The organism is Kushneria avicenniae, assembly GCF_900112585.1.
GTDB classification, from domain to species: Bacteria; Pseudomonadota; Gammaproteobacteria; order Pseudomonadales; family Halomonadaceae; genus Kushneria; species Kushneria avicenniae.
In genome coordinates this window covers 228,500-286,170 of the sequence record NZ_FOLY01000001.1, presented here as the reverse complement: position 1 = coordinate 286,170, position 57,671 = coordinate 228,500, and the positions used below count along the sequence as shown (strand labels likewise).

At 58.8% G+C, this 57,671-nt stretch carries 48 protein-coding genes and 3 tRNA genes (2 of these 51 running past the window's edge); 33 read left to right on the top strand and 18 right to left on the bottom strand.

The genetic code is table 11. From position 1 onward, the window contains the following. Both BM079_RS01360 and dinG read left to right on the top strand, forming a co-directional pair. Positions 1–802 carry the 3' portion of a DEAD/DEAH box helicase gene (locus BM079_RS01360; RefSeq protein WP_090130069.1) on the top strand. Its footprint begins 566 nt before the window's first position, so only the last 802 of its 1,368 coding nucleotides appear in the window; the start codon falls outside the window, past its left edge; the stop codon is at positions 800–802. A 32-nt stretch (positions 803–834) separates the two neighbouring features. Continuing rightward, entirely contained in the window at positions 835–2,976 is a 2,142-nt protein-coding gene (gene dinG, locus BM079_RS01355; protein ID WP_090130068.1) for an ATP-dependent DNA helicase DinG, read from the top strand. Positions 2,977–3,063: 87 nt separating this feature from the next. On the opposite strand, the gene BM079_RS01350 is transcribed toward dinG, so the two are convergent. Beyond that, positions 3,064–4,137: a 3-deoxy-7-phosphoheptulonate synthase gene (locus BM079_RS01350; protein WP_090130751.1), complete on the bottom strand. Its 1,074-nt coding sequence runs from the start codon at positions 4,135–4,137 to the stop codon at positions 3,064–3,066. Positions 4,138–4,449: 312 nt separating this feature from the next. Here BM079_RS01350 and rpoE point away from each other — a divergent pair, with 312 nt between their 5' ends. From rpoE to BM079_RS01270, 16 genes are all read left to right on the top strand, one after another. Next, positions 4,450–5,058 carry an RNA polymerase sigma factor RpoE gene (gene rpoE, locus BM079_RS01345; protein WP_090130066.1) on the top strand — a complete coding sequence of 203 codons (609 nt, stop codon included), beginning with the start codon at positions 4,450–4,452 and terminating at the stop codon, positions 5,056–5,058. 132 nt (positions 5,059–5,190) lie between these two features. Further along, positions 5,191–5,874 carry a sigma-E factor negative regulatory protein gene (locus tag BM079_RS01340; protein WP_090130064.1) on the top strand — a complete coding sequence of 228 codons (684 nt, stop codon included), beginning with the start codon at positions 5,191–5,193 and terminating at the stop codon, positions 5,872–5,874. Between the two features lie 136 nt (positions 5,875–6,010). Beyond that, on the top strand, positions 6,011–6,916 hold the full coding sequence (locus tag BM079_RS01335) for a MucB/RseB C-terminal domain-containing protein (RefSeq protein WP_175489554.1): 906 nt from the start codon (positions 6,011–6,013) through the stop codon (positions 6,914–6,916). A gap of 199 nt (positions 6,917–7,115) precedes the next feature. Continuing rightward, a complete protein-coding gene (locus BM079_RS01330) occupies positions 7,116–8,525 on the top strand; it encodes a DegQ family serine endoprotease (protein WP_090130749.1) in 1,410 nt (469 codons plus the stop codon). A 214-nt stretch (positions 8,526–8,739) separates the two neighbouring features. Then, positions 8,740–10,557 carry a translation elongation factor 4 gene (gene lepA, locus BM079_RS01325; protein ID WP_090130061.1) on the top strand — a complete coding sequence of 606 codons (1,818 nt, stop codon included), beginning with the start codon at positions 8,740–8,742 and terminating at the stop codon, positions 10,555–10,557. A gap of 42 nt (positions 10,558–10,599) precedes the next feature. Then, complete coding sequence (gene lepB / locus BM079_RS01320) at positions 10,600–11,400, top strand: signal peptidase I (RefSeq protein ID WP_090130059.1); 801 nt, start codon at positions 10,600–10,602, stop codon at positions 11,398–11,400. A gap of 115 nt (positions 11,401–11,515) precedes the next feature. Continuing rightward, complete coding sequence (rnc, locus tag BM079_RS01315; RefSeq protein WP_090130057.1) at positions 11,516–12,199, top strand: ribonuclease III; 684 nt, start codon at positions 11,516–11,518, stop codon at positions 12,197–12,199. A gap of 69 nt (positions 12,200–12,268) precedes the next feature. Then, positions 12,269–13,207, top strand: coding sequence for a GTPase Era (gene era, locus BM079_RS01310; protein ID WP_090130055.1), 939 nt, complete (start codon positions 12,269–12,271; stop codon positions 13,205–13,207). Between the two features lie 2 nt (positions 13,208–13,209). Further along, positions 13,210–13,920: a DNA repair protein RecO gene (gene recO / locus BM079_RS01305; protein WP_090130053.1), complete on the top strand. Its 711-nt coding sequence runs from the start codon at positions 13,210–13,212 to the stop codon at positions 13,918–13,920. A 10-nt stretch (positions 13,921–13,930) separates the two neighbouring features. Then, positions 13,931–14,710 carry a pyridoxine 5'-phosphate synthase gene (gene pdxJ, locus BM079_RS01300; RefSeq protein ID WP_090130051.1) on the top strand — a complete coding sequence of 260 codons (780 nt, stop codon included), beginning with the start codon at positions 13,931–13,933 and terminating at the stop codon, positions 14,708–14,710. A gap of 70 nt (positions 14,711–14,780) precedes the next feature. Continuing rightward, entirely contained in the window at positions 14,781–15,677 is an 897-nt protein-coding gene (cysM, locus tag BM079_RS01295) for a cysteine synthase CysM (RefSeq protein WP_090130049.1), read from the top strand. A gap of 2 nt (positions 15,678–15,679) precedes the next feature. Continuing rightward, positions 15,680–17,053, top strand: a complete 1,374-nt coding sequence (locus BM079_RS01290) for a methyltransferase domain-containing protein (RefSeq protein ID WP_090130048.1) — start codon at positions 15,680–15,682, stop codon at positions 17,051–17,053. Positions 17,054–17,078: 25 nt separating this feature from the next. Next, entirely contained in the window at positions 17,079–19,346 is a 2,268-nt protein-coding gene (relA, locus tag BM079_RS01285; RefSeq protein ID WP_090130046.1) for a GTP diphosphokinase, read from the top strand. Between the two features lie 30 nt (positions 19,347–19,376). Then, a complete protein-coding gene (mazG, locus tag BM079_RS01280; protein ID WP_090130044.1) occupies positions 19,377–20,207 on the top strand; it encodes a nucleoside triphosphate pyrophosphohydrolase in 831 nt (276 codons plus the stop codon). Between the two features lie 116 nt (positions 20,208–20,323). Then, on the top strand, positions 20,324–23,047 hold the full coding sequence (gene ppc, locus BM079_RS01275) for a phosphoenolpyruvate carboxylase (RefSeq protein ID WP_090130042.1): 2,724 nt from the start codon (positions 20,324–20,326) through the stop codon (positions 23,045–23,047). A gap of 204 nt (positions 23,048–23,251) precedes the next feature. After that, complete coding sequence (locus BM079_RS01270; RefSeq protein WP_090130040.1) at positions 23,252–23,884, top strand: superoxide dismutase; 633 nt, start codon at positions 23,252–23,254, stop codon at positions 23,882–23,884. A 105-nt stretch (positions 23,885–23,989) separates the two neighbouring features. On the opposite strand, the gene BM079_RS01265 is transcribed toward BM079_RS01270, so the two are convergent. Together BM079_RS01265 and BM079_RS01260 are read right to left on the bottom strand one after the other, a co-directional pair. Then, positions 23,990–25,945 carry a DNA topoisomerase III gene (locus BM079_RS01265; RefSeq protein WP_090130038.1) on the bottom strand — a complete coding sequence of 652 codons (1,956 nt, stop codon included), beginning with the start codon at positions 25,943–25,945 and terminating at the stop codon, positions 23,990–23,992. A gap of 4 nt (positions 25,946–25,949) precedes the next feature. Next, positions 25,950–27,851 carry a coiled-coil domain-containing protein gene (locus BM079_RS01260; protein WP_090130036.1) on the bottom strand — a complete coding sequence of 634 codons (1,902 nt, stop codon included), beginning with the start codon at positions 27,849–27,851 and terminating at the stop codon, positions 25,950–25,952. A 171-nt stretch (positions 27,852–28,022) separates the two neighbouring features. On the opposite strand from BM079_RS01260, the gene BM079_RS01255 reads away from it, so the two are divergent. Beyond that, positions 28,023–29,861, top strand: a complete 1,839-nt coding sequence (locus BM079_RS01255; protein ID WP_090130034.1) for an SEC-C domain-containing protein — start codon at positions 28,023–28,025, stop codon at positions 29,859–29,861. A 53-nt stretch (positions 29,862–29,914) separates the two neighbouring features. Here the strand turns inward: BM079_RS01255 and mltA are convergent, their stop codons facing one another. The 5 genes from mltA to BM079_RS01230 form a co-directional block, all read right to left on the bottom strand. Continuing rightward, the gene (gene mltA, locus BM079_RS01250) at positions 29,915–31,048 is read right to left on the bottom strand and encodes a murein transglycosylase A (RefSeq protein WP_245742779.1); all 1,134 of its coding nucleotides are present in this window, start codon (positions 31,046–31,048) and stop codon (positions 29,915–29,917) included. A gap of 73 nt (positions 31,049–31,121) precedes the next feature. Then, positions 31,122–32,363, bottom strand: a complete 1,242-nt coding sequence (locus tag BM079_RS01245; RefSeq protein WP_090130030.1) for an AmpG family muropeptide MFS transporter — start codon at positions 32,361–32,363, stop codon at positions 31,122–31,124. 118 nt (positions 32,364–32,481) lie between these two features. Then, on the bottom strand, positions 32,482–32,979 hold the full coding sequence (locus BM079_RS01240; RefSeq protein ID WP_245742778.1) for a lytic transglycosylase domain-containing protein: 498 nt from the start codon (positions 32,977–32,979) through the stop codon (positions 32,482–32,484). A 94-nt stretch (positions 32,980–33,073) separates the two neighbouring features. After that, entirely contained in the window at positions 33,074–34,780 is a 1,707-nt protein-coding gene (locus BM079_RS01235) for a proline--tRNA ligase (RefSeq protein WP_090130747.1), read from the bottom strand. A 415-nt stretch (positions 34,781–35,195) separates the two neighbouring features. Continuing rightward, positions 35,196–35,777, bottom strand: a complete 582-nt coding sequence (locus BM079_RS01230) for an outer membrane beta-barrel protein (RefSeq protein ID WP_090130026.1) — start codon at positions 35,775–35,777, stop codon at positions 35,196–35,198. Positions 35,778–36,135: 358 nt separating this feature from the next. Between BM079_RS01230 and miaE the strand changes: the two genes are divergently transcribed. Beyond that, a complete protein-coding gene (gene miaE / locus BM079_RS01225) occupies positions 36,136–36,753 on the top strand; it encodes a tRNA-(ms[2]io[6]A)-hydroxylase (protein WP_090130024.1) in 618 nt (205 codons plus the stop codon). Positions 36,754–36,812: 59 nt separating this feature from the next. On the opposite strand, the gene BM079_RS01220 is transcribed toward miaE, so the two are convergent. Together BM079_RS01220 and BM079_RS01215 are read right to left on the bottom strand one after the other, a co-directional pair. Continuing rightward, entirely contained in the window at positions 36,813–37,568 is a 756-nt protein-coding gene (locus BM079_RS01220; protein WP_090130022.1) for a UDP-2,3-diacylglucosamine diphosphatase, read from the bottom strand. 60 nt (positions 37,569–37,628) lie between these two features. Next, on the bottom strand, positions 37,629–38,126 hold the full coding sequence (locus tag BM079_RS01215; protein ID WP_090130021.1) for a peptidylprolyl isomerase: 498 nt from the start codon (positions 38,124–38,126) through the stop codon (positions 37,629–37,631). 206 nt (positions 38,127–38,332) lie between these two features. Here BM079_RS01215 and BM079_RS01210 point away from each other — a divergent pair, with 206 nt between their 5' ends. Both BM079_RS01210 and cysS read left to right on the top strand, forming a co-directional pair. After that, on the top strand, positions 38,333–40,012 hold the full coding sequence (locus tag BM079_RS01210; protein ID WP_090130019.1) for a glutamine--tRNA ligase/YqeY domain fusion protein: 1,680 nt from the start codon (positions 38,333–38,335) through the stop codon (positions 40,010–40,012). A gap of 12 nt (positions 40,013–40,024) precedes the next feature. Then, positions 40,025–41,401: a cysteine--tRNA ligase gene (gene cysS / locus BM079_RS01205; RefSeq protein ID WP_090130017.1), complete on the top strand. Its 1,377-nt coding sequence runs from the start codon at positions 40,025–40,027 to the stop codon at positions 41,399–41,401. Between the two features lie 90 nt (positions 41,402–41,491). On the opposite strand, the gene folD is transcribed toward cysS, so the two are convergent. Next, positions 41,492–42,349 (bottom strand): bifunctional methylenetetrahydrofolate dehydrogenase/methenyltetrahydrofolate cyclohydrolase FolD, encoded by an 858-nt coding sequence (gene folD, locus BM079_RS01200; protein WP_090130015.1) that lies wholly within the window; start codon positions 42,347–42,349, stop codon positions 41,492–41,494. A gap of 207 nt (positions 42,350–42,556) precedes the next feature. Here folD and BM079_RS01195 point away from each other — a divergent pair. From BM079_RS01195 to BM079_RS01150, 10 genes are all read left to right on the top strand, one after another. Next, positions 42,557–42,633, top strand: a tRNA-Pro gene (locus BM079_RS01195). A 65-nt stretch (positions 42,634–42,698) separates the two neighbouring features. Further along, positions 42,699–42,775 (top strand) — tRNA-Arg (locus BM079_RS01190). Between the two features lie 47 nt (positions 42,776–42,822). Then, a tRNA-His gene (locus tag BM079_RS01185) sits at positions 42,823–42,897 on the top strand. Between the two features lie 292 nt (positions 42,898–43,189). Then, on the top strand, positions 43,190–44,536 hold the full coding sequence (gene tig / locus BM079_RS01180; RefSeq protein WP_090130013.1) for a trigger factor: 1,347 nt from the start codon (positions 43,190–43,192) through the stop codon (positions 44,534–44,536). 91 nt (positions 44,537–44,627) lie between these two features. Then, positions 44,628–45,248 carry an ATP-dependent Clp endopeptidase proteolytic subunit ClpP gene (gene clpP / locus BM079_RS01175; RefSeq protein WP_090130011.1) on the top strand — a complete coding sequence of 207 codons (621 nt, stop codon included), beginning with the start codon at positions 44,628–44,630 and terminating at the stop codon, positions 45,246–45,248. A gap of 66 nt (positions 45,249–45,314) precedes the next feature. Next, complete coding sequence (gene clpX, locus BM079_RS01170; RefSeq protein WP_090130009.1) at positions 45,315–46,601, top strand: ATP-dependent Clp protease ATP-binding subunit ClpX; 1,287 nt, start codon at positions 45,315–45,317, stop codon at positions 46,599–46,601. 158 nt (positions 46,602–46,759) lie between these two features. Then, positions 46,760–49,174 (top strand): endopeptidase La, encoded by a 2,415-nt coding sequence (gene lon / locus BM079_RS01165; RefSeq protein WP_090130007.1) that lies wholly within the window; start codon positions 46,760–46,762, stop codon positions 49,172–49,174. A gap of 173 nt (positions 49,175–49,347) precedes the next feature. After that, complete coding sequence (gene hupB / locus BM079_RS01160) at positions 49,348–49,620, top strand: nucleoid-associated protein HU-beta (RefSeq protein ID WP_086622767.1); 273 nt, start codon at positions 49,348–49,350, stop codon at positions 49,618–49,620. 213 nt (positions 49,621–49,833) lie between these two features. Beyond that, on the top strand, positions 49,834–51,675 hold the full coding sequence (locus tag BM079_RS01155; protein WP_090130005.1) for a SurA N-terminal domain-containing protein: 1,842 nt from the start codon (positions 49,834–49,836) through the stop codon (positions 51,673–51,675). Positions 51,676–51,785: 110 nt separating this feature from the next. After that, on the top strand, positions 51,786–52,793 hold the full coding sequence (locus tag BM079_RS01150) for an NADP-dependent oxidoreductase (protein WP_090130003.1): 1,008 nt from the start codon (positions 51,786–51,788) through the stop codon (positions 52,791–52,793). Positions 52,794–52,844: 51 nt separating this feature from the next. On the opposite strand, the gene BM079_RS01145 is transcribed toward BM079_RS01150, so the two are convergent. From BM079_RS01145 to BM079_RS01120, 6 genes are all read right to left on the bottom strand, one after another. Beyond that, complete coding sequence (locus BM079_RS01145; protein ID WP_090130001.1) at positions 52,845–53,141, bottom strand: YkgJ family cysteine cluster protein; 297 nt, start codon at positions 53,139–53,141, stop codon at positions 52,845–52,847. Continuing rightward, positions 53,138–53,986: a 6-carboxytetrahydropterin synthase gene (locus BM079_RS01140; RefSeq protein ID WP_090129998.1), complete on the bottom strand. Its 849-nt coding sequence runs from the start codon at positions 53,984–53,986 to the stop codon at positions 53,138–53,140. Before BM079_RS01140 ends, BM079_RS01145 begins: the two co-directional genes overlap by 4 nt. After that, positions 53,986–54,630 (bottom strand): 7-carboxy-7-deazaguanine synthase, encoded by a 645-nt coding sequence (gene queE / locus BM079_RS01135; RefSeq protein WP_090129996.1) that lies wholly within the window; start codon positions 54,628–54,630, stop codon positions 53,986–53,988. The genes BM079_RS01140 and queE overlap by 1 nt, the downstream gene beginning before the upstream one ends. Positions 54,631–54,632: 2 nt before the next feature. After that, entirely contained in the window at positions 54,633–55,316 is a 684-nt protein-coding gene (queC, locus tag BM079_RS01130; RefSeq protein WP_090129993.1) for a 7-cyano-7-deazaguanine synthase QueC, read from the bottom strand. Between the two features lie 232 nt (positions 55,317–55,548). Beyond that, positions 55,549–56,166, bottom strand: a complete 618-nt coding sequence (locus BM079_RS01125; RefSeq protein WP_090129991.1) for a CBS domain-containing protein — start codon at positions 56,164–56,166, stop codon at positions 55,549–55,551. Positions 56,167–56,235: 69 nt separating this feature from the next. Continuing rightward, the gene (locus tag BM079_RS01120) at positions 56,236–56,736 is read right to left on the bottom strand and encodes a hypothetical protein (protein ID WP_090129989.1); all 501 of its coding nucleotides are present in this window, start codon (positions 56,734–56,736) and stop codon (positions 56,236–56,238) included. 205 nt (positions 56,737–56,941) lie between these two features. Between BM079_RS01120 and BM079_RS01115 the strand changes: the two genes are divergently transcribed. Further along, the gene (locus BM079_RS01115; RefSeq protein WP_139215232.1) at positions 56,942–57,529 is read left to right on the top strand and encodes a hypothetical protein; all 588 of its coding nucleotides are present in this window, start codon (positions 56,942–56,944) and stop codon (positions 57,527–57,529) included. A gap of 79 nt (positions 57,530–57,608) precedes the next feature. On the opposite strand, the gene BM079_RS01110 is transcribed toward BM079_RS01115, so the two are convergent. Next, positions 57,609–57,671: the final stretch of a rhomboid family intramembrane serine protease gene (locus BM079_RS01110; protein WP_090129985.1), read on the bottom strand. 534 nt of this gene lie beyond the right edge of the window; only the last 63 of its 597 coding nucleotides appear in the window; its start codon lies off the right edge, out of view — the gene reads right to left on this strand; it ends in the stop codon at positions 57,609–57,611.

The following is a 57,671-nucleotide window of genomic DNA, read 5'->3' as shown; positions in this document are numbered from 1 at the left end:
GCAGCGCCAGAAGCTTGAAAAGCCGCTGGACATTCTGGTAGCCACGCCCGGACGACTGCTCGATTTCCATCAAAAGCGCGATGCCGACCTCTCACAGGTTGAAGTGCTGGTGCTGGACGAAGCTGATCGCATGCTGTCGATGGGCTTCATTCCGGACGTCAAGCGCATCATTCGCGCCACGCCGAAAAGCACCGAGCGCCAGACCTTTCTGTTCTCGGCCACGTTTACCCAGGACATTCTCAACCTGGCCAGCCAGTGGACGCATGAGCCGGCGCACGTCGAGATCGAAGTCGACACCAGTGCGGCTGCCAACATCGACCAGCGAGTGTATCTGGTCAGCGATGCCGAGAAATTCACCATTCTCCGGCGCCTGATCGAACGCGAAAAGCTGGAAAAGGTGATGGTCTTTGCCAATCGGCGCGATCTGGTGCGAAAACTCGATGAGCGACTGCGCAAGGCGGGCATCAACGTGGCCATGCTCTCCGGGGACGTGCCGCAGAAAACACGCGTGACCACGCTCGAGCGTTTCCGTGAAGGCAAGGTGGCCGTGCTGGTCGCCACTGACGTGGCCGGTCGCGGTATCCACATCAACGATATCAGCCACGTGGTGAACTACACGCTGCCCGAGGACCCGGAAGACTACGTGCATCGCATCGGACGTACCGGTCGGGCGGGTGCACAGGGCACCTCGATCAGTTTCGTGGGGGAAGAGGACGGCTACGCACTGCCGGAAATCGAGGCCTACATCAAGGATCGGCTTCCCTGTCAGCAGCCGCCGGCCAATCTGCTCACCGATGACTGACGGCGGCGCATACCCGCTGGCGGAGAGGCAACGTGCTTGACGACGCGCTTAAAAGCGATATCCAGACGGCTTATCGACGTGTCATCGAGGCGCGCTCGCTCAGGCCTCGCTACGGTCAGCGCCTGATGATGGCCGAGATTGCCCGCACGCTTGGCGATATCAAAAGCGACGAACAGGGCAAGCGCGTCAGTCAGGAGCATGTCTGTGTGCTCGAGGCCGGCACCGGCACCGGCAAGACGCTGGCCTATCTGCTGGCGGCGCTGCCGATTGCGAAGGCTCAGGGCAAGCGTCTGGTAATCTCGACGGCGACCGTGGCGCTGCAGGAGCAGGTGTTGCATCAGGATCTGCCGATGCTCAAGGCCAGCAGCGGGCTTGATTTCGAGTATGCACTGGCCAAGGGGCGCGGACGCTATGTCTGTGTCGCCAGACTCGATCAGCTGATGGACGGGGTGGAAGAGAACCCGACCATGTCGCTGTTCGAGCAGAGTCTGGTCAGCAGTCAGGAAGATATCGGTGAGCTGGCCCGCGAGCTGGCCGAAGCCTACGGTAGCGGCGAGTGGCAGGGCGATCGGGACAGCTGGCCGCAGACCATTGCCGATCCGCAGTGGCGGCGACTGACGGTCGATCATCGCCAGTGTACCAACCGGCGCTGCGGGCACTTCGGCGCCTGCGCCTTCTTTCGTGCCCGTCGCGGGATGGATGAGGCCGATATCATTGTGGCCAATCACGATCTGGTGCTGGCCGATCTGTCGCTGGGTGGTGGCGTAGTGCTGCCCGACCCGAAAGAGACGATCTATGTCTTTGACGAGGCGCACCATCTGCCCGACAAGGCGCTTGAGCACTTTTACCATCGTCAGGGTGTCAATGCGGCGATGCGCTGGCTCGGCCAGCTCAAGAAATCCCTGACCGAGCTCAATACGGGGCTGGGTGCACAGCACACGATTGCCCGGCTGCTGGCACAGTTTCCGGAGCTGCTGGCGGATATCGAGCCCCGGCTGGGAGACGCCTTTCGACTGGCGCAGCCGCTGGCCGAGCGCACGCCGGAAGACAATGAGCGGCTGCACTATCGCTTTCCAATGGGCAAACTGCCGGCGGCCTTCAAGGACCTGGCCCAGCAGCTGGTGACGCCCTTTGCCGAGCTGTCACGCCATCTGGAAACCATCAGTGATATCCTTCGCGAAAGCCTTGATCCGGACAAATCGACCGGACTTGCCCGCGAGCAGGCGGAAGCGTGGCTACCGTTGATTGCATTGGTGCATGGCCGTGCGCTCGAGGCGCACGCGCTGTGGGGGGGCTTTGGTGCTGACGATGGCGACAGCGCGCCGCCGCAGGCACGCTGGCTGACGTTCGAACAGCGCTCGGGCGAGGCGGAGCTGACGTTTTCGGCAAGCCCGGTCAGCGCGGCCGAAACGCTGGCGCGCTATCTGTGGGGCAGCTGTCACGGCGCGGTACTGACCTCGGCCACACTGACGGCACTGGGGCGCTTTGATCGCCTGCAGGAGCGCGCGGGACTCGCCAATCGCTATCGCTATCAGAGTCTGCCCAGTCCGTTCGATTATTCACGGGCGGTGCTGTCGGTACCACGCCAGGCGGTTGATCCCGGCGACCGAGAGGCACATGAAAGCGCTATCGTCGACTTCATCGAAGGGCTTGGCAAGGACGAGGCGGCGCTGGTGCTCTTTTCGTCGCGAAAGCAACTGCGGGCCGTGACGGCAAGACTTGAAGAGGGCACGGCTGCTCGCACGCTCTCTCAGGATGACATGCCGCGACGCGAGCTGATCGAGCGGCATCGAAAGCGTATTGATGAGGGGCAGGGCAGCATCATTCTGGGGCTTGCCAGCTTTGCCGAAGGCATTGATCTGCCGGGCGATTATCTGACCCACGTCGTGATCACGCGGCTGCCCTTTGCCGTGCCGGATGACCCGGTAGGGGCCACGCTGGCAGAGTGGATCGAATCGCAGGGGGGCAATCCCTTCATGCGGATTTCCGTACCCGATGCGTCGATCAAGCTGGTGCAGGCCTGTGGTCGCCTGATTCGCAAGGAGGTCGACAGCGGACGCATCACGTTGCTGGACCGGCGCGTTCTGACCCGCCGCTATGGTCGGGCGCTGCTGGATGCGCTGCCACCGTTTCGCCGCGAGATCGAGGGTGCGTCTGCCTCGCTGGCCTCCTGAGCGCTCGTTCATTGTCAGGCAGTACGCACATGAAAAACCCGGCCATGGCCGGGTTTTTTGATAGCGGATCATATCCTGACAGACAACTCAGCGCTGTCGTGCCTTCAGCGCTTCGCTCAGCTTGTCGTTAACCTCGAGCAGCAGCTGCTCGCTGGTGTCCCAGCCGATGCAGGCATCGGTGATCGAGATGCCATATTCAAGCTGTGACGGGTCGCTGGTCAGCTTCTGCGCGCCACGATGAATGTGGGACTCGATCATCAGACCCATGATGGAGCGATTGCCTTCCATGATCTGTTGGACGATGTTGTCCACCACCAGCGGCTGCAGGTCCGGGTCCTTGTTGGAATTGGCGTGGGAGCAGTCGACCATGATGTTGGTCTTGAGACCTGCCTTCTCCAGCTCCTTCTCGGCCAGAGCCACGCTGACGCTGTCGTAGTTGGGCTTGCCGTTGCCGCCGCGCAGCACCACATGAGCGTTGGCGTTGCCGCGGGTGCGGATAACGGCGACCTGGCCCTTCTGATCGATACCAAGGAAATTGTGCGGTGAAGCCACCGAGCGAAGCGCATTGATCGCCACATCCAGGCTGCCATCGGTGCCGTTTTTGAAACCGACCGGGCCGGAGAGGCCGGAGGCCATCTCACGGTGGGTCTGGGACTCGGTGGTCCGCGCGCCGATGGCGGACCAGCTGATGCAGTCCTGCAGGTACTGCGGCGAGATCGGATCCAGCGCTTCAGTGGCCAGCGGCAGCCCCATTTCGCACAGCTCTACCAGCAGGTCACGCGCAATATGCAGGCCCTTTTCGATATCAAAGGAGTCGTTGAGGTGCGGATCGTTGATCAGCCCCTTCCAGCCGGTGGTGGTCCGCGGCTTTTCGAAATAGACCCGCATGACGATGAAAAGTGAATCGCTGACCCGCTCCGACAGCGCCTTCAGCCGTCGGGCATAGTCCCTTGCAGCCTCGGTGTCGTGAATGGAGCAGGGGCCGATGACCACCAGCAGACGAGGGTCGTCACCGGCGAGGATACGCTCGATGGTCTGACGACTTTCGATGACGGTACTTTCGGCTTCCTGAGAAAGAGGAATCTCGCGCTTGAGCGTGTCAGGCGTGATGAGCACGTCCTGAGAGAGAACATTGAGGTTGTTGACCTGTTGCTGTGACATGAGCGTGCTATCCGGCAGTGCTTGGAAATCGAAATGAAACGGGATCTGCATGATACGCCGCTGACAGAGAAGACTGCCACGGAACCATGACACTTTTTCACGGTCTCAATACTTTACAGTTTTCGGGAGGCTCGTGTCCGGTTGAAAGGATATCGACTTGATGAGGCGTCGATAAAGGGGAACACTAACGCCATGGATCAAGGCCCGGAGCTTTCAGGTTATCACCATGATTTCAATTGTTTGTTACTTTCCTGAAGGGCCTGAAAAGACAGGTTCGAAAGGTTTGAACCCTGTCGTTGCGGGGGATCGCGAATGGGGTTGAAGGAAACGGATCATCAGCTGGTCGAACGCGCGCAGAAGGGTGACAACAAGGCCTTCGACCTGTTGATACGCAAGTATCAGCACAAGGTCATCGGGCTTGTCGGTCGCTACGTGCACGACCAGGCAGAAGTACACGATGTGGCGCAGGAAGCCTTTATCAAGGCCTATCGCGCCCTGGGACGCTTTCGCAATGAAAGTGCCTTTTATACCTGGATGTATCGCATCGCGATCAATACGGCGAAAAACTATCTGGTGGCTCGCGGGCGGCGTCCGCCCAACAGCGACATGGATATCTCTGATGCGGAGGTGCTGGATCAGAGCGGGCGGCTGGCGGATATCGATACGCCCGAGTCGGCCATCGCCCGTGACCAGCTTGAAAAAGCGGTGTTCGAGGCGATCGAAAACCTCCCGGAGGATCTGAGAACGGCCATTACACTGCGAGAGTTTGATGGACTCTCCTATGAGGATATTGCCAGCATCATGCAGTGTCCGGTCGGCACGGTACGTTCGCGCATCTTTCGGGCCAGGGAGGCGGTCGACAATCGAATCAGACCGCTGCTGCATCCGGAACAGGAGGATGACATGGTGCATGAGCAATGACGCTGATCACTGACTCGTGATGAAAAAATGGGTGAAGGTCGTAATTAGAAGGTCCTGGGCAAAACTTAATCGAATTTGGACTGTCTACCATATCGTGACGATGCGTCACGACGGGTTCGAGGGTATCTGGGTATGAATCAGAAAGTACGGGAATCCCTTTCGGCATTGATGGATGGAGAGTGCAGCGAGTTCGAGACTCGACGTGTACTGAAATCGCTGTCTGAAGATGCCAGTGAAGAAGCGGATACCTGGCGTCGCTATCATCTCATGCGCAGCGTCATGCAGCGTGAAAGCGGCATCAATGTGTCGACCGACCTGTCTGCTTCCATCTGGGCGCAACTTGATCAGGAGCAGATGGACGACCCGGTCGAAGGTGCGCAGACACATCGGCGTACAGTGCCGTTTTCCTTCATGGGCAGCGCCGCCATTGCCGCGGCCGTGAGCCTGATGGTCATGACCGGGGTGCAGGTCTACCGGGCCAATACCGGTGTCGAAGGTGTGCCGGGCAACGGCGGTACCAGTCTGGCTTCGCGGGATGCCACCATTGATGGCGGCGCCGTGGCCGGCAACAACGGTGCCATGGCATCGCTGGCTGCATTTCGCGGTAACGGCGGGGCAGAAGGTGCCAATATCATGCCGATCGGGGCGCAGACCTCGTGGTTCATGGCGCCGGGTGAAGAAGACGCCGCGCGAAACGACCGTCAGCAGGCTGAAGTGCTGCAAAACTATCTGAACCGACATGTCGAACAGGCAGGCTATCGCAGCAATGTCTGGATGGCGAACATGCAGGGTCTGGCACCTGCCAGCGGCGAGTAAGGCGGGTCTTCACGCAATGCGACAGTGGTTTTGTGCTTCTTTGATGGGAGCGGTTCTGCTTTCTCCCTTGTGTTCCGTTCAGGGCCATGCCGGTGAAGCTCGCAGTGATGGCAGGGCACAGATTGCCTGTGATCGGATGGATCAGGAGGTAGGCGACAACGGGGAGCAATGGTTCAGACGCAGCCTGATGGCCGAGCGCTGCCATGCCTTTCAGGCCGTAGCCCTTCGTCTTGGCATGGGCTCTTTGCGCACCTTTTTGTTTGAGCATCGAATCGATGACGGGCAGGAGCAGGAGCGCATCCAGTTTCTGGATGGCCCTGCCGAGACCATCGAGCACGACGGGCATCCGCCGGGTCTCTGGTGGACCGGGCGTTCGGATGGTTCCTTTCATCTTGCTTCGATCGATGACACGGTCGAGCAGCTTCAAAAGCACTATGACTTCAGTCTGGTAGCGCGTGATGTTGTTGCCGGACGCAAGGCCGTTGTGCTGGATATCACTCCCCGGGATGACCAGCGTTTTCCGCATCGGCTATGGCTTGATGTTGCCAGCGGACTGCCGCTGCGACAGCAGCTCTTGAACGCTCAGGGCTACGCTGTGGATACCATACAGATCGTACGTATCGACTCCCTTGTGCGCTCCAGCGACACTCTTTATCTACAGGAACCTGATGGTGACGCCATGCCCGAGGCGTCCTGGCAGCCACAGTGGCTGCCGGAAGGGTTCTATCGACAGCCGGCAACGCTGGAGGTCACACTCAACGGTGCAAGCCTGCAGCGCGAAATCTATAGCGATGGTCTGTCCGCCATGAGCCTTTTTGCGGGCCCGGTCAATGACAACACCGCGCTGCGCGAAGGCGTGCACCAGCTTGGCAATTTCCGTGCCGCAGCGCGCCACGTTCAGCATGACGGGGATACCTGGCAGGTGATTGCCGTGGGCGCTCTGCCGGCAGAAGTGCTCACCCGCGTGGTCTCCCGGGTGCATCTGCAGGAGAGTGACAGTGCGCCCGACGATAAACAGGATAACTCCGCGGCGTCTTCCTGAAGGTAGAACTTAATTTACGCTTAACAGTCTATAGGGGCGACAGGAGGGGCATTCCGGCCCCGACCTGGTCACCGTATCCGCTAACGCCATAGCCTATAAGAGTATCCGGAGTCCCAAGATGGCCGATCTCTCATGCATTGATGCCCCAGTTACCGATACTTCCCCAGACCAACACCACTATGCCCGCAGATGGCAGGCCATGGCGCTCATGGTGCTGTTGATGACCGCTCTGATGGTCATGTCACTGCCAGCCAGAGCCGTTGAGCAAAAAAACGGTCTGCCCGATTTCACGTCTCTGGTCAAAAGCGCCGCCCCCGCCGTGGTGAACATTTCAACCACTCGTGAAGCTGCCGCTCGCTCCGGCATGATGGGGCCCAATCAACAGCTGCCGGATATTTTTCGCCATTTTTTTGGTGATCAGCTGCCGCCCGGATTTGGCGGGATGCCCGACCAGGGCGGCAGTCAAACGCTGAGCTCACTGGGGTCCGGTTTTATCATCAGCGAAGATGGCTACATCCTGACCAATGCTCATGTCATTGATGGGGCCGACACCGTGACCGTCAGGCTCAATGACCGCCGCGAGATGACGGCTGAAGTCATCGGTCAGGATCAGAAGACCGATATCGCTTTGATCAAGGTGGATGCCAAGGGTCTGCCGACACTCAAAATGGGGGATTCGGACGGCCTTGAAACCGGTGAATGGGTCGCCGCGATCGGCTCGCCCTTCGGATTTGATCACTCAGTGACCGCCGGGATCGTGAGTGCCATCAACCGTACGCTGCCTACCGAAAGCTATGTGCCCTTTATTCAGACCGATGTGGCCATCAATCCTGGCAACTCCGGCGGGCCGCTGTTCAATCTGGATGGCGAAGTGGTCGGCATTAACTCGCAGATCTTTACCCGCAGTGGCGGCTTTATGGGCGTGTCATTTGCCATTCCCATCAACGTCGCCATGGATATCGCCGATCAGCTCAAGGACAACGGGCGCGTTGATCGCGGCTGGCTCGGTGTTGTCATTCAGCCGGTCTCCGATGATCTGGCAGACTCTTTTGGTCTGGATCGTGCCCGCGGTGCGTTGATTGCCGATGTGGCCCCTGACAGCCCGGCCGAGAAAGCGGGACTTCGCTCTGGTGACATTATCCTGAAGGCCGGTGACAGCGACATCGATACCTCCGATGCACTGCCGCGTCTGATCGGTCGCGTCTCGCCGGATGACAGCATCGATCTGCGCGTCCAGCGTGACGGTCATGAGCAGACCATCAAGGTCAAAGTGGGGCAGTGGCCCGACAGCGATGACTCGGTCAGCGACGTTTCCGGCTCCGACAAGGATAGTATCGGGCTTGCGGTGTCGAATCTGAGCGCCGAGCAGCGCCAGCAGATGGGGATCGATGCCGGTGTTCTGGTACAGCAGGTAGCACCGAACAGCGCTGCAGCCCGCGCCGGTCTGCAGCCGGGCGACGTGGTCGTCGAGCTGGCGGGCAAGCCGGTGGATTCGGTCGCCACGCTGCGCAGGCTGACCGGTCAGCTCGACAGCAAAAAGGCGGTACCCATGCGCATCAGTCGTGACGGCGCAACGCTGTTTGTGCCGCTACGTCCCGACGCACGCTGATCGATGCCTTCAACAACAAGGGCCCGCTTCGGGCCCCTGTTGTCATCAGTCGACTCGCAATGAGTGATGGCTGCAGTGTCATCGCCGGCAGGTTGCCTATCACCTGATTCGTCAACACGCTACAATGCGCCCATTTTCAGCCATGGTCAGCGCAGATGCTACAGCGGCGCTGAGGCGCCATGGCTCACGGTGCTTTAACAGGTGATCACCTCGAATGACGAATGACGCAAGCAACGGAACACTGAAACATATCCGTAACTTCTCGATCATTGCCCACATCGACCATGGCAAGTCGACGCTGGCAGATCGCATCATCCAGATCTGTGGTGGTCTGACCGAACGTGAGCTCAAGGAGCAGGTGCTCGACTCGATGGATCTCGAGCGTGAACGCGGTATCACCATCAAGGCGCAGTCGGTCACCCTCGATTATCGCGCCCCGAATGGCGAGCTCTATCAGCTCAACTTCATCGACACGCCCGGCCATGTCGATTTCTCCTACGAGGTATCGCGCTCGCTCTATGCCTGTGAAGGCGCGCTGCTGGTCGTGGATGCCGGTCAGGGGGTCGAAGCACAGTCGGTAGCCAACTGCTATACCGCCATCGAGCAGGGCCTTGAGGTACTGCCGGTGCTCAACAAGATGGACCTGCCGCAGGCCGATCCGGCGAAGGTAAGTCACGAAATCGAGGAGATCATCGGACTTGAGGCCGATAATGCGCCGCAGGTGTCGGCCAAGACAGGCCTCGGAATGGAGGCACTACTGGAGGAGCTGGTTCGCTTCATTCCGCCGCCCAGAGGTGATGTCGACAAGCCCGCCCAGGCACTGATCATCGACTCCTGGTTTGATAACTATCAGGGTGTGGTATCGCTGGTGCGTCTTTTTGACGGCACCATCAAAAAGGGTGACAAGGTCCTGATGAAGTCCACCGGTCGTGAGTGGGAAGTCAGCGACATCGGTATCTTCACGCCCCGCCAGAAAAGCACCGGCATGCTGAGAGCCGGCGAAGTAGGCTTTATCATCGCCGGCATCAAGGACATTCACGGTGCCCCGGTGGGCGATACCATTACCCACGCCAGAACGCCTCAGGTCGAGCGTCTACCAGGCTTTCAGAAGGTCAAGCCGCAGGTCTACGCCGGCATGTTCCCCATCAGTTCGGATGACTACGAGGATTTCCGCGACGCGCTCGAGAAGCTGGCGCTCAACGATGCCTCGCTGGACTACATTCCCGAAAACTCCGACGCGCTGGGCTTTGGCTTTCGCGTCGGCTTTCTCGGCACCCTGCACATGGAGATCATTCAGGAGCGCCTCGAGCGTGAATACGGTCTCGATCTGCTGACCACGGCACCCACCGTTATCTACGAGCTGGAAATGAACGACGGCGAGGTGCTTTACGTTTCCAACCCGTCCAAGCTTCCGGATATGGGGTCGGTCAACGATATCCGTGAGCCGATCGTGCGCGCCAACATCCTGGTGCCACAGGAGTATGTCGGCAACGTTATCAACGAGTGCGTGGTGCGCCGTGGCGTGCAGCTCGACATGCAGGTGCTGGGCAGTCAGATGCAGCTGGTCTATGAACTGCCGATGGGCGAGGTGGTGATGGACTTTTTCGACCGCCTGAAGTCGATCTCCAAGGGCTACGCCTCGCTGGATTACAGCTTCGAGCGTTTCGAGTCCGCGCGTCTGGCCCGTCTGGATGTGCTGATCAACGGCGACCGGGTCGATGCCCTGGCCACCATCGTGCATCGTGACCAGGCGCATCAGCGTGGACGATCGCTGGTCGAGCGCATGCAGGAAATGATTCCGCGTCAGATGTTCGATGTGGCCATTCAGGCGGCCTTGGGTGGGCACGTTGTGGCCCGTTCGACCGTCAAGGCACTGCGCAAGAACGTGACCGCCAAATGTTACGGCGGCGACGTGTCGAGAAAGCGCAAGCTGCTGGACAAGCAGAAGCAGGGTAAAAAACGCATGAAGCAGGTCGGCAAGGTAGAAATCCCCCAGGATGCCTTTTTGGCCGTACTGAAAGTCAATGATTGAGCGTAGCTCTGGCTGCGCTCCCGTGAGTCGGGAAAGCACGTAATGGATTTTTCACTTCTGCTGGTCGTGGCCGTTTTTGTGACAGGTGCCATCTGGCTGCTGGATATTGCTGTACTGCGCCGTCGGCGCGAAAGCTCGTCGGGGGGCAGCCGACCGCCGGGAGAAGTGACCCATGACACGGCTGCTCCGGGCACCCCGAAGGAGCCCTGGTATGTGGATTACTCCAGAGCCTTTTTCCCGGTGCTGCTGGTCGTGCTGGTGCTGCGCTCCTTTGTCATCGAGCCGTTTCAGATTCCGTCACGTTCCATGGAGCCCACGCTGGATGTCGGTGATTTCATCGCCGTCAGCAAGTTTTCCTACGGATTGCGCCTGCCCGTGATCAACACCAAAATCCTGGATATCGGAGAGCCCGAGCGTGGCGATATCATGGTGTTTCGCTATCCGGGCGATCCGTCAGTCAATTACATCAAGCGCGTAATCGGTGTGCCGGGGGATCGCATCCGCTATCAGGACAAGCAGCTTTATATCAACGGCCAGCCCGTTCGAAAGGATCTGCTGGATGACAGCGGCAGCGATAACGATACCCAGGCGCTTTACAGGGAGCACCTCAAGGGCGTTGAGCATTACATCTTCAACAATCTTGATGCGCCCGGACCGCAGATGAGTGAAGTCACAGTGCCACCCGGGCATTACTTCATGATGGGCGACAATCGCGATGATTCCAACGACAGCCGCTACTGGGGCTTCGTTCCAGAAGAAAACATCGTCGGACGAGCCTTTGGCGTCTGGATGCACTGGAACGGCGGTCTGCCGGACTTTACCAAGGCGAGATTGCTGCACTAGGTATTCTCTTTCATCCGTCAGAATTTACTGATGGAAAATCCCTTTCAACAGAAGCTGTCGAAGGACAGCTTCTGTTATCATTTATGCCTGTTTCATTGAACAAAGCGACTATCTCGTGAGCAGTTCCCTCAATATCCTAAGTGACCGTATCGGCTATCGTTTTGACGACAGGGCCCGCCTTGAGCTCGCCCTGACCCATCGCAGCTATGGCGGTGCCAATAACGAGCGGCTCGAGTTTCTGGGCGACTCCATTGTCAACTTCGTGGTGGGCGAGGCGCTCTATGCGCGCTTTCCACAGGCACGTGAAGGGCAGCTATCAAGACTCCGGGCGCGTCTGGTCAAGGGGGAGACACTGGCCGAGCTGGCACGCGAATTCGAGCTGGGTCAGTTCCTGCGACTTGGCTCGGGAGAGATGAAAAGCGGCGGGCATCGGCGTGATTCGATCCTTGCCGACGCCGTGGAAGCCATCATTGGCGCCATTTATCTTGATAGTGACATGACCTCGGCCAGACGCTGCGTACTGGCCTGGTATGACGCGCGGCTTCAGGCGCTCAACCTCGAGGACACCCAGAAGGATCCCAAGACCCGCCTTCAGGAGTTCCTTCAGTCTCGCCAGATCGCGCTGCCGCGCTATGAAGTACTCAACATTGAAGGCGAGGCACATGCACAGCAGTTCACGGTGAGCTGTCATGTGGAAGTGCTTGATGCACCAACGACCGGTGCCGGCGCCAGCCGACGCCACGCTGAACAGCAGGCCGCCGATCAGGCACTGAAAAAAATCGATGCGATGCGTCGATGAAGCGTTCTGGCTGCCCTGCTGCATACCCTGTTACCGCAACACCGGACACACGTTAACGTGGAGCATTTCATGAACGATATCACCACGGACGACACTCCCGAATCCGGTGCGTCCACGCGCTGTGGATTTGTGGCCATTGTCGGTCGTCCCAACGTGGGCAAATCGACCCTGATGAATCGCATTCTGGGTCAGAAGATTTCGATTACCTCCCGGCGCCCGCAGACCACGCGCCATCAGGTCATGGGCGTCAAGACCGAGGCCGATACGCAGACCATCTATGTGGATACCCCCGGTATCCACATCATGCAAAAGGATCGCAATCGCGCCATCAACGCCTTCATGAACCAGGCCGCTACACAGGCGCTGCGTGATATCGACTGTGTCGTCTTTATCGTGGATCGCACAAAGTGGACGAAAGAAGACGACATCGTGCTCGAAAAGCTTGCCAGCGTGCAGGCACCGGTGATCGTGGCTGTCAACAAGGTGGACTGGATCGAGGATCGCTCCAGGCTCATGGCCTGGCTTGCCGAACTCGAAAAGCGTCGCAGCTTTGCCGCCATCGTGCCGATCTCGGCGCGTCACGGCACCAATGTTGACGCACTCGAAGCGGAAGTGGCCAAACATCTGCCGCAGAACGTGCATTTTTTCCCGGAAGAGCAGGTCACCGATCGCAGCCAGCGCTTTCTGGCCGCCGAACTGGTGCGTGAAAAGGTCATGCGTCAGCTCGGCGACGAGCTGCCCTATCAGATGACGGTAGAAATCGAGCAGTTTCGCGATGAGGGCCACATCATCCACATTCATGCCCTGATGCTGGTCGAGCGGGAAGGCCAGAAAAAGATCCTGATCGGTGAAGGCGGCGAGCGCATCAAGAAGATCGGTCAGGAGGCGCGGCTGGAGATGGAACGCGCCTTTGACTGCAAGGTCATGCTCAAGCTGTGGGTCAAGGTCAAGCATAACTGGTCCGACGATGCCCGAGCGCTGAAAAGCCTTGGTTACGATCTGGACTGATCATGGAACTGCAGCCGGCCTATCTGCTGCACCGTCAGGCATGGCGCGAAACCAGTGCACTGGCCGATATCCTGACGCTTCATGATGGGCGTATTCGCGCCGTGGCCCGTGGCGTCATGCGCCCGGGAAGCCGCACGCGTCACCGGCTTCAACCCTTTACGCCGCTGCATCTGACCTGGCAGGGCGAAGGCGAGTTGAAAACGCTGAGGGTGATCGAATCCCAGGGGCCGGGTGCCATGCTGGCAGGTGAAGGGCTTATCTGCGGGCTTTATGCCAACGAGCTGATGACGCGTCTGCTGCCCCTGTCGCTACCGGTAGATACGCTGTTTGCCTTTTATGCCGCGCTTCTTGAAGCCCTGCCTTTTCCCGACCGCCGCAGTGGGGCGCTGCGGCGCTTCGAGATAACCCTGCTCGAGGCGCTCGACAGCGAACCGGTCTTTCTGGATGAGCAGGACCGGCCGCTTGATCGCGAAGGGCGCTATCTTTATGACCCGTCCCTGAAACGGTTTCGAGTGGCGCCTTCCGACGGACCGGCCTTTGACGCGCGCGCGCTGGGCTGGCTCTCTCGTGGTGACTGGGACGCCGCAGGGCTTGCCGGTACCGCCCGTGTGCTGACTCGTCAGGCGCTGGCGCCGCTGCTGGGAAGTCGCGAACTACGATCGCGTGAGCTGATGAATGAACTGTTGCGCCGTCGCCGCACGGGTAGGCGCTAAAGGAGACACCATGTCGGAGCAAGTCGCCAATTCCCTGCCGTCGCGTATTCTGCTGGGCGTGAATGTCGACCACATTGCCACGTTGAGACAGGCGCGCGGCACGCGTTTCCCTGATCCGGTCGAGGCAGCACTGATCAGCGAAAAGGCCGGCGCGGATGGCATTACCATGCATCTGCGTGAAGACCGCCGCCACATTCAGGATCGCGATATCGAGCTTGCCGTGCAGATGCTTAACACACGGCTGAACCTTGAAATGGCCGTGGTCGAGGAGATGGTCACACTGGCTGAAAGGCTCAAGCCCGCCAACGTATGTCTGGTGCCTGAAAAGCGCGAGGAGCTGACGACTGAGGGCGGGCTGGACGTGGTAGGTGGCCTTGATCGCATTCGACACGCCTGTCAACGCCTTGAGGCCGCAGGCTGTGAGGTCTCGCTGTTTATCGATCCCGACCCTGATCAGATCCGGGCCGCCTTCGATGCCGGTGCTCCTGTCATCGAGCTGCATACCGGTGCCTGGGTGGAAGCCTCACGTCAGGACGCCGACGTTGAGCTGGCCCGCATCGCTGCAGCGGCAGAAATGGCCCATGCCCTGGGCATGACGGTCAATGCGGGCCATGGTCTGCACTACCACAATGTGGAGGCCATTGCCGCCATGCCCTGGTTTCACGAACTCAATATCGGGCATTCGATCGTGGCCCGCGCGGCATTGACCGGCCTTGGTGACGCGGTTCGTGACATGAAACGCCTGATGGTGCAGGCCCGTGCCTTCAGCACCTACGAGCGACCGTCCTGATGACAAGGTATCAGGCGGGCTACGTTGTTCTCGGCTCTTTTCTGGCATCCCGTTGATTCTGGAGCGCTGCATGGATTACCCCACTATTGAATCCACCATCGGGCATACCCCGCTGGTACGTCTCAAGCGTCTACAGGTCGGCAGCAACGTTCTGCTGGCCAAGCTTGAAGGCAATAATCCTGCCGGCTCGGTCAAGGACCGTCCGGCCCTGTCGATGCTGGCGCATGCCGAGGCGCGCGGCGAGATTTCCCCGGGTGACACCCTGATTGAAGCCACTTCAGGCAATACCGGCATTGCGCTTGCGATGGCGGCGGCCATCCGTGGTTATCACATGATTCTGATCATGCCGGACAGCGCCAGCAGCGAGCGCAAGCAGGCCATGGCCGCCTATGGAGCCCGACTCATCGAGGTCACGAAGGCACAGGGCATGGAAGGCGCCCGCGACCTGGCCGACGAGATGATCGCGCGCGGCGAGGGCAAGCCGCTTAATCAGTTTGCCAACCATGACAACCCGCTGGCGCATTTTGAAACCACCGGCCCCGAGCTCTGGGAACAGACCGACGGCAGGATTACGCACTTCGTCAGCTCGATGGGGACCACCGGTACCATCATGGGGGTGTCGCGTTATCTGAAATCGAAAAACGAGGCGATTCAGATCGTCGGCCTTCAGCCCGAAGACGGCGCCAGCATTGCCGGTATTCGCCGCTGGCCCGAGGCTTATCGTCCGAGCATCTTTGAGCAGTCGCGCGTTGATCGCATTCTGGATATCGGTCAGCAGGAAGCCGAGGAGTACATGCGTCGTCTGGCGCGAGAGGAGGGCATTCTGGCTGGCGTCTCCTCGGGGGGAGCCCTCGCAGGCGCTCTGCGGATCGCGCGCGAGGTCGATAATGCCGTGATTGCCTTTATCGTCTGCGACCGTGGCGATCGCTATCTTTCCACCGGCCTTTACGCACCGGAGCAGCACTGATCATGGCCATGTTGGGACAGCGCCGTCAGCAGCGGCGCCCGGCGCGCAAGCGTCTGGAAGCATCAAATGGCCAGCGCGATGAGAAAGGCAGCGTTGTGATCGAACGGATGGCGCATGACGGTCGGGGCGTATCGCGCAATCGTGACGGCAAGACGCTTTTCATCGAGCAGGCGCTCACCGGTGAAGAGGTCGAAGTGGCCATCCATACCCAGCATGGCCGCTATGACGAAGGTCACGTGCGTCGGGTTGTGAAGGCTTCCGAGGCGCGGGTCACCCCCGGTTGCGAGCATTTCGGTCGCTGCGGTGGCTGCGATCTGCAGCACCTTGAGATCGAAGGCCAGCGCCGTCACAAGCAACAGGTGCTGCGTGAGCATCTTGAGCGTCACGACATTGCGCTTCCCGAGCCTGAACTGCTCAAGGGCGAGGCGTGGGGCTATCGTCGCCGAGCGCGTCTGGGCGTGCGAGTCGGCAGCGATGACCGCCTTCATTTCGGCTATCGGGTGCGGGGTCAGGACCGCCTGTTCAACATCGAGCAGTGCCCCATCCTCGAGCCGCGCCTTGAAGCGCTGCTGCAGCCGCTGCGGGCTCTGATCGAGACACTCGAGGCGCCGCGACGTCTTGGGCATGTCGAGCTGGTGGCTGGTGATGACAGCGTCATGATTACCCTGCGACAGCTGCGTCGCGTGCCCGGTGACATGACGCGCTGGCAGCAGTTCGCTCGTGACCATCAGCTGCTGCTGAGCGTGCTGGCGGGTGAGGGAAACTCCCCGCAGCTGATGCGTCTGGACGATCATCCCGACATCTGGCCTCACTATCGGGCGCTGGTCGATGATCGTGGCGCTGGCATCGGCATTCAAAGCGGAGATTTCCTGCAGGCCAATGCCGATGTCAACCATCAGCTGGTGGCGCGGGTTCTGGAATGGGCCAATGTTCACAACGAGATGGCAGTGATGGATCTCTTTGCCGGCGTGGGCAACTTTTCCCTGACGCTGGCCGCTGCCGGTGCCCGGGTCATCGCCTACGAAGGTCGGGAATCAATGGTGCAGCGGCTGCGCGATAATGCCGAAAATGCCGGCGTTGCGGATCGAATCGACGCGCGCTGTACGGATCTTTCCGGGGCTCCGGCCGGTCTTGAGCAGGCTGACCTGGTGGTGCTGGACCCGCCTCGATCAGGTGCCCAGGGCATCTGTCAGGCGCTCGCCGACAATGGGCCGTCACGCGTGCTCTATGTGTCCTGTGAGCCGGCGACACTGGCACGTGATGTGCATATTCTGACGGGAGGCGGCTATCGTCTGGTGCAAGCACTGGTCGCCGACATGTTCCCACAGACCGCCCATCTGGAATCGCTGGTGCTGCTTGAGCGCCAGTCAACATAACAAGACATGACGGGAAGCGCGTGACATGGTCAAGGTTCGCGAAGATCAGCCGCTTGATGCCGATGGACGGGTCGATATCTCGACCTGGATTACCCATCTGCAGGGGGAAACCACGCTCAAGGATCCGGCCGAGCTTGAACGCGTCTGCCGGTTCGTGGCGCGGATCAATCAGGAGGCGGCCAGTCGACAGCCGGCCTGGCGCGATATCTATTCGGCCTTTCGTATCGGTCTTGAAATGGCCGATATCCTCAGCGAGCTCAAGCTTGATCAACAGGCGATCACCGCCGCCGTACTCTATCGAAGCGTTCGCGAAGATCTGATCCGGATCGAAGTGGTCGAACGTGAGTTCGGTGCCGAGGTCGCTACCCTGATCGACGGGGTGCTGCGCATGGCGGCCATCTCCCAGCTGCAGGCGCCGGGGCAGTCCATGACCCAGCATAATCAGCAGGAGAACCTGCGCAAGATGCTGGTGGCGATGATCGATGATGTCCGCGTGGCGCTGATCAAGATTGCCGAGCGAACCTGCATGCTGCGTCAGGTGCGCGACGGTTCCCGCGAGCGGGCCCTGCGTGTGGCGCGCGAGGTCTTTGATATCTACGCGCCGCTGGCCCACCGGCTGGGCATCGGTCAGATCAAGTGGGAGCTCGAGGACCTCTCCTTTCGCTATCTGCATGAAAGCGACTACAAGACCATTGCCAGACAGCTGGCGGAAAAGCGCCTGGCTCGCGACCGCTACATTCATGACGTGGTCGATACGCTCAAGCGTCTGCTCGAAGCGCAGCACATTACGCGCTATGACATTTCGGGGCGTGCAAAGCACATCTATTCGATCTGGCGCAAGATGAAGCGCAAGCACATCGACTTTTCCCAGGTCTATGATGTGCGTGCTGTTCGGGTGCTGGTCCCCGAAGTGACGGATTGCTACACGGTACTGGGTATCGTTCATTCGCTCTGGCATCACGTGCCCAACGAGTTTGACGACTATATCGCCAATCCCAAGAAAAACGGTTACCAGTCGCTGCATACGGCGGTGTTCGGCCCGGAAGGCAAGGTGTTCGAGATTCAGATTCGTACCTTTGCCATGCACGAGGACGCCGAGCTTGGCGTCTGCGCCCACTGGCGCTACAAGGGCACGGATGTTGACGCCAAAAGCCGCAGCTATGAAGAAAAGATTGCCTGGCTTCGTCAGGTGCTGGAGTGGCAGGAAGAGGTCGGTGAGCTCACCGATCTGACCGAGGGGCTCAACTCCGATATCGCGCCGGATCGCATCTATGTCTTTACGCCTGAAGGACACGTCATTGATCTGCCCCGGGTTGCCACGCCCATCGATTTTGCCTACCGCGTGCATACCGAGGTCGGCCATCACTGCCGAGGGGCCAAGGTCGATGGGCGCATCATTCCGCTTACCTATCAACTAAAAACCGGCCAGCAGGTCGAGATTCTGACCGCCACTCAGGGGGGGCCGAGCCGGGACTGGCTCAACCCGAGCCTTGGCTATGTGCGCACCTCGCGGGCGCGCGCCAAGATCCAGTCTTGGTTCAAGCAGCAGGCGCGCGATCAGAATGAGGAAGAGGGCCGGGCGCTGCTGGAGCGTGAATTTCGCCGGCTCGATCTTGAGCGGCTGGATCGCACGCGCCTGGCGCAGGCGGTCAATTACACCACGCTCGAGGACATGTACGCCGCCATTGGTGCCGGTGATCTGCGCATCGGTCAGGTGCTCTCGCAGGCGCAGCATCTCTTTGGTGAAAGTGATGACACCGACGAACTCGATCGTCTGCTGGCACGCCCACGCCGTCAGGGCGTGCGGGAAAACACCGATACCATTACCGTACTCGGGGTCGGCAATCTCAAGACGCAGATGGCCAACTGCTGCCATCCGGTACCCGGCGATGACATCGTGGGCTTTATCACTCAGGGACGGGGCGTCACGGTGCATCGGCAGGACTGTCCCAACATTCTGCAGCTTCGAAGCGACGAGCCGGCGCGGATTGTGCAGGTCGAGTGGGGGCAGCAGCAGCCCATCCAGTATCCGGTAGACATCGAGATCAAGGCATGGGACCGCTCCAACCTGCTGCGCGATGTCACCGGTATCCTGTCCAATGAAAAGGTCAACGTACTGGGCGTGAACACGACGACCAACCGCGACGATCACATGGCCACCATGAAGATCACGCTGGAGGTTTCGGGGCTTGATGTGCTCTCGCGCGTGGTCAATCGCATCGGCCAGTTGACCAACGTGACCGACATTCGCCGGCTGCGCCAGGGCGGTGGCAGCATGCAGGCCTCTCGCTAGACAGATGTTTCAGGGCACAAGGGTATTTTGATGCAGGATCAACACCGCTACACGCTTGATGATCTATTGATGCTGATGCAGGTGCTGCGTGACCCGCAGCAGGGCTGTCCGTGGGACGTGGCACAGCACTGGGAGACCATCGTGCCTCACACGCTTGAAGAAGCGCACGAGGTTGCCGATGCCATCGAGCGGCGCGCCTTTGATGAGCTGCCTGGCGAGCTTGGGGATCTGCTGTTCCAGATCATCTACTACGCGCAGTTTGGCAGTGAGGAGGGCCGATTCGATTTCCACGATATCGTGCACGTGCTGACCGCCAAGATGATTGCCCGCCACCCCCATGTTTTCCCGGGTGGTCATCTTGATTCGCGTCGACAGGGCGTGGCGGCGTCCGATGTGGACACTTCGGAGATCAATCGACGCTGGGAGGCCCGCAAGGCCGATGAGCGTGACTCGCGGGCAGCCACGTCATACCTGGATGACATTCCGCTGGCCCTGCCGGCGCTGTCGCGTGCCGGCAAGCTCTCCAGCCGCGCGTCCCGGGCCGGGTTTGACTGGCCGAACCATCATGGCGCGCTGGAAAAGATCCGTGAGGAGCTGGCCGAACTGGAGGCCGAGATCGAGACGGGGCATCAGGGCCGAATGAACGACGAGCTGGGCGATCTTCTCTTCGCAGTGGTCAATCTGGCCCGGCACCTGAAGATCGATCCTGAGCAGGCGCTGAGAGGGACTTCGCAGCGCTTTGAACGCCGTTTTCGTCACGTTGAAACTGCCGTGCGCGAGAGCGGCCATGCCATCGATGCGACCGATCTCGATACCCTTGAGCGCCATTGGCAGGAGGCCAAGCGTACCGAGGGCAAGTAGGTGTCTTTTACACTCTCCGTATTCGACTTTGGTCGCAAGTCATTTCTGTAGTGTTGTTGTTGTCCGCCGGGCGCGTCAGGCTCTAGCTTCCTGTCACGCGCCTTGCGGAGTCTTTCATGCAACACGTTTCCTCTTCTGTCCCTGAAGATGGCGCTTCGGGGGAAGCTTCCAACAACGATAATGCGCTGGAAGACAATGTGCTTCATGCCTCCCTGCGTGAGCATGTGCGTCTGCTCGGCGACAGCCTCGGACACACCATTGCCGACGATCTGGGGCCCGAATTTGTCGACCAGATCGAGAAGATCCGGGCACTGGCCAAGCAGGGGCGCAAGGATGCCAGCGCCCGCGCCGAACTGATCGATTACCTTCGCACCCTGCCGGAAGAGCGCATGCTGCCGGTCACGCGTGCCTTCAACCAGTTTCTCAATCTGGCCAACCTGGCCGAACAGCACTACCGGGGGCGTTTCCGGCGGGTCGAGGATTATCGTCCCGGCACCCAGCCGCGTCTGGATGACCTGCTGGAGCGTCTGACGCAGGCAGGCCATGACGGCGATGCCCTGATCGAGCGGATCGCCAGCATGCGCATTGAACTGGTGATGACCGCGCATCCGACCGAAGTGGTCAGGCGTACCCTGATTCGCAAATACGACGCCATCAACGGCTGTCTGGGAGAGTTGAGCGGCAGTGAAGAGCACCCCGAGCGCCTTGAGCAGCTGCAGGGGCGCCTGAACGAGCTCGTCAGTCAGGCCTGGCACACCAGTGAAATACGTGCTGAACGGCCGACACCGGTCGATGAGGCGCGCTGGGGGCTGGCGGTCATCGAGCAGTCGCTGTGGCAGGCTGTGCCGACCTTTTATCGCGAGCTGGATCAACTGCTGCTGTCGCGGGCAGGTCGACGCCTGCCGCTGGATGCGGCCCCCATCCGATTTGCTTCCTGGATGGGCGGTGACCGCGATGGCAATCCCAATGTGACCTCGGCCGTGACCCGTGAGGTGCTGCTGCTCGAGCGTCATCGCGCTGCGGAAAGTTTCCGACGCGATGTCGAGCAGCTGCGCCTTGAACTGTCGATGTGGAAGGCCACGCCCGAGCTGATCGAGCTGGCCGGTGGCCCCTGCCCGGAGCCGTATCGCAGGGTGCTCAGCGACCTTGAGCAGCGTCTGGCGGCCACGCGTGACAAGGCCCAGATGATCTGGGAAGGGCACGGCTGGAGCGGTGAGCGGCCCACGGTGGAGACCCGTGAGGCGCTGCAGGCGCCGCTGGAAGCCTGTTATCACTCGCTGATGGCCTGTGGTCTGGACGTTATCGCCAACGGCGCGCTGCTGGATACCCTGCGTCGGGTGGCCTGCTTCGGGACCACCATGACCCGCCTGGACATCCGCCAGGAGTCGACGCGCCATACGCAGGTGTTCGAAGAGCTGACCCAATACCTGGGTCTGGGCAACTATGGCGAGTGGGATGAGGCGATCCGTCGTGACTTTTTGCTCAGGGAACTGAGTTCGCCGCGTCCGCTGATTCCCTCGCAGTGGCCCTGCTCGGACGATGTGCGCGAGGTGCTCGACACCTTCGCAATCATCGGCTCGGAGTACAGTGAGGCACTGGGGTCCTATGTCATTTCCATGGCCGGTCAGGCCAGTGATGTACTGGCTGTGGCGCTGCTCATGAAGGCCGTGGGCGGGCGCGTCAGTCTGCCCATCTCGCCTCTGTTTGAAACGCTGGACGATCTGGACCGTGCCGGTCACGTGATCAATGATCTGCTGGCCATGCCGACCTATCGATCACTGATTGATGCCCGTCAGGAAGTGATGATCGGCTATTCCGATTCGGCCAAGGATGCCGGTCAGCTGGCGGCGGCCTGGGCGCAGTATCGCGCGCAGGAGCGGCTGGTCGAGGTCTGTCATGAGCATGATGTGACGCTGACGCTCTTCCATGGCCGCGGGGGTACGGTCGGGCGTGGGGGCGGCCCGGCACACGCGGCCATTCTGTCCCAGCCGCCGGGGTCGGTGCAGGGCAGCCTGCGGGTGACCGAACAGGGCGAGATGATTCGCTTCAAGTTCGGTCAGCCTCGCATTGCCGTGCGTTCGATGGAGATCTATCTCAGCGCAGTGCTGGAAGCCACGCTTCTGCCACCGATCGAGCCCAAACAGGAATGGCGCGAGGAGATGGATCATCTGGCTCGACGCGCCCATGAAGTGTACTCGGGCATCGTGCGGGAAGATCCAGCCTTTGTCCCTTACTTCCGCGCCGTCACGCCGGAAACGGCGCTTTCCGGACTACCGCTGGGCTCACGACCGGCCAAGCGTCGCGCCACGGGGGGGGTCGAAACGCTCAGGGCCATTCCCTGGATCTTTGCCTGGACCCAGACACGTTTGATGCTGCCGGCCTGGCTGGGTAGTGACGCGGCCTTTGCCGAGCGAAGCGATAGTGCAGAAGGCATGGCGCGCCTGCGCGAGATGATGAACGAGTGGCCGTTTTTCGGCACCTTCCTGGACATGCTCGAAATGCTGCTGGCCAAGGCGGACGCCGAAATCAACGCCTATTACGAAGAGCGTTTGATCGACGATGAAAAATCGCGCGCTTTGGGCACGTCACTGCGTGAGCGTCTGGAGGGGCTTGAGCAGACGCTTTTGAACATTCGCGGGCAGCGTCAGCTTCTTGAGCATGCGCCATTGATTCGTCAGGCGGTGGACGTGCGCAATCCCTATATCGATCCGCTGCACGGGCTGCAGGCCGAGCTTTTGTATAGAAGTCGTCAGCTCGAGGGCGATATTTCGCCGGATCTGCAGCGTGCGCTGATGGTGACCATGGCGGGCATCTCGGCGGGGCTTCGCAATACCGGCTGACGCCTGCAAAAGGGTCGGTGACATCAATACACAAAGAATTGTGTCATCGACCTTGAAAACACGCTGTGGGCACCTAATGTCTTATGGGACATACGAAGGTGGCTCGCCACGCTTCAATCCGTCCTTAACTGTCATGGCGATTGCAGGGATAAAAAAGCGGTCGCCGGTTTAAATCCGCTCAGCGAGCGAACAAGGAGTTTGACCATGGCTTACAAGCTTCCCGAACTGCCCTATGCATTTGATGCACTCGAGCCGCACATCGATGCGCAGACGATGGAAATCCACCATGGCAAGCATCACAACACCTATGTGACCAACGCAAACGCTGCGCTGGAAAAGCTTCCTGAAGATCTGGCCGGGCTTGAAGCGCCCGAGCTGCTCAAGCAGCTGGACCGCGTCCCGGAAGAGCAGCGCACCGCCATTCGTAACAACGCCGGTGGTCATGCCAACCACTCGCTGTTCTGGGAAATCATGACCCCGAATGCTCGTGGTCTGAAGGAATTCCCGACGCTGATGAGCGATATCGAGAAGACCTTTGGTAGTGTCGATGCCTTCGCCGAGAAGTTTGAAACAGCCGCCAAGGGTCGCTTCGGTTCCGGCTGGGCATGGCTGGTGGTCAAAAACGGCAAGCTGGAAATCGTCTCTACTGCCAACCAGGACAGCCCGGTTTCCTCTCAGGCCTACGGCGGCTACGATGCCACGCCGATTCTGGGCGTCGATGTCTGGGAACACGCTTACTATCTGAACTACCAGAACCGTCGTCCGGACTATCTCAAGGCATTCTGGAACGTGGTCAACTGGGCAGAGGTCGAGAAGCGCTATAACGCTGCCAAATAAGCACGTTATGCGCTGACGCAAGCGTCTGCCGTCCGCCCGCATCAGCAAACGCTGATGCGGGTTTTTCATGTCTCGGATGCTATAGCTTTCGTGCCCTGAAATGTACTATTGCTTGTTGTCCTGACCTTTTGAGGTGCGCCGTCTAGGGCTCTTCTTGCGCGAGTTTGATGATGTGCGCCTGGTGCTCCTGCCGCGCCCTGATCCCGTTTTTTTCCCAACAGCGGTCGGCTGTTCGCCGCCTGCCTGCTGCATGGCGCCGGCAAGTCGTGCGGCATCCACTGCGCGTACCAGTGTCTTCAGCTCACCGGCCATGTCGCCGAGAAAGGCGTCCAGAGAGTCGTCGCCTTCGCGCACCCGTGAGAGTCGCTGCTCCCAGAGGGCGGTTCTTTCCGGGCCCGAGAGGCTTTCGGGCAGGGCATCGATCAGACCGCGTCCGCGTCGGGTGGCGCGAATGGCGCCGGACTGTCGATGAACATATTCCCGTGTCAGAAGTGTTTCGATCATGCTGGCCCGGGTTGCCTCGGTACCCAGTCCGTCGGTTTCCCTGAGCGTGGCGCGGACGCTGTCATCGGTCACGTAGCGAGCCACATGGGTCATGGCGTTGATCAGACTGGCATCGGTAAAGGGCTCGGGCGGGCGCGTCTGCCGCGTTTGAACTTCGCATTGCGTGACACGGGCCTCATCGCCCCGGGTCATTGCCGGCAGAAGGGCGTCTTCATCAGGGGCATTGAACAGTGCCCGCCAGCCGATCTGCAGGATTTCGCGTCCTTTCGTCGAAAACGGCTCTTCAAGCGCTTCCAGGGTGACGCGGGTATCCTGGTACTCAAAGGACGGGTAAAACTGGGCCAGCACATTGCGTACCACCAGCGTATAGACGTTGTGCTCCTCCCGGCTCAGCGTCTGCCAGCGCGGCGTCTGTCCGGTGGGCGCGATGGCGTGGTGCGCTCCGATTTTTTTGTCGTTGAAGGCGCGCGACGCCCGGGTGGTATCGACGCCGGCATGCCAGCGCCCAAGCGTATCATCCCCCTGACAGGCGTTGCGCAATGTGTTGGCGACGCCCTTGAGATAATCCTGCGGCAGATAGCGACAGTCCGAGCGCGGATAGGTAATCAGGCGATGCTTCTCGTACAAGCGCTGAGCGCAGTCAAGAACGGACTGGGCTGACATTTTATAGCGTCGGGCGGCGTCAATCTGAAGTGTGGATAGCGAGTAGGGCAGCGGCGCTCCCTGTCGCTGTTTTTTCTGCTCGACCTCTCTGATGACCGCTGACTGGCCGGGCAGCCTTTCGGCAAGCGCACGCGCGGGTGCCGGGTCCAGAAGACGGCCCTGATCATCCATGCGATGCTGCTCGCCCGGTTGCCACCAGGCCCGTACGGTGCCTTCCCGAGTCGCAAAATCGGCCCATAGTGGATAGAAATCCACTGGCTGGAAGTTCTCGATGGTCCGATCACGACGCACGATCAGGCCCAGCAGCGGTGTCTGCACCCGTCCGATCGAAAGCACGCCCTTGAGTCCCGCCTGCTGGCCGGTCACTGTCCAGGCCCGGGTCAGATTGATTCCGTACAGCCAGTCCGCTCTTGATCGGGTCAGCGCCGCTCTATAGAGCGATTGAAAGCGCGTATTGTCCTCGAGCGCCTGCCAGGCTCGCTTGATGGCGGGCGTATTCATGTCGCTGATCAACAGCCGGTCGATGGGACCTTTCCAGCCCAGATACTCGATGGTTTCCTGCACGAGCAGCTGGCCTTCGCGGTCCGGGTCACCGGCATGAACGATCCGGTCGGCAGACTTGATCAAACGCTTCAGGATGGCCAGCTGTCCGCGCGCTTTCGATCGAGGCACCAGCTTCCAGCTGGCGGGGACGATGGGAAGATCATCCAGACGCCAGCGCTTGAAGCGCTCGTCATAGATCTCGGGAGCAGCCTGCTCGAGCAGATGGCCAAAGCACCAGCTCACGGTGATTTCAGCGCTGGTCAGGGCGCCTTCCGTCTGGCTGAAATGTCCGGGCAGTGCCGTGGCAATGGCGCGGCCCAGCGATGGTTTTTCGGCAATAATCAGCTGCATGGGGTCAGTTCAGTGCTCTTTTGGCCTTGATCAGTGCACGGTACCAGCGCCTGGGAATGCTGCCGATGCCGGCAGGGCGCTGGCTGAGCAGGCTGACGTTGCGATGGGCGGTCTGGTCAATATTGGAGAGGATATTCAGCGTCGAGGCGCGAGCACCGTACTGGCGAATCAGGAAGTCGATGGCTTCGGGCTCCAGTGCGACCCGGTAATGACGTACCAGCGCGATGGCCAGCGATTCGGCGCTGCGCGAGAGATCATCATTGATTTCGTTGACCATGGCCGCCCCCAGCGCCGCCTTGGCCGCCGCAGACAGGTCCGGTTCCAGATGGCCGAAATAGGCCGCATTGGTAGCATTGATGGCGCGCTGCACTTCCGGCCGCGACAGATGAACATAAGGCTCGAGAGCGAGGGCAATCTCGATGGCCAGATGCTTGGCCATCTCGATATCACTGCCATCGGGCGCGCTGCCGGTGATATGGTCATGCTGATAATAACGTTCGCGGTCGGCGCGGGTATCGTTGAGATAACGCGCGAGGTGACGGCAGACGCGGGCCTTTTCACCATCGGTCAGGGCGATCTGGTTTTCATGAATGCGAAGTCCGCGCTTGCCGGGACCAACCTGCAGATGGGTCGCCCGGTCGTTCATCTGCCCGGTAATGCTTTCCCAGCGCTGGGAATGACGAATGAGCGTGGCGTGACTGCGGGCGATCTGGCCGTGATTTTCCTGCACGCTTTTGAACAGCTTCAGGGCATTGGTCAGAATCTCGGCGCGCTCCTGCAGTTCCTGACGTAGATCGCTGCGACCCTGCTGGACGCCGCTGGCCAGATGCTCGATCTGTTCGGCCAGCGCGTCCATGGCCTGACGGCAGCGGGCCGTCAGGGTTTCGGCGCGGAGTCCCGCTGCGGCATCCTCGACCAGCGTGCCCGATTGTTCTGCCAGGTAGACGGTCAATGCCTTGAGACGGGAAAGGCCGGTGGCCTGCTGAATGCGGTAACGAGAGCGAGTCTGTTCAAGCGCATCAAGCGCGCGCGCCAGCTCCCAGCGGCCGCGATACTCAAAGGTAAGCATGGGAATGCGACGGCCGCAGAGCAGTTCGAACGCCAGGATGATCATCTCCTCGACATCCTGCAGCGTCATGAGCAGTGCGTTGTCCTGTTCAATGGCGGCCAGGACACGTTCAATAAAGTTTTCATCGCGCGCCACCCCCTGATGCAGGTCAGGGGCGCGACCCGCAAACCGGTCGCGCAGCAGCGAGATGGCCTCGGGTGCGACATCGGCCAGTTCGTTCAGCCGTGGGTCGATGTGCTCACGATGCAGGGCGACCAGATCATGGATGCGTGACTGCATCCCGACACGGCGGTAGACATCGATCTGAGCAATGCGCCGCGCGCTCTCCGCGTCGTCGAGCAGTTCCAGCGCGGCAAGCTCCACCCCTTCGGGGGCCAGATCGTGCTTTCTCAGCAGCATGGCGGCCGCTTCGCGGCGGCGGGCATCCCCATCAAGGCTTTCGACGATCAGGTTGCGGGTGATCAGGACCAGTTCCGGCAGGGTATCCAGTACCTGTGAGACTCTGGCGGCAGCCCGCTCGTGCTTGCGCCCGCGGGTCAGGTGATGGGCAAAATTGGCGATGATGCCGGCCAGACCCGTAATCACGGCATAGCTGATGAAGAACACATAGTTCTCCATCGTTGGCCCGCGGCCATAGCCGAGCAGATAGCCCACCCAGGCCCCCAGCAGGGTGACCGGACCGCTGACCCAGATGATCTGCATGGCACTGTTGGTCCAGGGGACCTTTTCCATCGCCTGAGTAATGCGGCGAATGCGATCGCGACCCTCGCGCTCGAGACGAACCCGGGGTTCATCAGGGTTCTGGCGACGGCGAAACAGAGAGCGGGATGAGAACAAGCAAAAACTTCCGGAACTAAAGTGGACGTGGTGAATGCACGGATTCCGTCAGACAATGACGTCTGCCGGATGATCCGATTGTCGGGTGCGCATCAAGGGGCATGATAGCGTTGTCATGAGATGCATGCAGACAGCGTGCTAGCATAAGCGTGATTACGGTGGAGGAACAATATGCTGGCAGCCTGGGTGGACCAACTCCTTGGGTTTTCGACAGGAGCACTTGACGCCATACGTCGTGACGAACGCTATCCCTCACTAATGGGCTGGGCAAGAAAGGAGGGTGCCGAGCTGCTGGGCGGCGATGTCGCGCTGGCTCAGGCACTGGCGCCGGTGCTGTGGAACCAGATGCCGCTTCAGCGCCTTGGGTTTCGTATCGAAGCGCTGGCCGTGCCGACGCCTCAGGAACCCTGCTGGTGTGACTCCGGCAAGCGCTACGGTGACTGCTGCGCCCGGGTCACGCTGCCGGGGCAGGTGCCGCCCAATCTAATGTGGATGCTGTTGCTGCAGCGTCTTCGAGGCAGGACACTGCATGACGCGCTGGGCTCTGATCATGTGCCGGCACAGGCGCTGCTCGAGGCCGGCATTGTCAGCGCCGAGAGCGGCCAGTCGGGGCGCGCCCAGATCATGCTCGAGGCGCTTTTCGATAACCCGGACTGGCAGGGGCTGCCGCTGGAGAGTGAGCCGGCTTTCGAGCTTTTGAGCGATCTCTATCAGGAGCGCGGCTTTACGCGTAAAAGGGCTGCGCTGATGGACAGTGCCGTCCAGCACGGGCCCGATTTTCTGCGCGGTGCGGCGCTCAAGCGTTTATGCCTGCGCTATATGGACAGTGACGACCTGCCCAGTGCTCGCGAAACCTTTATTCGAACCCTTGAAGCCATGCCCAACGAGCCGGCACTGGCCTATCTCGAAAGCATGCTGCTGCTGCATGAAGGCTACCCCGAACAGGCTCGGTCGCGTGCCGACTTCTGGCGTCGGCGGCTGGTTCTGCGCAGTGATCTGGATGAGGATCAGCAGGCTTTTCTCGAGCAGTTGGCGGAAGATCCTGAAGCTACGCTGGCCGAACAGATGATTTATGCCGACGAGGAGCTGGCCGAGCCGCTGGATACGCTGACCCGGCTTTTGCAGGAGTTTTCCAGCGCCTCCCGGCTGTCGCTTGCCGTCAACGCCGATGGTCGGCTTGAATATCAGCAGGGCGATCTGGATCACGCCCGCTATCAGATGTGGCGACAGCATTTCACCACTGACAATGAAGAGGCGCCCGGCAGTGGGCTTCAGGGCGATCCCTGGCATGACGCCCGTCCCTGGCTTGATGCGCTGTGCCTCCACCCGGAGTGGCTGGCCACGCCGGCAATTCTTCAGGAGCTCGCCATGGCGCTGGCCGGGCGTTTCGGCAATCTGCCGTGGATGTTCGATTCGATCTTTTCACCACTGGCGCGACGTTTCGAAGACTGGCTGGCGGCGGTCGAGTCGGGTGACTGTCCTTTTGTCTGGTCGGATGGCGACAACCATATCCTGTTCCGCCTGGGTCTGGCGCTGGTGATCGGCATGGAGCGTGGTGCTCGTGAACCGTCACGGCAGCTCGCCGAGCGCCTGATCCGTCTGGATGTCGAGGACAGCATGGGGCTTCGTGAACTGCTGCTCGAGCAGCTGTTGAGCGATGACCAGAACGTCAGGGCCCTGACCCTGATCGAGGAGATCGAACGGTCCTGGGACGAGGGCGAAGAGCCGTGGCTCGGGCTGCTGCTGGGCAAGGCGCTGGCGCTGTATCGGCTCGCTCGGCTTGAAGAGGCGCGAGAGGCACTGCTGATGGTCGAGCAGGCCAATCCATGGATGCTCAGGCTGCTGGTACGTGAAAATCCAAAGCGCGAGCCCGTGACCGGTCATTCGCCGCTTCCCGGCTCGCGTGCCGAGGCCTGGCAGTATCGGGTCCTCATGCGGCCCCATTGGGCGGCCACACAGGGGGCGCTGCGGTGGGTGGATGCACGGCTGAAAGCGCCTGTCGTCGAGTAACGCCAGTCGAGAATCGCCATGTTGGCCCATGGCGGTTCTCGAAAGACGGTCTGCTACCGTCGGTTGGGCAGAAATACCCACATCTGACCGGGCTGTTTCATGCGCCCGGCATTGAGACTGGCCTCATCACCGTGCCCCCAGAAGAAGTCGGCGCGTACGGTTCCCTTGATGGCGCTGCCGGTATCCTGCGCCAGCATCAGGCGCTGCATGCGCTGATTGGACAGCGGCCGGGTGGTGGACAAAAAGACTGGTGCGCCGAGCGGGATCTCGTCCGGATCTATGGCGATGCTGCGTTCCGGCGTCAGCGGAACACCCTGCGCCCCGATCGGGCCGTCGCTGTCCTTGTGCGTATTGTCGAGCTCCCTGAAAAAGACGAAACGGGGATTGACGTTGAGCATCTCCTGCACCCGGCCGGGATTGGCATTCGCCCAGGCCTTGATACCCGGCAGGGTCGCCTGAGCCGGCGTGATTTCGTGGTGATCCAGCAGCCAGCGTGCAAAGGACTGGAAGGGCTGATCATTGGCACCGGCAAACCCCACGCGCATTTCACCCCCCTCGGCAAGCCTGATGCGCCCTGATCCTTGAATCTGCAGGAAGGCGGCTTCTACCGGATCATCTACCCAGACCAGCTCGCGGCCACGCAGAACGCCGCTCTTGATCAGCTGGCTGCGGCTGGCAGCCATCAGACTGCTGTTGCCCGCATTGCGATACAGCGGCACCTGATACGGGCCGTGGCGCGTGCGTGATCCCCGAAGCACAGGCTCGTAGTAGCCGGTGATGGTGCCGACTGTTGAACCGTCGCTGTTGCTGAGGGTAAAGGGCGTAAAGTGCTGCTCGAAGTAGCGTCGGATGGCGCGGCTGTCCAGCGGATCAACATGGCGGGCATCGTTGCAGACCGAAGCCCAGTCGGGCTTGCGTGCCATTTTTTCGCAGCTGGTTCTAAAGGCGCTCCAGGCGCTCAGCAGGTTGTCGTCGTGCCAGCCTGGCAGTTGTTGCCAGCTGGTCGGGTGCATGGGGGTACTGGTATCGGTGTATTGCGGTGTTCTGGCCGGTTGAAAACCGGTCTGACTGGTAGAGCAGGCGGTCAGTATCATGCCCGTCAGTATCAGGCCGGTACTCAGGCCCGCCATGCGAGTCAGCGAGGCAAGGCCTTTCGAACGAGATATTCTGGTAGGGTCAAGAGGCAAGATCAGGGTCTCTTCCGGGGACTCGGCCAACAGGACCGGCGTCCGTGAAACATGAAAAGGGCGCACAAGAGCATTACCGCTTGGGCGAGTCGGCAATGTCACGCCATTGGCGAAAATACCAGAGGATCATGAGCCCCGGAATAGCGGCCAATGTGCAGATCAAAAAGAAGCCGTCCCAGCCCACGGCCTCGGACAGGATGCCGCCCGGCGCTGAAATCACGACTCGGGGCAGGCCCATGATCGAGGAAAGCAGCGCGTACTGACCGGCGGTAAAGCGCTTGTCGGTCAGCGCGGCCATGAACGCCAGAAAGGCCGCCGTTCCCATGCCCGCCGCAGCGTTTTCAAAGCTGACCACCGCCGCCAGTACCGTAATCGAGTGGCCCACGTGGTTGAGCCAGATAAATCCGGCCGTCGATAGCATCTGCAACAGCCCGAACCACCAGAGGGAGCGATAGATGCCGATACGCAGGATGACCAGGCCGCCCAGGAAAATCCCGCCCAATAGCGGCCAGAAACCGAAGATCTTGACCGTGGCACCGATCTCGGCGTTGGAAAACCCAAGCGATTTGTAAAAAGGGGTGGTCAGGTTGCCGGCGACCGAATCGCCCAGCTTGTAGAGCAAAATAAACAGCAGCAGCCACACCGCGCCGGGGCGCGTCATGAAATTGCGAATGGGGTCAAGAAAGGTGTCTCGCCAGCTCTGAGGGTGTGCGGGACGCTGGGCACCGGGCTCGGGGGCCATGAGCGTGACCAGCATGCAAAAGCCCAGCAGAGCCGCCATGGTCAGATAAGTGGCGCGAAAGCCGATGCTGTCGGCCAGCATCAGTCCGCCGCCGGAGGCAAACAGCATGCCGGTCCGATAGCCATAGGTATAAAGGCTGGAGCCGATGCCGAGTTCCTTCTCTGGCAGGTGCTCGCGGCGGTAGGCATCGATGATGATGTCCTGAGTGGCACTAAAAAAGCTGATGCCCAGTGCCACAATGCCAACGGTCAACGGGGCAAACCCCGGATCGGAAAGTGCCAGAACGACGATCAGTGAGGCCAGAAGCAGCTGGGTCAACACAAGCCAGCCGCGTCGTCTGCCCAGAAAGGGCAGTTCGAAGCGGTCCAGCAGCGGGGCCCAGAGAAACTTGAGCGTGTAGGGAATGCCAATGAGCGCCAGCAGGCCGACCGCATCCAGCGCGACGCCGGCATCGGTCATCCAGGCCTGAAGCACGCTGCCCGTCAGCAGCAGTGGCAGACCTGACGCCAGCCCCATCAAAAACGTAATACCATGGCGCGCAGCGGCGGCCCGGGCTGTAGCAATCGAAATCAACGGTCTTGTCCAGAAAGTCGCGGGCATTTAAACGGCGCGCTGATTCTCTCAGACCGATGCGCCCACGGCTACTGACCCACAATTTTAATCAAGGTGATAGCGTGCTGGTAGTTGACGGCTAACCTTCTATCCACCAGCGCGTATCCCAGCGTGTCATGACCTGCTCCGGGTAGCGCGTTTTGCCAGTGCTGCCGTTGTAGCGTGCCAGTGCCCGGGTGACATCTCCCTTTTCGACCTTGAGATACCACGCCAGTATGGTGCAGCCATAACGCAGGTTGGTATCGGGATCGAACAGGTCATCGCTGTCTCGTCCGATCTCCTTTTTCCAGAAGGGCATGACCTGCATGAGGCCTTCGGCACCGGCACTTGAGCGTGCCTTCGACAAAAACCGGCTTTCAACATCAATGACCGAGAGCACCAGCTGTAGATTCAGCGAGGCGCGAAGGGCTTCACGTTGAATGCCCTTGAGTAGCTCGAGTCTCTGATCGGCATCAGGCAAGAAGGGAGTCAGACGCCGATTCATGTCGGTCATCCAGACTTCGGTTTCAAAATGATCTTCAAAGTGGTGATCATTGGCCAGAGCGCTCGAGAGCTGGCGGATCATCTGAGCCGACATCCGGGTCTCGGGGATGGCAGCGGCAAGGGAAGCAGGCGCAAAAAGGGCGCCTGTCATTACACAGGCGCCCAGTAGACATGCTTGAAAGCCGGCTTCAAACCAGCTTTTGACGGATAAACTCGACGGCCTCCTGCTGCGCCACCATGGTGATATCGTCGTCACGTCTTCCCTTGTACTCCAGTTCACCGGTTTTCAGGCCGCGGTCTCCGATCACGATACGGTGCGGAATGCCGATCAGTTCAAGGTCGGCAAACTTGACGCCGGGGCGCTCATCGCGATCATCCAGCAGTACTTCGATGCCCATGTCATTGAAGGCCTTGTAGAGGCGTTCGGACTCGTCACGCACCGCCTGTGACTTGTGTGCATTCATGGGCACCAGTGCCACCTGATAGGGGGCCAGGCTGGCGGGCAGGGTAATGCCACGTTCGTCATGGTTCTGTTCGATGGCGGCGGCTACCACTCGGCTGACACCGATGCCGTAACACCCCATCTGCAGTGGCACGTTGCTGCCATTTTCATCGAGCACGGTCGCGCCCAGCGCCTCGGAGTATTTCGTGCCGAGCTGGAAAACGTGGCCGACCTCAATGCCGCGGGCGATTGATAGCGTGCCTTGGCCGTCAGGTGACGGGTCGCCGGCGACCACATCGCGAAGATCGGCCACCATCGGCAGGGGCAGGTCGCGCTCCCAGTTGATGCCGAAAAAGTGCTTGTCATCAATGTTGGCGCCAGCACCGAAATCACTCATGACCGCCACGCTTCGATCAATGATCAGCGGTATCTCAAGGCCGACCGGGCCGAGCGAGCCGGGACCTGCGCCTACGGCCTGGCGAATCTCTTCTTCACTGGCCATGACCAGCGGAGAGGCGACCTGCTCCAGATGTAGTGCCTTGACCTCGTTGAGCTGGTGATCACCGCGCACCATGAGCGCTACCAGTCCGCCTTCGGTGCCATGCACGATCAGGGTCTTGACCGTTTTCTCGATCGGCAGCCCGTGCTTTTCAACCAGTGCTGCTATGGTCTTGACGTTTGGTGTATCGACCTCATGCATGTTTTCTTGAGGGGTGGCGCGCTCATCGCGATCAGGCAGGGCCTCCGCCTTTTCAATGTTGGCGGCGTAGTCGGAGCCTGTCGAAAAGATGACGGCATCCTCGCCGGAGTCGGCCAGGACGTGGAACTCGTGGGAAGCGCTGCCGCCGATCTCGCCGTTGTCGGCCTGAACGGCGCGGAAATCGAGCCCCAGTCTGGTGAAGATGCGAACATAGGCGTCATACATCTTCTGATAAGAGGCCGCCATTGCTTCCTGATTGAGATCAAAGGAATAGGAATCCTTCATGATGAACTCGCGCGCGCGCATGACACCAAAGCGGGGGCGTGTTTCATCACGGAACTTGGTCTGGATCTGATAGAAGTTGCACGGCAGCTGACGGTAGGAGCGTACCTCGTTGCGGACCAGATCGGTAATGACCTCTTCATGGGTAGGGCCATAGCAGAATTCCCGATCATGGCGGTCGCGCAGGCGAAGCAAAAGGTTGCCGTACTTGTCCCAGCGGCCGGATTCCTGCCAGAGCTCGGCAGGCTGTACGGCAGGCATCAGGACCTCCTGCGCGTCGGCACGGTTCATCTCCTCGCGCACGATCTGTTCCACCTTTCGCAGCGTGCGAAGTCCCAGCGGCAGCCACGTATAAAGGCCGGAAGCCAGTTTTCGAATCATGCCGGCACGCAGCATCAGTTGGTGACTGACGACTTCAGCGTTGGCGGGCGTTTCCTTGAGCGTGGATAGCAACAGTTGACTGGCGCGCATGAACCGAATGTTTCCCTTGAGCCGGATGAAATGAACCGCATTGTACGAGCATTCGCTGCCTGTCGGCAAAATGCGTTTCCTGTCGTCAACAATGATGGTATGAGTTCAACAATGCTGCGCGTACAGGCTTTGCAGCCAAAGTCATCACACGGTTATAGAGAGGAGGCACCATGCGGCGTCGATGGACTGGCGGGATAATGGCGATATTGATTCTGGCGGTTTCAGGCTGTGCCAACAGGGACGATACGGAATTTGTCTGGCAGTCGCCCAGAGTCAATGATCAGGGGACGCAGGCAGGACAGAGAGCCTGCATGCCGGGTCCGGATGGTCCCAGCAGTTGTAATCGCTGAAAGATTGCGGCTTAAAAAAACGGCACCCGAAGGTGCCGTTTTTCAGAGACTGCGGAGACAGTCGATCAGAACTGTACGCCGACAGACGCCATGGCCGCGTCGATCTTGTAATCGCTATCCATGTCATAGCGAGTGTACTCGGCGCGGGCAAAGACCGGAACGGTTTCGAACTGGTACTTGAGGCCCAGACCATAAACCGGGTCAGTGCCATACTGGTTGCTGGCCGGACCTTCCTGAGCGTTGGCCTTCCAGTAGGCAGCGCCAACGCGTGCATAGCCGGAAACACCGTAGAACAGGGGCAGTTCACCGATGGCGCTCAGGCTGTAAGCCTTGGTCTGATAGTGACCGCTGCCCTGGTCAGAGTCATAAGCGATGTCGCCAAGATCCGCGTAGTTGATCTCGGTGGAGAACCAGTCGTTGAACTTGTAGCCTACGAAAGCGCTCTGTGCAGTGTCGTTGTTGTCAGTGATGCGGCTGCCTGACACACTGTTGTTTTCGCTAAAGCTGCTGACATCAGCATCGTGGACCTGTGCGCTACCAACACCGACACCGGAGTAGATGCCGGAGCTGGTGTCGGCCATGGCCATGGGAGCGACTGCCAGAGAGGAAGCGAACAGCGGTGCAGCGAACAGTGCGAGTTTTTTCATGATGATCTCCTTGCATGAAGCCTGTATTGACCGGAGCGTCCTGCTCCATGATCAAAATCGATTCGGTAAGCTGTTATTACTCGAACAGTGTTTTCAAAAACATTTTTAGCATGAGAATCGGTTCTCGTAAAGATTAGAATGCATCAGTCACTTGTAAAAAAACGTCTGCACCCATCTCGATCCGATACAGGCTGGAAGTATAGCAATAGTCTGAATCTTCGCCTGTGTTATCAAATACTCGCCATTATCTTCTGTAGCGGTAGGGACGTCAGCCCTTTGACGTTACAATATTCGAGCTTTTGATCAGGTGATCCTGCCGGGTCGCTCATGATGTCCATCTCTTTAATCCGGTTGTGATATGTCCCACGAACTGATGCCTTCTGAACTGCTTGATTTTCTGCCCTGCCGAACACCTCGGAGCTGGGTGAATGCAGCACTTGGCAATGAACGCCTTTTGATGATTGATCACGCCCAGTGTGAGAAAAAAGCCGCTTCAACGGCCATGAGCCTCATGTATCGCTACACGAGCCGTGTCGATCTTTTGACCAAGATGTCACAGCTGGCGCGTGAGGAGCTTTTACACTTTGAACAGGTCGTCACGCTGATGCGTGAGCGCGGTATCGATTATGAGCATGTCTCTGCTTCGCGCTATGCCCAGGGACTGCGCGAGCACGTGCGTGAGCAGGAGCCCGGAAGGCTGATCGATGTGTTGATTGTGGGGGCCTACATTGAAGCACGCTCATGCGAGCGCTTCGCCTGTCTGATTCCTCACCTTGATGACACGCTGGCGAAGTTTTATCGCAGTCTGGTGAAATCCGAAGGGCGGCACTTTGAAGATTATCTGGAGCTGGCCGCGCAGTATGCCGACGGACCGATCGACGAGCGGGTGGCCTTTTTTGGTGAAGTGGAAAAGTCGCTGATTGAATCACCCGATCATGAATTTCGCTTTCACAGCGGCGTTCCGGTCGCTGCATGATAGCGAATGGTGCAACTGGCGCCATATAAGGACGCCCCGGCTCGGGGCGTCAGAGCACGTCAGTGGTGAGAAAGTTCCGACAGGCTGAAATGTTCCAGCGTCAGAGTCGTGCCGTCCAGACGCACTTCCCAGCCCCGGTCGCGACCCGCCTGCCAGTCGCCCAGTACATAGCGTTTGCCGACGCCGTCATCCTGCAGGCAGAAATCGTGCACATCAGGACGATGCGTGTGGCCGTGAATCAACGTGCGAACGTGGCACTGCTGCATGATGTTTTCCACGGCGTCCTGACTGACATCCATGATCTCATCAGACTTGCTGCCGTTGGCACTGCCGGAACCTTCTCGCATGCGGTCTGCCAGCTGGCGGCGCTGCTTGACCGGCAGTGCCAGCGTTTTTTGCTGCCATTGCGGGTCGCGCGTCATGGCGCGAAACTGCATGTATTCGTTGTCCTGAGTGCAGAGGCTGTCGCCATGCATCAAAAGAACCGGCGTATCATTGCCGATGGTCATGATGGCGGGATCATCAATCAACATGGCACCCGCGAGCTCGGCGAAGCGTTCACCCAGCAGGAAATCGCGATTGCCATGCATGATGTAGAGCTGTCTACCACTGGCACTAAAGCGGCGCAGGGCATCAATGATTTCCTGCTCGAACTCGCCGATGGCATCATCACCGATCCAGCTTTCGAACAGATCGCCCATGATATAGAGCGCATCAGCACTCCGGGCGCGATACTCCAGATAGTTCAGGAACGCCCGGGTCAGCTCGGGGGTATCCTGCTGCAAGTGCAGATCGGCAATAAACAGTGTCGTCATGACCTCTCCTGCTAAAGGGGCGCAGCATGGCGCTGCGCCTGAAACATCATTGTTCGGCAATCAGGCATCGGCCAGGCGAGCCGACTCGAGCACAACATCTTCGGCAGGAACATCGGCGTGCCCGTGACGACGGGTGGTGGCCACACCCTTGATCCTGTCGACAACGTCCATGCCTTCAACCACTCGACCAAACACACAGTAGCCCCAGCCCTGCGGAGTGGGAGAGGTGTGGTTCAGAAAGTCGTTGTCAGCGACATTGATGAAAAACTGTGCCGTCGCCGAGTGCGGGTCGCCGGTGCGTGCCATGGCAAGGTGGCCACGGCTGTTCTTGAGGCCGTTGTTGGCCTCATTGGCGATGGAAGCGTGCACGGGCTTTTGAGAAAAGTCGGTATCAAATCCGCCACCCTGAACCATGAAACCGTCGATGACGCGGTGAAGCAGGGTGTTGTCGTAATGACCTTCCTTGACGTAGCGCTCAAAGTTGGCGGCCGTCTGGGGCGCCTCGTCATGGAAGAGTTCGATCTTGATATCGCCGGCGCTGGTGGAAAGAATGATCATGAAAGATTCTCTGGAAAGGACAGCAATGGAACGGCTTCAAAGAAGCCATGAAACGTAGCGCACACCGAGCTGCCGGTCACTCATGACGTCGGTACTGATACCCGCGTGGCATGGTCCCGGGCGCTCACGCTATAATAGCGACTTTATCCGGACAGGCGAAACCGCGCCTGTCGGTATCCGTTGTCAACAAGGCCTGATCACGCCCCATGAGCTCAGAAAGTACCAGCGCACCGAATTTCATTCGTACACAGATTCGTGAAGAGATCGAGCAGGGGCGCGTTGATACGATCGTGACGCGCTTTCCGCCCGAACCCAACGGCTTTTTGCACATCGGTCATGCCAAATCGATATGTCTCAATTTTGGCCTGGCCGAACAGCTCGGAGGACAGTGTCATCTGCGCTTTGACGATACCAATCCTGCAAAGGAAGAACAGATCTACATTGATGCCATTCGTGAAGACATCGAGTGGCTCGGTTTTGAGTGGAGCGGTGAGGTGCGTTATGCCTCCAGCTACTTCGACCAGCTTCATGCGTGGGCCTGTCAGCTGATTCGTGACGGTCTGGCCTATGTCGATGATCTCAACGCCGAACAGATGCGTGAGTATCGGGGCACGCTGACCGAGCCTGGTCGTCCCAGTCCCTGGCGTGATCGCAGCGTTGAAGAGAATCTGGCTCTTTTTGAAGCCATGAAAAATGGCGAATTCGCAGAAGGCGAAAAGGTGCTTCGCGCCAGGATCGACATGGCCTCTCCCAACATCAATCTGCGTGATCCGACCCTTTATCGAATTCGGCACGCCTCGCACCATCAGAGTGGCGACAAGTGGAAGATCTATCCTTCCTATGACTTCACGCATGGCCAGTCCGATGCCATCGAAGGAATTACACACTCCATCTGTACGCTCGAGTTCGAGGATCATCGCCCGCTGTACAACTGGTTCCTTGACAATTTGCCGGTTCCGGCTCGTCCGCGACAGATCGAATTTGCGCGTCTGAATCTGAATTATACCGTTACCTCCAAACGCAAGCTGAAATTACTGGTGGATCAGAACATCGTGGACGGTTGGGACGATCCGCGGATGCCGACCATCTCGGGCATGCGTCGTCGCGGCTATACGCCGGCCTCCATTCGCAAATTCTGCGACATGGTGGGCGTTTCCCGCGCCGCCGGCGTCGTCGATATCCAGATGCTGTATCACGCCATTCGCTCGGACCTTGAAGACAATGCGCCCCGTGCAATGTGTGTCATGAAACCGCTCAAGGTTGTGTTGACCAATCTGCCTGAAGATCACGAAGAGGTCTTTGAAGTGGCAGGGCACCCTGCTCGTGAAGACATGGATACACGCCGTTTGCCGCTCAATCGCGAAATCTGGATTGATCAGGAAGATTTCATGGAGGAACCGCCGAAAAAGTTCTTTCGTCTGGCGCCCGGCAAGGAAGTACGTCTTCGCAATGCCTATGTGATTCGCTGCGATGAAGTGATCAAAAACGAGCAGGGCGATATAGAGGCGCTGCACTGCAGTGTCGATCTGGAGACCCTGGGGCAGAACCCCGAGGGTCGCAAGGTGAAGGGCGTCATTCACTGGGTCAGTGCCCGTCACGGTGTTGACGTTGAAGTACGCAACTACGACAACCTGTTCCAGGTCGAAGCGCCGGATCGTGACAAGGATGTCGATTTTCTGGAGCATCTCAACGCGCAGTCGCTGGAGGTCGTTCACGGCATTGCCGAGCCCTCGCTGGCACAGGCTGGCGCCGAGCAGCGCTTCCAGTTCGAGCGCGTTGGCTATTTCTGCGCCGACCGTCACGATCACAGGGACGGCCATCTGGTCTTCAACCGCACGGTCAGCCTGAAGGATGGCTGGGCCAGGGCGCAAAACAAGGCCGGTTAAGGAAGAGCGGACATGCAGATCTACAATACCCTGACACGACAGAAGGAAGCCTTTGTTCCTCTGGAAGCCGGTCGCATACGCATGTATGTCTGCGGCATGACGGTATATGACTACTGTCATCTGGGACATGCGCGCATGCTCGTGGCCTTTGATGTCATCGCTCGCTGGCTGCGCGCCAGCGGCTATCAGCTGACTTACGTGCGTAACATCACCGACGTTGATGACAAGATTCTGGTGCGTGCCAGAGACAACGGTGAGCCCATTGCCGATCTGACCGAGCGCATGATCGATGCCATGCACGAGGATGAGCGCCAGCTGGGCGTACTGCCGCCGGACCGCGAACCCCGCGCCACGGCGCATATCAGCGACATCATTGCCATGATCGAGACGTTGATCGAGCGGGACTATGCTTATCATGCCGACAACGGCGATGTCTTCTATCGAGTTCGACGATTTGAGCGCTACGGGGCGCTCAATAATCGCAATCCGGATGACATGCGCTCCGGTGCGCGCGTCGATATTGATGAGGCCAAGGAAGACCCGCTGGATTTCGTGCTCTGGAAGCGTGCGCGGCCGGAAGAGGAGAGCTGGTCATCGCCGTGGGGCGAGGGCCGTCCGGGCTGGCATATCGAATGCTCGGCCATGTCGACCTGCTGTCTGGGCGATACGTTTGATATTCATGGCGGCGGTCCGGACCTGTCATTCCCGCACCATGAAAACGAAATTGCCCAGAGTGAGGCCGCTACGGGGCAGAAATATGTCAATACCTGGATGCATGCCGGGGCGCTGCGCGTCGATAACGAGAAAATGTCCAAGTCACTGGGCAACTTCTTCACGGTACGCGACGTCCTGAAAGCGCATGATCCGGAGGTCGTGCGTTATCTTCTGGTGGCCAGTCACTACCGCAGCGCCATCAATTACGCTCCGGAGACACTCAAGGATGCCAGACGCTCGCTGGAGCGCTTTTATAACGCGCTGGCAGACGTCGAGATCATCGAGGGTGAGGTCAGCGACGAGTTTGCAGAGCGCTTTACCCGGGCCATGAATGATGACTTCAATACGCCCGAGGCGCTGGCGGTCATGTTCGAGCTGGTGCGGGAGATCAATCGTCACCGCGAGAATGCTGCGCATGCGGGTGCCCTGGCGCATGAGCTTGTTCGGCTCGGTAATCTGCTGGGACTACTTGAGCGTTCACCAGAAACGTTTCTCAAGGGAGCTTCCTCAGGCATCAATGATGAGGAAATTGCCCGTCAGATCGAGGCCAGAAACGCTGCGCGACGCAACAAGGACTTCGCGGAAGCCGATCGCATTCGAGATGCGCTGGCTGAGCAGGGCATCATTTTAAAGGATAGCCGTGAAGGCACGACCTGGGTCAGTGAAAACCGCTGACCACGTCGTGATTGTCCTGAAACGCAATGCTGATAAAGCCCCGCCAATGGCGGGGCTTTGTCGTATCGCAACTGCTGTTAAAAACTGGTTTCAACCGTGGTCGTGCAGCTCGGCAGCCGTCAGCGTATTTTCGAGCAGTGATGCCACGGTCATCGGGCCTACACCGCCCGGTACTGGTGTAATGTAGGAAGCTCGATCCCGGGCGCTCTCGAATTCCAGGTCGCCGACAAGTTTGCCATCGGCAGTTCGATTGATGCCGACATCAATCACGATTGCGCCGGGGCGAATCCATTCACTTTTGATGAGTCCCGGGTTGCCCACGGCCACGATCAAAAGCTCGGCATCTTCGACATGTTTTTGAAGATCGCGCGTAAAGCGATGGCATACCGTGATGGTGCAGCCTGCCAGCAAAAGCTCGAGCGCCATCGGACGACCAACGATGTTAGAGGCGCCAACAATGGTGGCGGTCATGCCGCGCACATCAAGCTGATGTTCGTCGAGGAGCGTCATGACCCCCATGGGTGTGCAGGGCCGGAGCGTTGGCATGCGCTGCGCCAAGCGTCCGACATTGTAGGGATGAAATCCGTCGATATCCTTGTGCGGATGAATACGCTCGAGCAGGGGGCGTGCATCCAGATGGCCGGGCAGGGGGAGCTGTAGCAGAATGCCGTCAACGCTCTGGTCAGCATTGAGCTGGTCGATCAGGTCTTGCAGCGCCTGCTGGGTAGTGTCCGCTGGTAAATGATGCTGGAAGGAAAGAATGCCGGCCTGTTCGCAGGCGCGATGCTTGTTGCGTACGTAGACTTCCGATGCAGCGTCATCGCCTACCAGTACCACGGCCAGTCCAGGCACTCTTTTACCTTCCTGGCGGCGCTCGGCTACCTGTCGGGTAACCTTGTCACGCACCTTCTGTGCCGTAGCCTTGCCGTCAATCAACTGTGCACTCATCTATATTCTGTCCCGGTAGCGATTCAAGCGAGCTTCGCTCATTAAGGGCTGCAATTGTCGCATCCCGCTGCATGCAGTCAATCAATGTTCATTTCAGTACCGTAGAAAGGCCGGAAGGGCAATGTGACAAGTTATGCTTGACCCCGAACGATGATCAGTTAAAATGCGCCTCGCATTGGCAGCGGCCTCGGCAGAGGTGCTGGCGTTCGGGGTATAGCGCAGTCTGGTAGCGCGCCTGCTTTGGGAGCAGGATGTCGGGGGTTCAAATCCCTCTACCCCGACCAACTCCTTGATTGTGATAAAGATTTTTCAATCAAGGGTTGACAGCAAAAGCCACGGTCAATAGAATGCGCCCATAGCTCAACCGGATAGAGCAACGGCCTTCTAAGCCGTAGGTTGCAGGTTCGAGTCCTGCTGGGCGTGCCAAGCTTTTAAAGCGCATTCCTTGCACAAGCTTTGTAGCAGCAATAATGGTGGGTGTAGCTCAGTGGTAGAGCCCCGGATTGTGGCTCCGGTGGTCGTGGGTTCGATCCCCATCATCCACCCCATTATTTCGGATATCGGCAGCAGTCGGTATCCCTGCCAAAAAGGGCAGTCCGAAAGGGCTGCCCTTTTTGCTGTGCGCACGATCTGCTTTCAGACATCGTGACCATATAGAGATTGTGCCCATATAGAGCGAGTAATGCTTCAGGGTGAAGAAATGCGGATTTTCCCCTTGAAATCGTATTAATCGGCGCCAGATAAGGCTTCGAGCTTGCCAGTATCCAACGGGGTTCTTAGAATCTGCGCCCCTGAGTTTTTTATTTTGAACACGCCACCTGAGTGGGTAGAGGATCATTCATGCCAGTTTCAGTCGAAACGACTTCACCGATCGAGCGTCGCGTCACCGTCCAGGTCCCGGCTCAAGAAGTGGACAACACCGTCGATGAGCGACTCAAGGATACCGCTCGTCGTGTGCGCTTGGATGGTTTCCGTTCAGGACGCGTGCCCATGAGCGTGGTACGTCAGCGTTTCGGTCGTGATGTCCGCAACGAAGTTGTCGATGAAATGATGCGTCAGCACTATGTGCGTGCCATCACCGAAAACGAACTGAATCCTGCCGGTCATCCTTCGCTGGAAGCCACCGTCAATGAAGCCGGCAAGGATCTCGAATTTGTCGCCACTCTGGAGGTATATCCCTCCATCGAGCTGACGCTGCCGGAAGGCGAGCAGATCGAGCGCCCTCAGGCCGAGATCACTGATGCCGATATCGACGAAATGATCGACACGCTGCGCAAGCAGAATGCTCAGTGGAACGATGTCGAGCGTGCAGCAGCCGACGGTGACCAGGTCACCATCGACTTTGAAGGCTATCTTGGTGATGAAGCCTTTGAAGGCGGTAGTGCGGAAGGTCACCAGCTGGTACTGGGCTCCAACAGTTTCATCCCCGGTTTTGAAGAGCAGCTCGTGGGCGTTCAGGCGGGTGAAGAGCGTGAAATCACGGTCACCTTCCCGGAAGATTATCAGGCCGAGCATCTGGCCGGTCAGGAAGCGCGTTTCAAGACGACAATGCACAAGGTGCAGGCGCAGGAGCTGCCGGAAGTCGACAGTGAATTCATGTCGCGCTTTGGTGTTGAAGACGGTGATAGTGACAGTTTCCGTACTGAAATTCGCAGTAACATGCAGCGTGAACTGGACAACGCCATCGACAACCGTGTTCGTCAGCAGCTGATCGATGCACTGAAAGCGCGCAACGAGGTTTCTGTCCCCAGTGCTCTGATCTCTCAGGAAGTTGAAGGGCTCAAGCGTCAGGCAGCGCAGCAGTTCGGTCTGGGCGACGATTTTGACGTTTCCCAGCTGCCGGATGAACTGTTCGCCGAACAGGCGCGTGGTCGTGTTGAGGTGGGTCTGCTGCTGGCAGAAGTGGTCAGCCATTTCGAGCTGGACGCCGACGACGCTGAAATCCGTGCCTTCATCGAAGAACAGGCCGGTCAGTTCGAGCAGCCCGAACAGGTTGTCGAGCAGTACATGGGCAATGAGCAGATGAAAAATCAGGTGAAATCTGCTGTGCTTGAGCGCAAGGCCATCGATGGGCTGCTGGGAAAGGCCAGCGTCGTTGAAACGCCCATGAGTTATCAGGAAGCCCTTCAGGCTGCGCAGCAGCAGGGCGCTGAAGAAGCCGAAGAAACCGAAGAGCAGGCCGGCTGATAGCTGGCATTACAGCCATGCCAGGGCTGGCAGTCAGAACCCGGCGAAAGCCGGGTTCTATCATTGGCCCACACTATTGTAAGGTTGCTACATGAGAAGCGAGTCTGATATTACCAATGCTGGTGGGCTGGTCCCCATGGTGGTGGAGCAGAACGCACGTGGCGAGCGGGCCTACGACATTTATTCACGTCTGCTCAAGGAACGTGTCATCTTTCTCGTTGGCCCGGTCGAAGACTACAGCGCCAACCTGATCGTGGCACAGTTGCTCTTTCTGGAGTCAGAGAATCCTGACAAGGATATTCATCTCTACATCAACTCTCCGGGTGGGGCAGTGACTGCCGGCATGTCGATCTACGATACCATGCAGTTTATCAAGCCCAATGTGTCAACGGTGTGTATCGGTCAGGCTGCCAGCATGGGCGCATTGCTGCTGGCAGGTGGTGCAGAAGGCCAGCGTTACTGCCTGCCACACTCGCGCATGATGATTCACCAGCCGCTGGGCGGCTTCCAGGGGCAGGCCAGTGACATCGAAATTCATACGCGCGAAATTCTGACGATTCGACAGCGCCTGAATGAAATTCTGGCGCATCACACCGGACAGGATATCGAGAAGATTGCACGCGATACCGATCGCGACAATTTCATGAATGGCGAGCAGGCCGTCGAGTACGGACTGATTGACGCAACGCTGGCGCATCGCCCGGTATCCTGATAGCGTTGATTCAGAGTCTGACCATGATGGCGCGCTAGCGTGCCGCCATCTTCAAGAGGTACGCGAATGGCTGACGGCAAAGGCAAGGACGAAGGCGGCAAGCTGCTTTACTGCTCGTTTTGTGGCAAGAACCAGAATGAAGTACGCAAGCTGATCGCTGGACCCTCTGTTTACATCTGCGATGAATGTGTTGATCTATGCAACGACATTATTCGCGAAGAGGTCGTGGAGTCCGAAGCGTCTTCCGACGACGAGCGTCTTCCTGCTCCGCGGGAAATTCGCAATACGCTTGATGACTATGTCATCGGGCAGGATCGCGCCAAGATGGTGCTGTCCGTTGCGGTTTACAACCATTACAAGCGTCTGAGGACGGGACAGCAAAAAGGTGAAGATCGCGTCGAGCTTGGCAAGAGCAACATTCTGCTGATCGGCCCGACTGGTAGCGGCAAGACGTTGCTTGCAGAAACCATGGCTCGTCTGTTGAACGTTCCCTTTACCATTGCCGACGCTACCACGCTGACAGAAGCAGGTTACGTGGGTGAAGACGTCGAAAACATCATCCAGAAGCTTCTGCAAAAGTGCGATTACGATGTAGAAAAGGCCCAGCGTGGTATTGTCTATATCGATGAAATCGATAAGATTTCCCGTAAATCGGACAATCCGTCCATCACTCGTGATGTCTCGGGTGAGGGGGTTCAGCAGGCGCTTCTCAAGCTGATCGAAGGGACTACGGCGTCCGTTCCGCCTCAGGGTGGGCGCAAGCATCCACAGCAGGAGTTCTTGCAGGTTGATACCGGCAATATCCTGTTTATCGTGGGTGGCGCCTTTGCCGGGCTGGACAAGGTGATCAGTGACCGTGCCGAACGTGGTGGCATCGGCTTTAATGCGGTGGTCAAAAGCAAGGATTCCAACAAGGGCGTTGGCGATATACTCGCCGGTGTCGAGCCCGAGGATCTGGTCAAATATGGTCTGATTCCGGAATTCGTGGGTCGACTGCCCGTGATCGCCACGCTCAATGAGCTGGACGAGCAGGCACTGATTCAGATTCTGACCGAACCCAAGAACTCGCTGATCCGCCAGTACGTTCGTCTTTTCGAAATGGAAGGTGTTGAGCTGGATTTCCGTGAGGATGCGCTCAAGGCGGTGGCCAACAAGGCCATCATCAGAAGAGCGGGTGCTCGCGGCCTGCGCTCGATACTGGAATCCGTGCTGCTGGATACCATGTATGAGATTCCATCCGCCGAGAACGTCGTCAAGGTGGTGATTGATGAAACCGTCATCAACGGCGACAGCAAGCCATTGCTGATCTATGCCAACCAGCAGGAAAGCAAGCTGGTGGTCGGCGACGAGTAGTCGTCAGTACGCTGATGATTGATCGGGGGGCCGTCATGGCCCCCCGTTCGTATCAGACTCCTGCCTGATAAACGGTTGTTTTTCCCGCCGTCATCCCCATATTGATGCCATCGAAGTCGCTTCCTGCGGCCCACACACAAGATTCGAGGTTGTCTGCGATGGAGCGTAACCCCGCACAGACGTTAAACATACCCCTGTTGCCACTGCGTGATGTCGTTGTCTATCCGCAGATGGTCATACCGCTGTTCGTGGGTCGCGAAAAATCGATTCGTGCCCTCGAAGCGGCGATGGAATCGGACAAGCAGGTGCTGCTGGTTGCTCAGCGTGATGCGGGTCAGGATAACCCCGGCATCGAGGATCTGTTCGAGATCGGAACGATTGCCAGCGTCATGCAGTTGCTTCGTTTACCGGACGGCACCGTCAAGGTGCTCATCGAGGGTAGCTCACGCGCCGATATCGATCACATCGAAGACGACGACAGCGAGGAAGGCTATCCAAAGGCCAGCGTGACCTCGAGAGAAAGCGAGCCGCTGAGCGAACGTGAGCAGGAATCTCTGGTGCGGGTTCTGCTCGACCAGTTCGATCAGTATGTGAAGCTCTCCAGGAAAGTGCCCAACGAAGTGCTGAGTTCGCTTCAGGGTATCGAGGATGCCAGCCGTCTGGTGGATACCATCAGTGCTCATCTGTCTCTTGAGATCGGTGACAAGCAGTCTCTGCTTGAAATGGACAAGGTGCGCGACCGGGTCGAGCATCTGATGACGTTGATCGAATCCGAGATTGATCTTCTACAGGTAGAAAAGCGCATCCGCTCCAGGGTCAAGGAGCAGATGGAGAAGTCTCAGCGTGAGTACTATCTCAACGAGCAGATGAAGGCCATCCAGAAGGAAATGGGTGAGCTTGAGAATACGCCCAACGAGGCGGATCAGTACGAGCAGAAGATCGCTGAAGCCGGTATGTCGGCGGAAGCCGAAGAAAAGGCGCGCCAGGAGCTCAACAAGCTCAAGATGATGGCGCCGGCCTCTGCCGAGGCAACCGTGGTACGTTCCTATCTGGACTGGGTTCTGGCGGTCCCGTGGAAAAAGCGTACCAGGGTTCGCCACGATATCGACCACGCCGAAAAGGTACTGGAAGAGGACCATTACGGTCTGGAAGAGGTCAAGGAGCGCATTCTTGACTATCTTGCGGTTCAGAAGCGCGTGCGCAAGCTCAAGGGGCCTGTGCTGTGTCTGGTTGGCCCGCCGGGCGTGGGCAAGACATCGCTGGGACAGTCCATTGCCCGCGCCACCAACCGCAAGTACACGCGTCTGGCACTGGGAGGCGTACGCGACGAATCAGAAATTCGTGGTCACCGTCGCACCTATATTGGCTCAATGCCCGGCAAGCTGCTGCAGCGCATGAGCAAGACCGGCGTTCGCAATCCACTGTTTTTGCTGGATGAAATCGACAAGGTCGGTATGGATCATCGCGGTGATCCCTCATCGGCACTGCTGGAAGTGCTCGATCCCGAACAAAATGACAAGTTCAGCGATCATTATCTGGAACTGGACTACGATCTGTCGGATGTCATGTTCATCTGTACCGCCAACTCGATGAACATTCCCGGTCCGCTTCTGGATCGTATGGAAGTTATCCGTATTCCCGGTTACACCGAAGACGAAAAGCTGGGCATCGCGCGACGATATCTGGCGCCCAAGCAGCTCAAGGCCAACGGTCTGAAAAAGGATGAGCTGGTACTCTCGGATGAAGCGCTGCTTGAGCTGATCCGTTACTACACGCGCGAGGCCGGCGTTCGCGAACTCGAACGACAGATTGCCAAGGTCGCCCGCAAGGTACTGCGTGAGCGCATCGGTAATGAGGCATCGCAGGGCAAGAGCGAAGGCCAGCGTCTGGAAGCGGCCGATATCGAGCGCTATGCTGGTGTCAGGCGCTTTACCTACGGGCTGGCCGATGAGGCCCATCAGGTCGGCCGCGTCACAGGTCTGGCGTGGACGTCGGTGGGCGGTGAGATCCTGAACATCGAGTCTGTGGTAACGCCCGGCAAGGGCCGGGTCAACAAGACTGGTTCACTGGGCGATGTCATGAAGGAGTCGGTCAGCGCTGCTCACACCGTCGTACGTTCACGTGCTGCATTGCTTGAAATTGACCCCGAGCGATTCGAGAAGGAAGACTTGCACATTCACGTGCCTGAGGGGGCAACGCCCAAGGATGGCCCGAGTGCGGGTGTGGCCATGGTAACTGCCATGGTATCGGCCTATACCGGTCGGGCCGTGCGAGCAGATGTTGCCATGACCGGCGAGGTCAATCTCAGGGGCGAAGTCATGCCGATTGGTGGTCTCAAGGAGAAATTGCTGGCTGCCCGGCGTGGTGGTATAAAGATTGCCCTGATCCCTGAAGAAAATCGTCGCGATCTCAAGGAAGTACCGGATACCATCAAGGATGCACTCGACATCCGACCGGTGCGCTGGATCGATGAAGTTCTCGATATCGCTCTGGTGCAAAAGGGTGACGACGATTTCGAAGAGAGACGGGTAGAAGAAAAAAGTACTTCGCAACCCTCTGTGAATACTCATTAGTATGATTTTTAAATAATGTCGGCCAGCAAAGCCTGAAATGACGGGCTTTGTTGCCAACATTGCTTGACGGTATTTGTGGTCGTTGATATAAAATGCGGCTCGTTATGATTGCGTATGCAGTTCGATTGCCGCGCTTAATCCTAGCAACGATTGTTATAGTTAAGGGGTGAAGAGTGAATAAATCCGAGCTGATTGAGGCTATTGCTGCTTCTGCAGATATTCCCAAGGCAGCGGCCGGTCGGGCTCTTGATGCCATGATCGATTCCGTTACCGATAGCCTTAAACAGGGTGATTCCGTAGCACTGGTAGGTTTCGGAACATTCAGCATCAAGGAGCGGGCGGCACGTACTGGTCGCAACCCGCAGACCGGCAAGACCATTGAAATCAGCGCTGCCAACGTGCCAAGTTTCAAGGCCGGCAAGGCGCTGAAAGACGCTGTCAACTGATAGCGGTGTTAATGCAGGGGGAGACAGACCAGACGGTATCTTCCCCATGTGAGATAAACGCATCGTGAAAACGATGCGTTTTTTTATGGAATAACCTCACGCAGGCCGGGGCTTCAGTCAGAGTCCCGCTTATGGCGTGTCGGTTTGCACTATGTGTCGTTATAATCCTTCGCCAACCTTCTTTATCATCCATCAATTGCAAGGGCCTGCTGCATGCTGCAAAAGATCAGAGATCGGGCACAGGGCTGGATCGCCAAAATCATCGTGGCTCTGATCGCGCTGACATTCACACTGTTTGGCGCAGAATCGCTGGTGAGTTATTTCAATGGTAGCCAGCGTGACGAGGCCGCTTCCGTCAATGGCGAAAAAATCAGCCGTCAGAGTCTGGATACCGAGGTTCAGCGCGCGGTTCGTTCCGGACGCGTACCGCCGGAGCAGCAGGGCGAAGCGCGTCGCGCCATACTCGACGCCATGATTACCCGCACGGCCATGGAGCAGTACGCCCGTGACGGCGGCATGAGCTTTTCCGATCAGCAGGTGGACCAGCTTCTGGTCAATCGGCAGGAATTTCAGGACAGCAACGGGCACTTCTCTGCCGAGCTTTTTCAAAGAAGACTGGGCAGTGCCGGCTATACCGCCGCAGAGTTTCGTCGCCAGCTTCAGGAAGACATGCTGACTCAGCAGCTGCAGAACGGACTGGTGGCAGGGACCTTCCTGCTGCCTCCAGAAGCACAGCGCCTGGCCGAGCTTCGCTACCAGAAGCGCAACTTCCGCTATGCCACGCTGGATGCCGACTCGCTTGAAAAGCCGGTCAGTGTCAGTGATGACGAAGTACAGTCATGGTATGACGCGCACAGGGACGCCTATCAGCGCCCTGAAGAGGTCAAGCTTGAATACGTTGTGCTGGATAGGCGCCAGCTGCCCGATACCGACAACCAATCGGTCGACGAGCAGCAGCTTCGCCAGCGCTATGAACAGCATCGCGCCACGGCGCCGCGTGAGATATCGGACATTGTGGTCACCTTCGGGGGCGAGCGCACCCGTGAAGAGGCACAGGAGCGTGTCGACGAGATCGAGTCTCGTCTGAATGACGGCGAGAACTTCGCTGACCTGGCAAAGCAATATTCCGATGATCCTTCCAGTGCCCAGAAAGGCGGTCAGATGGGGGCGGTCAGCGAGGGAATCTTTGGTCAGTCCTTTGATGAAGCCGTCGCCTCGATGTCGCAGGGAGAGGTGTCACAGGGCATCGAAAGTGATGGCGTTTTTCACATCATTCGAGTCGATAATATCGATATCGAAAGCTTTGATGACATGCGCGACGAGCTGGCTCAGGAAGTGCGCCAGAATCAGAACAACGATCGTTTCCAGCAGCTTGCACAGCAGCTCAGCGACGACAGCTTTTCGGCCGATGATCTCAAAAGCGTTGCCGATCAGCTGAACCTGTCCCTGCATCGCACGGATTGGGTGTCCCGCGATGATCAGTTCGACGGTGATAATGCCGTGCTGGGTGAAGCCGGTGTCATGGATGCTGCTTTCAGCGACGATGTCATCAACAACGGCTATAACAGCGAACCTGTAGAGCTGGGGCAGGATCGTCGTGTGGTAGTACGCGTGACCGAGCATCGCCCTGCCACGACGCTGCCACTGGAGAACGTCCGCGATCAGGCAGAACAGGCAGCGCTGGAAGCAAAGCGTCGTCAGGCCCTGTCCGATCAGGCCGAGCAGACTCTGGCAGCGCTTCGTCGCGGTGAGTCTCCTGCTGGCGTGAACTGGCAGAAAGTCAGCGGCGTCACGCGTGATGGTCAGGGAGAGCTTTCTGCCGAATTGATCAACGCCGCATTCGGCATGCCGTATCCGCATGACAATCAGCCCGGTTATGGCCATGCCGGTATCGGAAACGAGCAGGTCATTTTTGCGATCGATCACGTCGATACCGATGTCAGCGCCGATCAGCTCTCAACGGTATCGGAGGGTCTCTGGAATGCCCAGGCCAGCCAGATGATCGATGTCATGACGGATACGATTCGTGACCAGGCTGATATCTCGACAAACTGAATAGTCTGCTATCTTTCTCGGGGCGCAACATGAGTTGCGCCCTTTTTTTATCCTGCGATTGACCATCCTGTTCATCGCTGACATTCCCCATGAAGAAACAGGAGAACCCCATGACCCAGTCGCGCTACTTTACGATCGGCGAACATCCTGAAGGACTGCCCGAGCGGTCGCTGTTCAATTTCGAGACTCGAGAGTTGCCCGAGCTCAAGGACGGCGAAGTGCGCATCCGCAATCAGTGGCTTTCCGTGGATCCCTACATGCGTGGCCGCATGAGCGGCGTCAAGACCTACGTTGAGCCTTTCAGATTGAATGAACCCATGGAAGGCGGAGCGCTCGGGGAAATCATTGAATCCCGTCATCAGCAGCTGAAGAAGGGGGATCGCGTCATCCATATGGGCGGTTGGCGTGATGTTGCGCAGCTGGACGGTGATCAGGTGCAGCCCCTGCCGGATATCGATGTGCCGCCGCAGGCCTTTCTCGGCGTTCTGGGCATGCCCGGTATGACGGCCTGGGTTGGACTGACGCTGGTGGCCGAGCTCAAATCGTCCGACACCGTGTTGATTTCGGCCGCCAGTGGCGCTGTGGGGTCACTGGCGGCGCAGCTGGCTGCTCAGAAGGGATGCACGGTGATCGGCAGTGCAGGTAGTCAGGAAAAGCGTGAGTGGCTCGAAGCGCATGGCATCAGGGCCATTGATCATCACCAGAGCGCTGATGACATCAAAAGCGCTCTGAAAGACGTTGCCCCTCAGGGGATCGATGTTTATTACGAAAACGTCGGCGGCCCCATGCTGGAGGCGGCGCTCGATGCCATGAACGACTTCGGACGCATCGCCGTGTGTGGCATGATTGCACGCTACAATGAGTCGGCACCCTCGGCTGGGCCGTCCAACATTGCGGCTGTGCTGACCAAAAGGCTGCGCATGCAGGGCTTTATCGTGCATGAATGGGGCAAGGGCCATGAGCAGCGCTTTTATGAGCAGGTAGGCCCGCTGGTGGCCGACGGCATCATCGAGTATCGCGAAACCGTGGAAGAGGGGCTCGAGAAAACTCCGGACGCTTTCCTTGCCCTGTTCGAGGGTAGCAATGACGGGAAGATGCTGGTCAGGCTGAACGGATAAGCGAAGACGTGATATCTGATACTGACCCCGCCTTATGGCGGGGTCAGTCGTTCATGGCGCACTGCCTGATTCGAGCAGAGTAATGTTATGCAGCGCCATGTCGCGCGAGCGACCGCAAAGCTCGCGGTCAAAGGTGAAATCATGGCAGACCCTGGGCCTGCGGGGATCGCCAAACAGCCGGCACAGATTATCATCGTCGAGCTGAATACAGCGGACACCCGCCGGTTTTCCGTTGGGCATGCCCGGAATGGCGGAGCTGATGGAAGGCGCGATACAGCAGGCGCCGCAGCCTGCACGGCACCCATCGCTCTGGCTGGTAATGGTCAGCGGTGCATCATCGCTGCTCATGTCGGCATCCGGTCACCCCAGGCGGTAGCCACGGCGCCCTTGTCAATGCCCTCGAAGGCCTGAACGCGGACGCTGCCACCGTGCAGTGACGCGATCTCACCTGCCATCCAGTTGGCAATCTGTTCGACCGTCGTGGGCGTGGGCAGAATCTCGGCACGCTCGCGTGGCAGGCGTATCGAAAAACGCCCCTGTGCCGATTCATACCCGACATGGCAGATATCGTTCTCTTCGCTGATCAGGTCTGCCTGATCGATCAGGTAGATATCCTCAAGGCGCTGTGACCACTGTGCTTCCAGTACTTCGCTGCGCTGGCCATTGTGCCAGATGGCCAGCCTCGAGCGATGACCGTGCGCAATGCGCTGACAGTTGCCCTTGTGGCGTCGAAGGCCGTGGCTGTAGGTATAGCCGCCGATCTCATGGGATTCTTCGCGCAGCGTCACGCGTATTTTTTCAACCTGCGCGGGCGGACGTCGGGAAAGCTCTGTGGAGAGGTAGTCGCCCAGTCGCTCGGGCGTGATCTGTTGCCACGGTAGCAGGGTATAGGCCTGACGCGGGGCCCTAAGCTCCATCGACCAGGGATGGCGCGTCTGCAGTCGCAGGCCCTCGGGACATTCGTTGACGCTGATGTCGTGCGCTTTTGCCGGCACCAGCAGCGTATGGTCAACGCTATTATCAATACGTGACTTGATCCAGGGTTTGACCTCGCCAAAGTCGAACAGCATGCCGTCTTCACCGAGCGGGCCTTCCAGCTCGACATCAACATGGTAACTGGCGCCAATAAGACCGCGCTGGGGGCACCAGATGGACACATCCAGTGCGCTCAAGGCATTTACGAAAAGCATCATCAATCGATACCTGCAATCTTGTGCGTCTGCAGGGAGAGTCGCCACTGCGGGTTTGCCATGCAGTAGGCTACCGTCCTGGCCGTGGTGTTACCGGCTTCACCGCGGGGGGCAAGGTCCATCGGCTGCAGGAAAAAGTGGTCAAACTCGAGCGCCATGAACCGCTCGGGCATGGCATCCTCCTGCGGATAGACCAGCTTGAGCTCATTGCCGGAGCGCTGTTTGATGTCGGCGCGGCCCTTGGGGCTGACGCAGAGCCAGTCAATACCGTCAGGAGCCGGCAGCGTGCCGTTGGTTTCCACGGCAATTTCAAAGCCACGCGCGTGCATGGCATTGATCAGCACCGCATCCAGCTGGAGCAGGGGCTCGCCACCGGTAAACACCACATAGGGGCGTGCGTACGCTGCCTGCGCCGGCCACAACGCCTCGAGGTGCGTCGCCAGCTCGGAGGCCTGCCGAAATTTGCCGCCGTTCTGGCCATCGGTGCCAATAAAGTCGGTATCACAAAAGCGACAGATACTGTTGGTGCGATCCTGCTCGCGTCCGGACCACAGGTTACAGCCGGTAAACCGACAGAATACCGAGGCACGACCGGCCTGACCGCCTTCCCCCTGCAGGGTGTAAAACGCTTCCTTGACGCTGTACATCCTCAGGCCTCCCGCGTGCGATAGGGCAGCGGGTCTGTCATGCCCATGGCGGCAAAGGCCTGAAGACGCTCGCGACAGCTGCCGCACTCCCCACAGGCCAGCGTCTCGCCCAGATAGCAGGTCCAGCTTTGGGCATAGTCGAGCCCCATCTGTAGCCCTTCGGCGAGGATGTCGTCCTTGCTGGCATGCAGATAGGGAGCGCGTATCTCCACTGGGGTATAGTTGGCAATCGCCGCGACATCGTTTATGCGCTCGACAAACTCGGGGCGGCAATCGGGATAGATGGCGTGGTCACCACCGTGGGCACCGTAGTAGCAGATTTCTGCTTCCAGATTGACAGCGTGAGCGATGGCCAGAGAGAGCAGAATCATGTTGCGGTTGGGGACGACCGTGGCCTTCATGTTGTCTTCGGCGTAATCAGCGCGCGGCATCGCCTGCGTTGCATCGGTCAGGGCCGAGGCGCCGATGAGCCCGTGGATGGCACGTATATCCACGACCTGATGGGCGATGCCCAGCGATTGACAGACCCGGCTTGCGACATCCAGTTCACGGGCATGGCGTTGCCCGTAATGAAAGGAGAGCGCGTGAACTTCATGACCTTCACGAAGGGCACGATGTAGAACGGTGTAGGAATCCATGCCGCCGGAATAGATAACGACGGCGCGTGATGCAGTCTGTTGTGTCATGACGGAGAATTTCTTTGCCGATGAAATCGACGCCCGGGATCCGGTCCGGACGAATGAGGGGCGGCAGTTTAACGCCAAATCACGATGTTGTCAGCGATTATGTTTATACCGTTATCTCCAGAAACAGAAAGACACTTGGAATTTTCAGTCATCAACATCGAGAGAAGTGGGCGTGAAGGAACGTTCTTGATAGGAATGGGACTGGAGGGCAGTCCCATTCCTGCATCACCATTTACAGATCGTGTCCCAGCACTACCGAGCGGATGGCAGAAAAGCTGTGCGCTTCGGGCGGATGATCCAGATCGACACCGAGGGCGTTACTGACTTCCCGGGCCGAAATGACACCACGAATGCGAAGTCCGCCATTCTCGTCATGATCGGTAACCAGCACGTGACGATCGCCTGATGTTTTCAGAGTCTGTACCAGATCTCCCAGTGTGGCTCGCTGAATGCGTTCATAATCGATGGCATGCATTTCTTCACGCGGCAGTTTGATCATATCGACCGTGACATCGGTTCGATCAATGCCACGCTCCTGCATCGCGCGCGTGATGGCACTGCCGCCGAACAGGATTCGAGCACTGATGACACCGGTAAATTCACCGTCGCCGTTGATGACCAGCAGCATATGAATGCTGTTCTGCTTCATTGTCTGCAGAGCATCATCGACGCTGCTTTCATGGGAGACGGTAAAGGCGCGCACCTGCTGGAAATCCGTCAGCAGAGACAGCGCCGGGCTATCCATGTCCAGCGAGGCAGAGGCCGTATGGTGGCCCGGACGGCAGATGCTGGTGACGCTGTCCATTTCCTTGAGCGGCAGTGAACTGTAGGGGGTAGGGGTCGTATTCATGAGCGTCTCCTGTGCATGCCTTCTGATATTCTACTCAAACATGAAAGACTGAAACCGGACGTGGTCCGATTACAGATGGGGCTTTAGATCGCCCCGGACAATATCCACGAAGGTAATGAATCGGGTATCGCGATCATCATCGCTGCGATCGACCCGGCAGCCCAGCTGCATGGTGTTCTTGACCAGCAGCTCGTCAAAGATTTCCAGCGTGACGCCGACGCCCGGCATCGATCCCGGAGTGATCTCGCCGTGCTCGAGTGTGAAGGTTTCCAGCAGGGAAGCCCTGACACGGGTGGTACCGCCTTCCGCAATCACACGACGCACGAACAGCCAGCCCTCACAGGCAAGTTCTTCGCCATTGTCCTGGCGGCGACTGAACAGCGTGCGATAGCAGGCACCCTCAGCCGCGGCCCGCTCTGCCATGCTCTTGTAGGATGCTGCCATGCGCGTTGCCATGGCACCCGATTTGGCCAGCTTCTGCACCGCGCCTCGATGTTCCTGATCCAGTTTTTCCTGTCTGGAAAAACGCTGCCAGTGTCGGTATTCCTCTAAGATTGAAGTCACATCCATCCCTGTTATCGGTCGCTGAGATAATCGTGTCGGAGGCTATCTTGCCGATACATGACGCTTCTCGCCAGTCCGTCCCCCAAAATATGACTCGTCCCGACGCTGAAAGCACGTCGTGTTCGAACGGTATCAGGCAGATCGGGCCGCCATCCGTTACAATCAGCGCATCTGACAGGCTGATACCGATGGGAAGTGGATCAAGATGACGATGAAAAGAACATGGATGGGCATCGCTGCACTGACGCTGATGACCGGCTGCGTCTCGGGGCAATACATCATGGATGAGAAGGTTTCCGAAAGCCGTGAAATCAATCCCGTTCAGGGCGTCGATGGTAACTATCTGGGCTCCTTTGCCGTACGCAGACCCTATACGGAAGTGACGCCCACGCAGTTTGCACAGTGTCTTGATGCCAGCGTGGCGCAACGCCAGGTCAATCTGGCCACGGGCGTACTGCGTGATCCGATCGACCGTGAAGAGGCCATGACCTTCAACGCCATGCCCGGGGAAGGCAACGACTCGAGCGTGACCGGTGTTACTCGCCATGAAGCGCGCGATATTGCCTATCGTCTGGAAATACAGCGTATGCCGGAAGCCAACTACTACTATTTTGACCGGTTGGGTGAAGCCAGCGGCCAGAATGATCAGTTCGTGCCGATCGGTGCCTGGGCGGCGGCATCGCCCCTGCAGGTCACGGAAGGGCTGGAAGCCGTCGCTGATCAAATGCAGTCCTGTCTTGAGCGCGGCGCCACCAATCAGCCCGGCGAAGACGATACCGGCTGGCAGCCGAAGCCCTGATCAAAACGTTGTTGATGCCGATAAAAAGGCCCCTTGATGGCAAGGGGCCTTTTTTGAGATCAGCACTGGCTTCTGGAGGCTAGAACGCCACGATCTGCTCCAGAAACCGGGGGCCCAGCGCCGGCTCCATGAGCAGGGCAAA

What these genes read in the sequence shown, in the direction of transcription:
- BM079_RS01350 (WP_090130751.1), bottom strand. Translation starts at nt 4,137, where the DNA reads ATGTCACAGCAACAGGTCAACAACCTCAATGTTCTCTCTCAGGACGTG.
- rpoE (WP_090130066.1), top strand. Translation starts at nt 4,450, where the DNA reads ATGGGGTTGAAGGAAACGGATCATCAGCTGGTCGAACGCGCGCAGAAG.
- BM079_RS01340 (WP_090130064.1), top strand. Translation starts at nt 5,191, where the DNA reads ATGAATCAGAAAGTACGGGAATCCCTTTCGGCATTGATGGATGGAGAG.
- BM079_RS01335 (WP_175489554.1), top strand. Translation starts at nt 6,011, where the DNA reads ATGGATCAGGAGGTAGGCGACAACGGGGAGCAATGGTTCAGACGCAGC.
- BM079_RS01330 (WP_090130749.1), top strand. Translation starts at nt 7,116, where the DNA reads ATGGCGCTCATGGTGCTGTTGATGACCGCTCTGATGGTCATGTCACTG.
- lepA (WP_090130061.1), top strand. Translation starts at nt 8,740, where the DNA reads ATGACGAATGACGCAAGCAACGGAACACTGAAACATATCCGTAACTTC.
- lepB (WP_090130059.1), top strand. Translation starts at nt 10,600, where the DNA reads ATGGATTTTTCACTTCTGCTGGTCGTGGCCGTTTTTGTGACAGGTGCC.
- era (WP_090130055.1), top strand. Translation starts at nt 12,269, where the DNA reads ATGAACGATATCACCACGGACGACACTCCCGAATCCGGTGCGTCCACG.
- recO (WP_090130053.1), top strand. Translation starts at nt 13,210, where the DNA reads ATGGAACTGCAGCCGGCCTATCTGCTGCACCGTCAGGCATGGCGCGAA.
- pdxJ (WP_090130051.1), top strand. Translation starts at nt 13,931, where the DNA reads ATGTCGGAGCAAGTCGCCAATTCCCTGCCGTCGCGTATTCTGCTGGGC.
- cysM (WP_090130049.1), top strand. Translation starts at nt 14,781, where the DNA reads ATGGATTACCCCACTATTGAATCCACCATCGGGCATACCCCGCTGGTA.
- BM079_RS01290 (WP_090130048.1), top strand. Translation starts at nt 15,680, where the DNA reads ATGGCCATGTTGGGACAGCGCCGTCAGCAGCGGCGCCCGGCGCGCAAG.
- relA (WP_090130046.1), top strand. Translation starts at nt 17,079, where the DNA reads ATGGTCAAGGTTCGCGAAGATCAGCCGCTTGATGCCGATGGACGGGTC.
- mazG (WP_090130044.1), top strand. Translation starts at nt 19,377, where the DNA reads ATGCAGGATCAACACCGCTACACGCTTGATGATCTATTGATGCTGATG.
- ppc (WP_090130042.1), top strand. Translation starts at nt 20,324, where the DNA reads ATGCAACACGTTTCCTCTTCTGTCCCTGAAGATGGCGCTTCGGGGGAA.
- BM079_RS01270 (WP_090130040.1), top strand. Translation starts at nt 23,252, where the DNA reads ATGGCTTACAAGCTTCCCGAACTGCCCTATGCATTTGATGCACTCGAG.
- BM079_RS01265 (WP_090130038.1), bottom strand. Translation starts at nt 25,945, where the DNA reads ATGCAGCTGATTATTGCCGAAAAACCATCGCTGGGCCGCGCCATTGCC.
- BM079_RS01255 (WP_090130034.1), top strand. Translation starts at nt 28,023, where the DNA reads ATGCTGGCAGCCTGGGTGGACCAACTCCTTGGGTTTTCGACAGGAGCA.
- BM079_RS01240 (WP_245742778.1), bottom strand. Translation starts at nt 32,979, where the DNA reads ATGTCGGCTCAGATGATCCGCCAGCTCTCGAGCGCTCTGGCCAATGAT.
- BM079_RS01235 (WP_090130747.1), bottom strand. Translation starts at nt 34,780, where the DNA reads ATGCGCGCCAGTCAACTGTTGCTATCCACGCTCAAGGAAACGCCCGCC.
- BM079_RS01230 (WP_090130026.1), bottom strand. Translation starts at nt 35,777, where the DNA reads ATGAAAAAACTCGCACTGTTCGCTGCACCGCTGTTCGCTTCCTCTCTG.
- miaE (WP_090130024.1), top strand. Translation starts at nt 36,136, where the DNA reads ATGTCCCACGAACTGATGCCTTCTGAACTGCTTGATTTTCTGCCCTGC.
- BM079_RS01220 (WP_090130022.1), bottom strand. Translation starts at nt 37,568, where the DNA reads ATGACGACACTGTTTATTGCCGATCTGCACTTGCAGCAGGATACCCCC.
- BM079_RS01215 (WP_090130021.1), bottom strand. Translation starts at nt 38,126, where the DNA reads ATGATCATTCTTTCCACCAGCGCCGGCGATATCAAGATCGAACTCTTC.
- BM079_RS01210 (WP_090130019.1), top strand. Translation starts at nt 38,333, where the DNA reads ATGAGCTCAGAAAGTACCAGCGCACCGAATTTCATTCGTACACAGATT.
- cysS (WP_090130017.1), top strand. Translation starts at nt 40,025, where the DNA reads ATGCAGATCTACAATACCCTGACACGACAGAAGGAAGCCTTTGTTCCT.
- folD (WP_090130015.1), bottom strand. Translation starts at nt 42,349, where the DNA reads ATGAGTGCACAGTTGATTGACGGCAAGGCTACGGCACAGAAGGTGCGT.
- tig (WP_090130013.1), top strand. Translation starts at nt 43,190, where the DNA reads ATGCCAGTTTCAGTCGAAACGACTTCACCGATCGAGCGTCGCGTCACC.
- clpP (WP_090130011.1), top strand. Translation starts at nt 44,628, where the DNA reads ATGAGAAGCGAGTCTGATATTACCAATGCTGGTGGGCTGGTCCCCATG.
- clpX (WP_090130009.1), top strand. Translation starts at nt 45,315, where the DNA reads ATGGCTGACGGCAAAGGCAAGGACGAAGGCGGCAAGCTGCTTTACTGC.
- lon (WP_090130007.1), top strand. Translation starts at nt 46,760, where the DNA reads ATGGAGCGTAACCCCGCACAGACGTTAAACATACCCCTGTTGCCACTG.
- BM079_RS01155 (WP_090130005.1), top strand. Translation starts at nt 49,834, where the DNA reads ATGCTGCAAAAGATCAGAGATCGGGCACAGGGCTGGATCGCCAAAATC.
- BM079_RS01150 (WP_090130003.1), top strand. Translation starts at nt 51,786, where the DNA reads ATGACCCAGTCGCGCTACTTTACGATCGGCGAACATCCTGAAGGACTG.
- BM079_RS01145 (WP_090130001.1), bottom strand. Translation starts at nt 53,141, where the DNA reads ATGAGCAGCGATGATGCACCGCTGACCATTACCAGCCAGAGCGATGGG.
- BM079_RS01140 (WP_090129998.1), bottom strand. Translation starts at nt 53,986, where the DNA reads ATGATGCTTTTCGTAAATGCCTTGAGCGCACTGGATGTGTCCATCTGG.
- queE (WP_090129996.1), bottom strand. Translation starts at nt 54,630, where the DNA reads ATGTACAGCGTCAAGGAAGCGTTTTACACCCTGCAGGGGGAAGGCGGT.
- queC (WP_090129993.1), bottom strand. Translation starts at nt 55,316, where the DNA reads ATGACACAACAGACTGCATCACGCGCCGTCGTTATCTATTCCGGCGGC.
- BM079_RS01125 (WP_090129991.1), bottom strand. Translation starts at nt 56,166, where the DNA reads ATGAATACGACCCCTACCCCCTACAGTTCACTGCCGCTCAAGGAAATG.
- BM079_RS01120 (WP_090129989.1), bottom strand. Translation starts at nt 56,736, where the DNA reads ATGGATGTGACTTCAATCTTAGAGGAATACCGACACTGGCAGCGTTTT.
- BM079_RS01115 (WP_139215232.1), top strand. Translation starts at nt 56,942, where the DNA reads ATGAAAAGAACATGGATGGGCATCGCTGCACTGACGCTGATGACCGGC.